Here is a 55,962-nt window from a genome sequence, read left to right as displayed (position 1 = left end):
CTTGAGCCGCGCACGCAGGCCACGTTTTCGGAATCGCAAGCGTTGCTGGAAGATATCGAACGGATCCGGAAAAACGGTTACGCAACCGATAACGGTGAGTTCATGGAAGACATGATCGCGGTTGCTGTGCCCATCTTGGATCACCATGGGCGCTTGGTTTCCACACTTTCCTTTCATGCCCCCGAACAAAGATTGTCGATGAAAGAAGCTGTCACACATGTCGAAAAACTCATGTCTGCTGCCAAACAGTTATCTGCTCTGCTGACGGTTTGAAGGCACAGATTGCGATCCGAAAACGTTTTTTTCCAAAACAAAGCAGCACAGACCAGGTAACCAAGCCGTTACATTCGCCAAGTATTCGTTTCATTTGCAACGAAATGAGTGTACGAAGCCCTCATTCAAATCCACAAGATTGCGCAGGCCTCAGCGTCTGCCGGTTCCCGAACCGCACGCAAGGCAGGACAACAGATGACCGATATCACCATCACACGCATTAACCGCTTCCCGATCAAAGGGCTCAGCGCAGAACGGCTTGAGTCTGTTCAACTTACCGCAGGAGACGGCATTCCCGGTGACCGTCTGTATGGGTTTGCACGCCATAACTCGGGTTTTGACCCACAAAACCCCAAGCCGTTGCCAAAAGATCGTTTCGTTGTCCTGCTGAAGGAAGCCGCATTGGCCGGTCTTGATACGCAGTTCAACTCGAACACTCAGCAGTTGGAAATCAATTCTGGTCAGAAAATTTCGTCTTTCGATATGCAGACTCAGGACGGTCGCATCGCGGCAGCGACGTTTCTTTTTGACGAACTGCAACTCAGCGACCCCGAGCCGCCGGTTTTCGTGTCCTCTGCCCCTCATCGCTTTACCGACGTTTCGGTTGTATCGCCTGTGATGATGAACGCGATTTCAGTCGTTAACATCGCATCGGTCAAAGAACTGGGCAAACGCCTGGGAACAGAGCTGAACCCAGCCCGTTTTCGCGCGAATATCGAAATCGACGGCCTGGACCCGTTTGAAGAACTAGAAGCAGTCGGTGCGTCTTTCAAATTCGGCGACGCGACCTTGCGACTGATTTCGCGCACAAAACGATGCGCTGCAACCGAAGTGAACCCCGAAACCGCAGAGCGTGATCTTAAACTTCCATATCTTTTGCGCAAGGAACTTGGGCATATGGACATGGGTGTTTACGTCGAAGTGGTTTCGGGCGGAACCATCCATCAGGGTGACACGGGCCAGTTGGTGCTCTGAAAGCGCGACAACATCAGTGTTCCGCTTGATCGTCGCATTCAACTGCCCACGAGGCAGCGAATGGCCGATATGTTTCGATGATGACGCTCTATAGGTTACGGTTCAGGGCAGCCTCGGACCTGAGCCGTTCTTTTGCAAAATCAATAAAGGATCGGACTTTCGCAGCAGCGCGGCGTCCTTCGATATGAACAAGATGTATCGGAAGAGGATCGGGCTCGAAATCTTCGAGCACCGTCTTTAGCTGCCCGCACTCAAGTTCGGGACCGACTTGGTAGGACAAAAGGCGGCTGAGCCCCCAACCGCGCTTAATGACCGAGATACTGCCAGCGACACTGCTTACGACCAGTCTTGGATGCAAGCGCACGGAGTGCTGCATTTCTGTCCCAAAGCGCCATTCAGTTACAGGGCTCACCGGAGAAGCTGACACAACCTGATGCTCACGTAGGTCTTCGGGCGTTTGCGGCACGCCACATCTGTCGAAATACGACGGAGCACCGCAGACAACGCGCCTGACATGCCCGACACGAACAGCCGACAAACCAGACGATGGCAATTGCCCAAGCCGAACAGCGATGTCGAACCCTTCTTCGACCATGTTGACGATGCGATCTACCATCAGAACTTCGACCGAAACATCAGGGTAAGTATCTAGAAAATCTGTCAGAATAGGTGTGACATAGATCCGTCCAAGTTCGTTTGAACAAGTAATGCGCAAAAGGCCCAAAGGATTTGAGGCCGCACCCGACGCCGCATCATCCGCTGCTTGCAACTGCGCCAAAACATTTCGAGCGTCTTCCAAGTAGGCCTTGCCAATATCCGTCAATCGCACCCGACGTGTCGTGCGCGTGAACAGGCGCACACCCAAACGTTCTTCCAAAGCGTTTACGCCACGGGTCGTCGATGGTGCGCTTAGGCCTACGACACGCGCACCACCCGCAAAGCTTTCTGCTTCGGCAACAGCTACAAAAACCTCAAGAGACCGTATTCGATCCATAGTCCACTAAACCCTCTTATTATTATCGTTTTACAAAATAATATATTTCCTTGGAAGGCTATTACGTCGTTTCGTAGTTTTAACTATTTCTCTGGGCAGATGATGAAAGCCGAAACAGCACTTTTCGAAGGACTTGAAATGACCAGTGAACCCCCTCGTCACCCACTACCTCCTTTCACCGCCGAAACCGCGCGCGAGAAAGTAAGACTGGCTGAAGACGGCTGGAACGGCCGCGATCCCGCAAAGGTCGCGCTCGCCTATACGCCGGATACCAAATGGCGCAACCGGGCGGAGTTTCCTCAGGGCCGCGAAGAGGTCGAGGCCTTCCTGACACGAAAGTGGAACAAGGAACTGGACTATCGCCTGATCAAAGAGCTTTGGGCGCATTCCGACAACCGGATCGCTGTCAGATATGCCTACGAATACCACGACGACAGCGGCAACTGGTTCCGTGCCTACGGTAATGAAAACTGGGAGTTCGACAAAGACGGATATATGGCCCACCGCCACGCTTCCATCAACGAACTGCCGATCAAAGAGCAAGAGAGAAAGTTCTTTTGGCCGCTGGGCCGCCGCCCTGACGACCACCCTGGCCTGAGCGATCTCGGACTTTAGTCGCCGGCAAACGGCAATAAACTGAAAAGGAAGTGAAATGACTTCTCCCATCAAACTTTACCGCAACCCAAAATCTGGCCACTGCCACCGTGTGGAACTTATGCTGGCCCTGCTGGGACTTTCCTATGAGACAATCGATCTCGACATGGCCAACGGAGCCCACAAAGCACCGGACTATCTGAAAATCAGCCCGTTTGGATTGGTGCCCGCGATTGATGACAACGGCCACACCATGGCCGATAGCAACGCGATCCTTGTCTACCTGGTGCAAACCTATGCCGCTGGGTCTGACTGGATGCCCACAGACGCAAAAGAAGCAGCCGAGGTTCAACGCTGGCTGACCATCGCGGCGGACAACATCTATTCAGGCCCTTGCGCTGCCCGACTGGTCAAGGTCTTTGGCGTACCGCTTGATCATGATGCCTCGGTCGCCAAATCGCACGACCTGTTCAAGATCATGGACACGCATCTGGACGGCCGCGACTGGTTGGCAACTGACACAATCACAATCGCGGATGTGGCAGCCTATAGCTATATCGCCCATGCACCAGAGGGCGGTGTCGATTTGGCTCCCTACCCAAATATTCGCGCCTGGCTGAACCGGGTGGAAAGCCAAGACAAATTCGTCCCGATGGCTGCGTCACCGATCCCGGAACTGGCCTAAGCACGATGGGCGTCGGCCAATCTCTCCACCCGACGCCCAACGCCCTCTTAACCCTGAAAGGTCCGTCATGTTGAAATCAACCGACACCAACCCCTTTCATACCGGCGAATTAAAGGCCCAAAAACGGGCCGGAGTCGGTGATGTTGCCAAATGGGCCGCGGGTTTCATTCGGGACTATATGCCTCAACAACATCGGGATTTCTTTGAGCAACTGCCCTTTTTCGTCATCGCTGGTGGCGACCAAAACGGGCGGACATGGGTCACCCTGATCGACGGTCCCGAAAACTTCATCCGATCCCCTGATCCGCGCCGAATTACCCTTGCAACCGAGTTGGACGAAACAGACCCCCTCGCATCCAGCTTTGCGCAAGGAGCAAATATCGGCGCGGTCGGGATCGAGCTTGCGACCCGCCGCCGCAACCGGTTCAGCGGATATGTTCAGCGGTCCAAGGCGGGCTATACGATCGACATCCATCAGTCGTTCGGCAATTGCCCGCAATACATTCACGAACGCGTCTGGGAACGTGTCGAGAAAACCGCCGCGCTCGTTGCCAAGCAGTCAACCGATCTGAACGATGAACAGATCGCACTGATTGGTCGGTCGGATACGATGTTCATCGGGTCAGGCTATATGGCGGGCGAGGATGCGCCTTCGCGCGGCTATGACGCCTCACATCGCGGTGGTATCCCCGGTTTTGTGCATGTGATCGACGGCACGCATCTGCAGATCCCCGACTATCCGGGCAACAACTTTTTCAACACCATCGGCAATCTGACAAATGACCCGCATATCGGATTGGTCTTTGTCGATTTCGATACTGGCGGCCTGCTGCATATCTCGGGCCGCGCGACAATTGGTTGGGACGGGCGCAACGCACATGACCCGGATGCGCTCCGGACCATCGATGTTGAAATCGACGCTGTGCTCGACCGCCCTGCGGCATTGTCTCTGCGCTGGGGAAAGCAAGACCATCTGCCGCGGCGGTTGAAACTGGTCAAACGTGTCAAGGAAACAGATCAGATTACATCATTCTATCTGGCTCCGGTTGATGACCGCCCCCTGGACAGCTTTGAGGCGGGCCAGAACCTGCCCATCGAAGTGCAGATTCCCGGCCAAAAAGGCACGTCAACGCGAAACTACTCACTGTCCGGCCCTTCGACCGTGCGCGATTTCTATCGGCTGAGCATCAAGCGAGAAGAGCTGGGGCTGGTGTCACGCTTCCTTCATGACGCCACCGCCGAGGGCGCCTATCTTGAGGCGCATAAACCCTCGGGCGACTTTGTTATCCCTTGCAGCAATTGCCCGCTGGTCTTGGTCAGCGCCGGGGTCGGCCTGACACCGATGCTGTCCATGCTCTATGCGTCCGCAGGCGATACGCGCCCGGTCTGGTATGTCCACGGCACCCGCAACAAACAAAGCCATGCGCTGCGCGATGAGGTGGATGCGCTTGAAGCACAACATGACAATGTGCTGCGCCAGGTTCATTATAGCCGCCCGGGCCCGGATGATGTTCTGGGCTCTGACTACGATGTCGAGGGGCGGGTTACGGCCGAAGGCTTGATCGGTTTGAACGCGGGGCCTGATGCCCACTACATGCTCTGCGGTCCTGCGGCGTTTCTGGCGGATATCCGCAACGGGCTTGAAGCGCTGGGGGTCGCGCCCGAGCATATTCATTTCGAAACATTTGGCCCCGGCAGTTGATGATCTCAGTCATGCGAACCCTGTTGTTGCTCCTGACACTTCTGGCCGCTCCTGCCTCGGCGCAGGATTTGCAAGGAAATGATACCGCCAGCAATTGGGTGAATACCCATTACAGCCCGTTTGGTATCTGGAAGTCGATCTGTGACGAAAGACCCGAAGACGGCCAATTAAATCAGCGCTGCTATATCCGTTGGGTCGACGTTTTTTCAGGGCGTCCGCATTTTGGCGGTCAATTTGTCTTTATCACACCGCAGGAACAGGGTTACGAGGTCGAGTTCGGGATCGAACCCGGCACGCTCTTTGCCCCCAACGGGTTCAGGATCGAACGAGACGAAACGGTCGTTTGGCGCACCCTCTGGCCGGGTTGTTTGACAGGTCTGGGATACCGGTTCGATGGGCGCGGGGCAGATACGATCATCGCCCAGATGCAAAAGGGCGGCGCGTTCCTCTTTGACTTTCGCGATGGGCGGGGCGTGTCACGGTCTTTGAACTGGCCGCTTCAGGGGTTCCCAGACGCCTGGGCCGATTTCCAAACCCAGGCGCGCGCTCGTGGATTGATCGACTGACTAACACAAATTGCGGAAAATCTGGGCTCGAAAAATCAGGCCCCCATCACCCGCAGCACCAGTTTGGCAACCGGACCATACGGCGGATAAAGCAGCTTGGTACCGGTCAGATGCCCGATCCCCCTTTGCTCAAACACCGATTTTGAATGGCTGAACGTATCAAAGCCTTCCTTGCCGTGATACGCACCCATCCCACTGGCCCCGACCCCGCCAAAAGCCAGGTCCTCCTGGATGTATTGCAACAACGCCTCGTTTACGCCCAGCGAACCTGAATGGGTTTCACGCATGACGCGCCGCCGGGTCAGTTCATCCCCACTGAAGCAATACAAAGACAGCGGACGATCCTGCCCATTGATCACCTCCAGCGCATCGTCCAGCTTGTCGTAGCCGACCACTGGAAGGATCGGGCCAAAGATCTCTTCCTGCATCAAAGCGCAATCTGGTGGCGCATTCAGAACCACGGTCAGTGGGAACTTATAGGTTCCATCCACCACACTTTCTGTGATCCCGTTGGGTTGCAGAATGGTCGCACCCTTTTCTTCAGCCTCTTGCAGCAGCTCACGTATCCGCCGAAAGAACCGTTCCGAAATGATGGCGGTATAGTCGTAATCGAGGATCGAATTGTAGAACGACTTGAAATTGCGCAACACTTCGCGGGCAAACACTTCTTCCTGGCCGCGCGGGACCAGCGCATAATCCGGCGCGATACAGGTCTGCCCGGCGTTGAAGGATTTGCCCCACGTGATCCGCTTGGCAGCCTCATGAACCGAATAGTCCGGCGCGACGATGGCGGGGCTTTTCCCGCCCAGCTCAAGCGTGACAGGGGTCAGGTTCGGGGCCGCCGCCGCAGCAATCAGCCTGCCCACGCGCGTTGACCCCGTAAACAGCAGATGATCGAAAGGCAGCGCTGCAAATTCAGGCGCGCCCGAACGGTCGCCCAATACTACCTTGACCACGTCAGGCTCAAAGGTTTCGCTGAGTATATTCGACAGATACTGCGCCAGGTTCGGGGTTTCCTCGGACGGCCAGATCATCGCCCGGTTGCCAGCCGCCAGCGCCGCCACCAAAGGGGCGATCGCAAGGTGCAGCGGGTAATTCCAGGGTGACATGATCCCCACCACGCCTTTGGGCTGCGGCAAAGCATAGCATTTGGCCGGAAGCGACCAGAACGAGGTGTGACGCTTTTGTTTACGCATCCACCTGCGCAGGTTCTTCTCGGCATAGTGAATGGCACCGTGGCAACCCAAGATCTCGGCAATCAGGGTTTCTGACCGCGCGCGACAGCCAAAATCCTTTTCAATCGCCGAGATCAAACCCTCTTTGTGCTGACCCAGTACTTGCGCCAACAGGTGCAGGCGCTGCAACCGCGTGGCAAGGCTGGGATAAGGCTCAGCCGCATAGGCTGCTTTCTGAGCATCAAAGATCGCGCGAATATCTGTCATTGGTGTTCTCCCTTGCCAAATCGGATATCGCAGCACGCCGACGCTTGGCCCAAACTTAAGTTTGGGTATCTTTCCAGCGGGGGCGCTTAGGGTGACCACAAGTGAAACCGGGAGGACCTGATGATCAAGATCACGCTTGTGGATGCCGACAAAGCCACACATGAACTGGAAGTGGCAGCGGGCAGCACTTTGATGGAAGCCGCACGCAACAACATGATCCGCGGGATTGACGCCGATTGCGGTGGGGCTGCGGCCTGCGGAACCTGCGCGATGTCGTTTTCGTCAGACTGGCAGCACATATTGCAAGGCCGCTCGGAAGAAGAAGACGATATGCTGGAATTCTCGGTCGCCGAACCGGAAAAATGCCGCCTGACCTGTCAGATTATTCTGACCGAAGAGATGAACGGCCTTCACGCAACGGTCGAAACCGAACAGGGCTGAGCGCTAGATCAGTCCGTGTTTGCGGGCTTTGGCCAGCGCCCCAATTCGGTTTTTTACACCCAGCTTCTGAAAGACGTTGTGTAGATGCCATTTCACAGTGGCCACTGACAGAACCAGATGCGCGGCCAGTTGCGCATTTGTCATGCCGCTTTCGATCAGCTGAAGCAGTTCAATCTCCCGATTGGTGAGCTCTTCTGCGACCCACAGATCGTCGTCTTTTTCTGAGGGATCGGCTTCGGCGCGTGTTTCGGGATCCATGCGCTGAAGGAGTTTGAACGGCCCCGACTGAGCGATCAGTTCACTGTCAGTACCGGCAGCCCGTCTAAGCTCGACAATTTTTTGCAGGACAGGGCGCGCAAAATCGGCAAATTCCAGAAACGGCGCGACAAGACCCAAACGATGGGCCTGATCTGCTGCACGGGACAATTCGCGCGCGGCTTCGGTGTGACGGTCAGATTCCGACAGCCCATGGGATTTCAGGATCGCAAAGCACAGCAATTCGTCTTGGGGCCATTTGGATTTCAGTCGCCGCTCCAGATCTTCGAGGATTTGCAGCGCGTCGGCAAAACGCCCCTCGGCCAGAGCCAGCTCGGCCCGGATCCGCTTTTGCCAAACCGCAATCACATCATGTGACCCCTTGAACCGTGTCTGCCAACTGCCGTCGAAAACACCCCATTGTGTGGCCAAACGATGCGCTTCGGCCGCGTTTCCACGCCGCGCCAGGAAAGAAATCTGCATACCCAAAGTAACAAAGGCCAGCCCCGGCAACCCGTTGCGCAAGCCCAGAGACTGCCCGCGCTCCAGCACTTCCATCACACGAGCGTCCTGACCTTCCAGCGCTGCCAGACCCGCGCGTACCTTATGTGAAATCAATAGCGGTTCCAGCGGGCCATAAGTGGCACTGAACCCGGTCCCCAGCGCAAGTTCGTCTTTGGCAGTCGACAGGTCACCCTGCAAATAGGCCAGATTTGCAGACAGCATATGCACCATCAGCCCAAGCAAGGTGTTTTCGCCTTCCTGAACCGCATCCGAAAGCGCGCGCCGCAAAGACTCATGCGCGGCGGTCAGATTGCCCGTCCGGCAGTGCACCATAACATCGATACAATCGGCCCAAAGCCAGACATAGCGCAGCCCGGCCCGCATCCCCAGAACGCGTCCATCCATCGCTTCTCGCAGGGCGATATCGGGGTTCTGCGCTGCCATCTGGCAATAGGCAGCGATGTTGCACAAGATCCCAAGCACCCCGGCCTCGCATCCGGGCCAGCGTTTGCGCGTATCCTTGATCTTGGCCAGTGCCGCATCCCGGTCATCCTGCGCCGCCAAGGCCAGCGCTTCAACCGTCTCGGCATAGGCGAGAATGTCGTGAAACTCTGCCTCTGACGAAATGCGATCCTTGACCTGCCGCACAATCGCCAGCGCCTGAGAGGTTGAATGGGTGAACGCCAAAGAGAAAGCGTAATCCAGCATCATCGCGGGGTAGGCGTTGTGATAGGATGCTGGCAATGCCTCGATCCACCGGATCAGCATCGTGTTATCCCCCTGCTGACGCGCGATCCGCGGCGCGCTTTCACTAATCAGCCGTGCGGCCTCGTCGAAATCGCGAATGTCGAGCAGGTAATGGATCGCCTCGTCCAGATAGCCAAATTCCAGACACCATTCGCTGGCACGGCGATAGATGTCAGCTTTCTGAAAGGTGGGATCCTGCTGCGCTGTTTCAGTGAGGAATTCAGCAAACAGATGGTGATAGCGAAACCAGGTGGCGTCTTCGTCCAGCGCAATGATGAAAAGACCGGTGTCGATCAACCATTGAACAATCTTTCGGTTGCCCTGCTGATCGCGCACATATTCGCACATCGGAACACTGAAACGGCGCAGAGGCGCAGTGCTGAGCAGAAAGTCCCGTACGTCATCGGGCAGGTTCTCCATGACGTTGTCATAAAGATACCGAGCGACCCGTTCCTTCGACCCCCGGAACCTGGCCGGGATCTGCCCAATCCTCTTTCGGGACGCCACGATCGACGCCGTGGCGATTTGCAGACCCGCCGCCCAGCCCTCGGTCGATTTCATGATGTTCGACACATCCGACGGCAGCAAAGACTGATCCAGAGACTTTTCGAAAAACCGTTCCGCCTCGATCTGCGAAAACTTCATCTGCGCCGCGTCGATCACCACCAAACGGCCTTCCATTTCCCGGCGCTGAATCTCAAGCCTCGGGGTCGCGCGGGCCGCGATATATGCCCGCAGATCGGTCGATGCCGAATCCAGAAACCGACCAAAACCACGTAGCAACACCGGCGAGTCGATACAGTGGAAATCGTCGAAAAACAGCGCAGTGGGAACGTTGACACGGGCGGCGGCACGGCTGAGAAGTTCGAACGCGCGATCCAGATCTTCGGGATCGGTCATGCTGGTCTGCTGAAACAGCTCTGCCGCATCGATGACACCGGCCTCGGTCAGCAAGCGAACGAAATAGGCCAGGAAAACGGCGGGCCGGTTGTCCAAGCCATCCAAACCCAACCATCCGACCCGCTGCCCCTGCGAGGCGGTTTCGTCGAAAAGCTGACGCATCAAAGTGGACTTGCCGTAGCCGGTCGCAGCCACAAACAACGCCGATTCCGATTGCTCGGCCGCAAATCGCGCGACAAACCTCTCGCGTGAGATGTTCGATTTGGTCAGTTTCGGCGACTGCAGCTTCGTCTCGATCAGGATGGTCACATCCTGATGGTCTGGCGTGTCATCCATATCTCTCTCCCTGCGCGCACAATAGAGCCAAGGCGCAAGGCGCGGCAATCACCTAACCGAAAGTTTGGGGTCAAGGTTGGATTTGGCACCTAACCTTCAACAACTGACAAGAACGGGGAGGATTACATGTCAGATCAATTGCACGCCAACCGGCTGATCAAACACGGAATTTTAGTGATGATCATCGGGCTTATCTGCGGATTCGGCCTGACGTTTTCGATTCTGGGCCAAATCAGCCTGTCACCAATCCCTCTTGTCATCGACTATCAGATGCCCGGCACCACAGCCGCGTGGGCGCGCATGCATACGGGCTGTTTGATGAACGGGATCATGCTGCTGGCTGTGGCCGCTCTGTATCCGCGCTTTGTCCTGACCACACGACAAGAGGCCGGAATTTCCAAAGGTCTGGTCTTTGTGGCCTGGGCAAATGTGCTGTTCTACATTTTTGGCGCCTTCTCACCCAACCGCGGCCTGGCGCTGTCGGAAACCCCGGCAGGGGGCGCGAACTGGGCGTCGTTCATCGCCTATATCCCGGCCGTGATCGCGGCGGTCTTGCTGCTGATCATCCTGGCCCGCCTGCTCATGGCCCTGCCCAGTAAACGCGACCTGTAACCAATCGAATGGAGGAGACGATGAAGATCACCGACGAACATCCGATGGACAATATCAAGGTCCGCACGTTGAAGTTCGACACCACAGAAATGGACTCGCCCGTTTGGAGCAAATCCTGCCCTGAATTCGCGATTTTCATCAATGCGCTTGGTGTCCACGTGCCCTATTTCGAGCGCTACCTGATCGCGGCGTTGGGTAAGGCAAAGCCCAAGATCACCGATGACAAGCTGCGCAGCGATGTGTCGGACATCATCGGCCAAGAGGCGCACCACGCCAAGAACTTTATCGCGTTCAACAAGTATCTTTCGGAATGCTACCCCAAGGTGGATGCGCTGGACAAACATGCCAAACAGGATTTCGCCAACATGGCGCGCAAGGACGACTTGCGCCGTCTGGTCGGTTTTACAGCAGGGTATGAGACATTCACCTTTCTGGCTGGCATGATCATCCTGGACAATTACGAAAAGTGGATGCACGACGCCAATCCGGTAGTGCGCGCCCTTTGGGTCTGGCACCAGGTCGAAGAGGTTGAGCACGGCGCCGTGGCCTTTGAAGCCTATCAGCATCTTTATGGGGAAGATGAATGGTACCGCCGTCGCATGGTGGCCGAGGCGCTGTGGCATATCGTCAAGGAAACCTGCAAGGCCTATTTCCACATGTGCAAGGTCGAGGGGTATTTCAAATCCATCCGCGGCACCTGGAAAAGCGTCAGTTTCCTGACCAAGACCATGGCGGAAATGGCCTGGCTGGCCCTACCAGTGTTGAAACGGAACTACACCCCCCGCAACCATCCGCTTGTGAACCAGCGCAAGAACCCCGTGGGGTTTGCATGGCGCAACTGGGAAGATGATGGCGGCGAGGTCTTGTCGATCGATCACCGCCAGATGGCACAAATTCTTATGTATGAGATGCCCGAATGAACCTGTTTGCAAAGAACAGGACTGACCGGCCAAAGGAACAAAAAATGCTTGGAAAAATGATGATGCAGCAGCTGACCATCGGCGCTGCAATTGAGCACGCGGAACGCTGTCACGCTGCCACCGAAGTGGTGGGGGTCGAGACTGACGGCTCGAAAACCAAAAGCAACTGGGGCACCGTGGCACGCCGCGCCCGACAGTTGGGCAGCGCTTTGACCAAGGCCGGACTGGCCCAAGGGGACAGGGTCGCAACCATCGCCTGGAACAACCTGCGCCATCTCGAGATCTATTTCGGCAGTTCTGGTGCAGGGTTCGTCTGCCACACGATCAACCCGCGTCTGTTCCCCGATCAGTTGGAATATATCGTCGCCCACGCGCAGGATCGCATCCTGTTCATCGACGAAACCTTTGTTCCCATCGTCGCTGGCATGGGCGAACGGTTGAGCGTCGTAGAACGCGTCATCATCCTGGCACCCAAATCTGACGCTTTGGCCGCACAATTGCCCAATGCCGAGTTCTTTGACGACTTCCTGGCCACTGGAGACACCGATTTTGACTGGCCCGAAATCGATGAGACCAGCACCTCGAGCCTGTGTTACACCTCGGGCACCACGGGCAACCCCAAAGGCGTTGCCTATACCCACCGCAGCACCATGCTGCATTCGATGGCTCTGATGGCCGCTGATGGCATGGGGCTGGGCGCGTCCGAGGCGGTTCTGACCGTGGTTCCCATGTTTCATGTCAACGCCTGGGGCATCCCCTATGCGGCGGCGATGGCGGGCTGCAAACTGATCTTGCCCGGGCCAAAACTGGACGGGTCCAGCCTGTTGTCATTGATCCTGGAAGAACGCGCTACCTTTGCCGCTGGCGTGCCGACCATTTGGGCCGGGTTGTTGCAGGCCCTGGCCGAAAACACGCCCGATGACCTGCCGTTGAAACGCACTGTCGTCGGCGGCTCGGCCTGCCCGCCGTCGATGATGGATGCCTTCCGGGATGTGTTCGGGGTTGAGGTGATCCATGCCTGGGGCATGACCGAAACCAGCCCGCTTGGGGTGATCAATCATCTGACAAATGCGCAGCTTGCGTTGACCAGCCGACAGCAGAACAAGATTCGCGTTTCCCAGGGGCGGCCCCCCTTTGGTGTTCAGCTCAGAGTGTTGAACGAGGATGGCAGCGAAGCCAGCACGGGTGGCGGCGCCACAGGCATCTTGCAAATCAAAGGTCACTGGATCGTCGAGCAGTATTTTGCAACCGATACCCCGGCCACGCAGGACGGATGGTTCGATACCGGAGATATCGCAAGTATCGACGCGGATGGGTTTGTCACCATTTTGGATAGGTCCAAGGACCTGATCAAATCGGGTGGCGAATGGATCTCGTCGGTCGAATTGGAAAACATCGCAATGGCGCATCCGAAAATTGCCGATGCCGCCGCCATTGCGGTGCCGCACCCCAAATGGGATGAACGACCGGTCATTCTGGTCAAATTGGTGGATGGGGCCGAGCTCAGCGAGGCTGCGGTTCTGGAAATGTATGGGCACAAGATCGCGAAATGGCAAATCCCGGATCGTGCAATCTTTGTCGACGAAATCCCGCGCAACGCAACCGGCAAGATCGTCAAGACCAAGCTTCGCGAGACTTACGCAAAAGACGTCACATTGGCCTAATGCAAATTGACAAAGGGCGGGTAAGAACCCGCCCTTTCACATTCTCTAGCGGCGCGCCAGATGGACCCCCGCTATCGTACAGCGGACCGAGCCGCCCGCCATTTCAATGGTCGGGATCGGCAGCGGGACAAGCGCCGCACTTTTTTCAATGATTGCCTTTTGGCTGTCGGTCAGCGCATCAAATGCCGTTTGCGAGAGGGCCAGAATGCGCCCGTTTTTCCCCTGAAGTTCAATCGCGTTGCCGGCAAAGGCTTCGATCTGATCATGGCTCAGATCAATCACCTCTCGACCGGGCTGGGCAAGACGATCAACAACTTCCTGGCGGCGCTTTTCATCAGTGATCATCTCGGCCCCGATCAAGGCATAGTCGGTTCCGATGCACATCAGCACATTGGTATGATACACCGGCACGCCCCGCCGATCGGTCGCGGCAAAGGCCATGGGTTCATAGTTGAAATGGGTGCAAAACCGTTCCAGCAAGATCGGGCTGGTCCGGTCGGATTCAACCGCATAGGCCACGCGATCTGCGTGGTCGATCACCATCGCGCCAGTGCCTTCGAGGAACAGGTTGTCCTGCTCCAGCCCTGAATAGTCGATGATGTCCTGAACACGGTATTCCTGTTTGAGCAACTCGATCACATCCGTGCGCCGCTCCAACCGCCGGTTTGGCGCTTTCATCGGATAAACAGCCACGTGACCACCCGCATGGGTCGAAAACCAATTGTTCGGGAACACGCAATCCGGCGTGCGAGGGTCTTCGCCTTCGAACACATGCACATGCACACCATGCTGACGCAAGATTTCGGCCGAGCGCGTCGCCTCATCATAGGCTTGCTGCGCGATATCCCCATCGGCTGGCGGGTTGGCCTGAAACACGTTGTCACCTGTCTGCGTATTCACCGAGAAATGGTGCGGACGGATCATGATCACCGAAGACGGTGCCTGAATGCTGGGTTTTTCCATTGAATAGCCTCTCGCCTGATCACGCCGAACGCAACAGCATACCGAACAGATCGCGAGGATCGTCGGGGTCGGCCAGCATATCCAGATCCTGGAAGTAATCCGTGCCTTTGATGCGATCACGAATGAAGCGCAGGGCCGAGAAGTCTTCAATCGCAAAGCCCACGCCATCAAACAGGGTGATCTGACGATCACCGGTCCTGCCGGGCTTGGCGCCGGTGATAACTTCCCACATTTCGGTCACTGCAAAGCTTTCGGGCATCTGCTGAATCTCGCCCTCAACCCGTGTCTGCGGCGGGTATTCGACAAAGACGTCCGAGCGTTCAAGGATGTCCTTGTGCAGCTCGGTCTTGCCCGGGCAGTCGCCTCCGATTGCATTGATATGCACGCCAGCGCCAACCATGTTGTCCGTCAGGATGGTCGCATTCTGCTTGTCAGCGGTGCAGGTCGTGATGATCTGAGCGCCCTCAATGGCCTCTTCGGGCGTGTTGCACGCGATGATGTTGAACCCGCGCCCAGTCAAATTGCGCACCAGTTTTTCAGTGGCTTTCGGATCCACATCATAAAGGCGCAAGGTGTCGATACCGCAAAGCACTTTCATCGCCGTGGCCTGAAACTCGGACTGGGCCCCATTTCCGATCATTGCCATGCAAGTCGCACCTTTGGGTGCCAAATGCTTGGCCACCATCGCCGAGGCCGCGGCAGTGCGCAGCGCGGTCAGGATGGTCATCTCGGTCAGCAGGACCGGGTAGCCAGTATAGACATCCGCCAACAGGCCAAACGCCGTGACCGTTTGCAGCCCTTCCTTGGTGTTCTTGGGATGCCCGTTGACATATTTGAACCCATAGGCCTCACCATCCGAGGTCGGCATCAGCTCGATCACGCCGACATCCGAATGGCTGGCGACGCGGGGGGTCTTGTCGAACTTTTCCCACCGGCGGAAATCGTCTTCGATATAGGCGGCAAGCCCTTCCAGCATCGCCTCGATGCCGACGCTATGCACAAGCCGCATCATGTTTTCGACGCTGACAAAGGGAACAAATGCAAGTTCAGAGGGGGATGGCTTTGTCATGAGGCACCTTCGATTCTTCGTTTTTGACAGTATCTCCTGTTAGAATTTCAGAATAAATGAGCTAATTGTTAGATGATAGGATCACCCGATATACAAAATGCGCACCCCAATTTGACAGAAAGCCAAGAATGACACGACCTGGTCAAAGCAAACATATCTATGACGATCTTGACCGACAGCTGATTGCGTTGCTGCGGCGCGATGGCCGCGCGCCGGTGTCAAAACTGGCTGATCTGCTTGGCGTGACCCGCGCCACGGTGCAAAGCCGGATGGACAAGCTGTTGGACACCGGTGCGCTGCTGGGCTTTACCGCGCGCGTGCGCGAGGACTACGAAGAGGACTATATCCGTGCGATCATGATGATCGAGGTTGTCGGGAAATCCACCAGCCAGGTCATTCGCGCGTTGCGCGGGATGCCCGAGCTGTTTGCACTGCATACGACAAATGGTAACTGGGATCTTGTGGCCGAGGTGCGCGTGGCCAAGCTGCACGATTTCGACCGCGTGCTGCGCGAGGTCAGGATGATCGACGGCGTTTCAAACAGCGAAACAAGCCTCCTTCTGTCCAGCGTGTGACGCAGCTGGCTATTGCTGCTGTTTTTCCCGAATCCGAATCGCTTTTGCAGCCGCACGGTGCTGTTGACCTGCGCCCGACCAGTTGAGTTGCTTATTCTTTACGCACAAGCCGCGCTGGCTTTGGGGCGGTGATCCGGCTGAACCACGCCCATTAAACATTATTAAATCAGAGACTTAAGGCAAAACAGCGGTGAAAGACCCGGAAGTTTGGCGCTAGTTTCTGTAGCGTCGGCCCGTGTATTTTTTTTTGAAATGTCAATTAGGTCTTTTCAACATGTCAGAACGAAAAGGATGAAATTTTCATGTATGATCCCAGCTCACCTCTTTTGCGTTCCGGCTCGGAAGACGGGGCGCCCCCGGCACCCGAGGCCAAGGCACGGTTCGCTGAAGACCGGCTTTTGGATGCGGTGATCTGGTGTGAAATCCGGCCAGGCGAAATTCTGACCGAAGCAGACGCGATGGAGCGGTTCGGGCTGACCCGAGCGGCGGCACGGGCCGGGCTGACGCGTCTGGGATATGACAATTGGGCTTTGCCACAACCCCGCACCGGTTGGCTGATCCTGCCGGTCACCGGCGCGCTGATCGGTCAGGTTCTTGAAGCGCGCCGGATCGCTGAACCTATGCTCTCAACCGCGCGTCTGGATGTGCAGGCGCGGGCCGAGTTGAAGAATATTGCCGATGTGATCGAAGCGCTTCACCCTCGGGATGAAGCCGCTGCCATCGCTTCGTTCCGGCACTATGTCGACCGGATCGATGGGTTGTTGCTGGGCGCCATCAATCCATTTACCGCCCGCCATCTTCGAAAGCTCTGGCATCATACCGCACGCATCACCCGGTTTCTCGAAGATGAATCCGACAGCACCATTTTTCGCCGCGATGACATCAATGCCTTGGTCAAAGCGGTCCTTTCCGAAGACGCCGACGCCGTGGCTGCGGCCCGGCTTTCCCTCATTGACGCGCAAGAGGCCTTCTTCCTTCGCCAACTCCTGAAAAGCGAGGCTCCTCTCACCCCCGGCAGCGGGGTCATTGCGCGCAGCAAACAAACAGCTGCCCCCAACAGGAGACCCTCATGACTTCAACCTTCAAAGGACTAATGACCGGTGTGGCACTGGCTGTTTTTGCCCTGCCAGCCTTTGCGCGTGACATTACAATCGATCTGGCGGGCGAGCCGTCGTCGCTGGATCCCCATCTGCAGTGGAACCCCGACAGCTATTACGACTATCGCAATGTGTTCGACAATGTGGTCACCCGCAACAACGCAGGTGAAATTGTCCCCCAACTCGCCACCGAATGGGAACAGGTCAGCGATACCGAGCTGGTTTTGACCATTCGCGACGATGTCACCTTTCACGATGGTGAGCCGTTGGAGCCGTCCGACGTGGTCTATTCGGTTCTTCGGATCACCAACCCCGATTTCGCCTCGCCACAGCTGGGGCAATTCAACCAGATCATCGGGGCCGAAGTCGTTGATGGCAACAAGGTCAAGCTGACCACCGATGGCCCCTACCCGGCCCTGATGGCGCAGCTTGTCAAACTGTCAGTTGTGCCCGAGCATGTTGTCGAAGCGGTGGCAATGAGGCGTTCAACGCGTCCCCGCTGGGCTCGGGCCCTTACACGTTCGAAGAGTGGGATCGCGGCGTGTCGGTCACACTGGCGCGTAATGATGCCTATTGGGGCGAGGCCGGACCCTTTGACAAGGCCATCTTCCGCGCGGTTCCCGATGCAGCCACACGGGTGGCTGACCTTCAGGCAGGCACCGCTGATCTTGTTGTCAGCATCGATGCCGATGCGGGCGCGCAGCTGGCCTCGAACCCCGATGTCAAGGTTCTGTCTGCCCCGACCGAGCGTGTGGGCTATGTCGGTCTGAACCTCGACAAACCGCCGTTCAACAATCTTGAGATGCGCAAAGCGGCCAGCCTTGCGATTGACCGTCTGGGCATCACCGAAGGATTGCTACAAGCCGGTGAGGTGCCGATGGCGCAAATGGCAAGCCCGGCGCATTTCGGCTATAACCCTGATCTGCCACTGTTCGAATACGATCCGGACATGGCGCGCGAGATCGTTGCGGCCAATGCCGATCTGGCCCAGACACCTGCCACGCTTGCAACAGCGCCTGTCTTTGATCAGCGCATCGTGCAGGCGGTTCAGCAGATGTTGAACGATGTGGGGTTCAATGTGTCGATCTCGATGACCGATATGCCGACCTATCTGGGCATCGTGCGCTCCGAGCCGGCAGAGAACAGCGAACTTAGCTTTGGCCGTTGGTCCTGTGCGTGTCAGGACGCGGATGGAATCGCCTATCCGACCCTGCATTCCGACAGCGCCTGGAGCCGGGTAAACGTGCCCGAACTGGATGAATTGCTGGAAAAGGCCCGCGTATCGTTGGACCCGGCCGTGCGTCAGGATGCCTATAACAAAGTGTCCCAGATAGTGCGCGACAACTATTACCTGCTGCCAATGTATCAGGCTGCCGTGCTTTATGGTGCAACCGCCGATCTGGAATTCGAGCCAACGGCCAACGAAAGCATGTTCCTCAACCGCATGAGCATCGCTGAATAATGATGCGCTTTGCTTTGCATCGCAGCGGGCAGGCTTTGATCGCGGCCTTTGGTGTGGTGACGCTGGTGTTCTTTATCCAGCGTCTCACCGGAGACCCCGTGACCTTGCTGCTGCCCGAAACCGCGACGCAGGCAGATATCGAGGCCATGCGCAGCGCGCTTGGCCTCGACCGCCCGATCTGGGTTCAATACTTCACCTTTCTGGGTGACATGGTGCGGCTGGATCTGGGCCGCTCGTTCGTTCAGAACGCGCCGGTCTGGGACATTCTCGCCAGCCGCATTCCGCAGACGTTGCAACTGGCCGGAGGGGCTTTGTTCGTTGCTCTGGTCATCGGCTTGCCGCTGGGGCTGCTGATGGCGCTGAAGCGGGGCAGCCGCGTGTCGCGTTACAGCATGGGGCTGGTTCTGGCCTGCCAATCGCTGCCGACATTCTGGTCTGGCATCATGCTGATCCTGGTGTTCGGCGTGCAGTTGCGTTGGCTGCCGTCCTCGGGCACCGGTACATTGGCGCATCTGATCATGCCGTCAATTGCCCTGGGCCTGCTGTCGCTGGCGACCTTTGCCCGGATTGCCCGCGCCTCGGTCGTTGATGAATTGGGCAAGGACTATGTGCGCTCGGCCCGCGCGCGCGGTGTAGGCACCGGACGGCTGGTCCGGCGACACCTGCTGCGCAATGCGCTGATCCCGGTCATCTCGATCACCGCGCTGGAAGTGTCACAACTGCTGGCGGGTGCAGTCATCGTGGAGACGGTTTTTGCCTGGCCCGGACTTGGGCAGTTGACCGTCCAATCCATCGCCGCCCGCGATTTCGTTGTCGTGCAAGCGGTTGTTCTGTTGGGCGCCTTTGTCACCATCGGGGCCAATCTTGCGGCAGACATACTCTATTCCGTGGTTGATCCCCGGGTAAAACTGAGAGGCACCACATGAACGCACGACCCTATCTGACCTGGTGGCCTGCCTGGCTTTTGGCTGCGCTTGTGCTGTGCGCCTTGTTTGCGCCCGCGCTCGCACCCCTTGACCCGGATCGGCAGGACCTTCTGGGGCGGCTGAAACCACCCGGACACGAAGGCCGTAATGCCGCAACCTTCTGGCTGGGCACGGATGAGCTTGGCCGCGACATCCTGAGCCGTGTCATCCATGGCGCGCGGGTTTCCATCGCGGTGGCGGTGCTGTCAGTGCTGCTGTCGGGCGTTGTCGGTGTGGCTGTAGGTATGACCGCAGGCTATCTGCGCGGCTGGGTCGAAGCGGTGCTGATGCGCCTCGTCGACATCTTCCTGTCGATCCCGGCCATCTTGCTCGCCATCATCATGGTCGCGGTTCTGGGTCCGGGATTTTTCAACGTGATCCTGGTGCTCGCCCTCACCCGCTGGCCGCGTTATGCGCGGGTGGCCTATGGTCAGACCCTGGCCATTGCCGAGCGCCCCTATGTTCGTTTGGCCCGCGCGATGGGCGCCACAACACCGCGCGTTCTGGCGCTGCACATCCTGCCCAACATCATCGGCCCGCTTCTGGTGGTCGCGACGCTTGAATTTGGACTGATGGTCCTGTTCGAGGCCGGACTGTCCTTTCTGGGCCTGGGTGTGCAACCGCCCACCGCAAGCTGGGGCGCGATGCTGTCAACCGGGCGCAACTATGTGGCAACCGCCTGGTGGATCGCAACCTTCCCCGGGCTGGCCCTGTTTTTGCTGGTCCTCAGCGCCAATCTGATCGGCGACCGGGTCAGCGACCAAATTGGAAAAGGACGTTAGAAATGGATTTCGGAGCCGAGTTTGACGGCCAAAAAGTAGTGGTCACCGGGGCCGCAGGGATCATGGGCCGCGCGTTGGCACAAAGCTTTGCCGATGCCGGGGCCGAGGTCTGTTCGGCTGACCTAAGCACCGAAGGTTTGAGCGGTTTTGCCGTCGCCGCTGACCTGACCACCGATGCCGGCACCGAAACGCTGTTGGACGCGGTGGCCGCGCGCTGGGGCGCGCCGGATGTGGTGATCAACAATGCTGCCATCTATCCCTCGTCCTTCCTGCTGGACATGCAGGTTTCCGACTGGGATCAGATCATGGCGTTGAACCTGCGCGCGCCTTTTGTGTTGATGCGCGGCTTTGCGCTGCAAATGATCCAGCAGGGCAAAGGCGGTGCTTTCATCAATATCTCATCTGGTGCGGCACGCAAAATGCGGCGCACGGCGGTGACCTATTGCATGTCGAAAACCGCGCTGGACCGGATGACCAAGGGCTTTGCGCTTGAGCTGGCCGAATACGGGATCCGCGTGAACTGTCTGGAGCCGGGCTTTGCCGCGGGCTCGGCAGTGTCCGAGCTGAGCCAGGAACATATCGACCGCGTCATGGCCGCGATCCCGCTGGGGGCAGAGACGCGAAGCGAAGATATCGGGCAGGCTGCGCTCTACCTGGCCTCATCGGCGGCCAAGAATATCACCGGCACCTCGCTGGCCGTTGATGGCGGCAATTCCGCCGGAACCATGGATGTTTACCAAGCCAAAAAGAGCGCGCTGTGAACTGGAACCCAACCCCATATCCCTGGCCCGATGACTATCGCGCCGCCGCATGTTTCACGGTGGATGTCGACGCCACCTCACCCTGGCAGTGGCAGCATCGCGATAAGATCCCAAGCGGCATCGCGGCGTTTGAGCACCGGCAATACGGCATGCGGCAAGGGCTGGCGCGTATGGTCGCCATGCTGGACCGTCTGAACATCCCCGGCAGCTTTTTCGTGCCCGGCATCGTCGCCAAGGACAACCCCGACCTGCTGCCCGGCCTGATCGAACGCGGTCATGAAATCGGGCTGCACGGGTTTTATCACGAGATCGTATCCGAGATCTCGGACGCGCAGTTCACCGACGCGCTTGAGGCCTCGATCGAGCTGTTTGTCGCGCAGACCGGTGCGCGCCCTGCCGGGTTCCGCTCACCCGCCTGGGAAATGACGCCCCATATGCTGTCGGAATTGCGGCGACACGGATTGTGGGATTCCAGCCTGATGGGTCACGATCTGCCCTACCAGATTGACGGGGTCACCGAATTGCCGGTGCGCTGGGACAATGATGATGCCATCTTTTTCAAGTTTCTGGGCGCAGGTGACCGCCCGCCACGCTCGGAAGCCGAGATCTGTGCCCGCTGGACCAATGAGGCCCGGGCCCAGATCCGCGACGGTGGTCTGTTCATGCTGACTGTTCATGACTGGATCTCGGGCCGCGCGGCGCGGGTCGAATTGCTGTCGGATCTGTTCGAGCCTTTATGCGCGGATGAGGCCGTCTGGATCACCACCTGTGGCGAGATCGCCCGACATCACCAAACGGTGGGCGGGCTGGAGGTTACTTCGCAAACGGTGACACCGATCAATGAAAGGACAGGCCATGAGTGACGCCCGGACCCAAGCGGCAGGTCACAAAACCGGCCCGCTCTGGGATGTCAGCAAACCGGCCGTACAAAGCGCGGGCGGCATCGTCGCGGCGCAACATTTCGAGGCCGCGCAGGCTGGGGCAGATGTGCTGGCTGCCGGAGGCAACGCAATGGATGCTGCCGTGGTCGCGGCCTGCGTATTGTCGGTGGTCGAACCCTGGCTTTCGGGGCTGGGTGGTGGCGGGTTCCTGCTGCACGCCAGCGCCGCGGGTCAGATCGAAGCGCTGGATTTCAACCTGCGCGCGCCGCGTGGCATTTCCGTATCCGACTATCCGCTGACCGGTGGAGAAGGGGGCGACTGGTTCAACTGGCCCTCGGTCGAAGGTGATCGCAATCTGATCGGGCCCCATTCCATCTGCGTGCCCGGCGCGGTTGCCGGGCTGGCCGAAGCTTTGTCGCGCCATGGCAGCCTCAGCTGGGCCGAGGCGCTGGCCCCGGCAATTGCCGTCGCCGAACGTGGAATGCGGGTGGACTGGTTTGCAAAACTGGCCTTTGCCATCGACACACCTGGCCTGTCCAGCAACGCGGCGGCGGCTGCGGTTTTTCTGGATCCCGCCCGACTGAAACATGATGCAGAGGATCCCACCGTGCAAGTGCTGCCCCTGCCCAAGAAGGCCGCGATGCTGCGCGCTTTGGCCAAACACGGTGCGCGGGACTTCTATGAAGGCGCGGTGGCAGCCCAACTGCTGACGGACCTTTCCGACATTGGCGCTAAACTTACGGCAGAGGATCTGAGCAGCTATGCGCCGCAATGGTCTGCGCCCGCAACGCTGGCCTATCGTGACCGGGTGGTGCACACAATGCCGGGCCTGTCCGGTGGGGCCTCACTTCTGTCGGCCCTGTCCAAACTTGAACCACAGACCCTGTCCACGCTCGGCGATGTTGATCTGGCGGTGGCCTATGCTGATGCTATCCGGTCGGCCTATGAAGACCGGTTGACACAGATGGGTCACGCGGCGGCAGGTGGGGATTGCACCAGCCATGTCTCGGTGGTGGATGCGGCGGGCAATATGGTGTCGCTGACCAACACGCTGCTGTCGCGGTTCGGGTCCAAAGTGGTGGCCCCCGGGCTGGAATTGCTGATGAATAACGGCATGATGTGGTTTGATCCACGCCCGGGTCAGCCCAACTCTATCGCGCCGGGGGCACGGCCTCTGGCCAATATGACACCGGTGATCACCACCCGCGACGGTGTCCCCGACAACGCCATCGGGGCTGCCGGAGGGCGGCAGATCTTCCCCGCAGTGCTCCAGATCCTGTCGCAGATGATTGACCGCGGGCTAACGGCCCAAGCCGCGCTGCATCATCCCCGGATTGATGCCAGCACGCCCACCATTCTGGTCAACCGTCGCGCCGCGGCCGATACCGCCACGGCCATTTCGGCGCGGCACCCGGTGCAGATCACCGAAGACTCGCTCTATCCCGTGCAATTCGCCATCCCCTCGCTGGTGCAGCGAGGCGCGGGTGGTGCGGCCAATGCGGGCGCGGTTCATCCGACCTCTCCCTGGACCGCAGCGGTGGCCGCGTCATGAGCTTGCTGCGCGTTCAGGATTTGGCCATCACGGCGGGCGATCTTTCACTGGTTGATGGCGTCACGCTGGACGTCAATCCGGGTGAGGTTGTGGCGCTGGTTGGCGAAAGCGGATCTGGCAAATCCCTGACCGCGCTTTCGATCATGGGGCTGCTGGCCGAGGGGTTGGAACGCCAAGAGGGCCAGATTGTTTTTGACGGCAAAGACCTTGCGGCGATGCCCGACGCTCAGTTGCAAGACCTGCGTGGCGCCGATCTGGCGATGATCTTTCAGGAACCTGTCTCATCGCTCAACCCGTTGCTGAGTGTTGGTGAACAGGTCGCCGAAAGCCTGATCGTGCATGGCCGGGCCAACCCCGACACCGCGCGAGAAAGTGCAATCGACATGCTGGCGCGGGTTGGCATCCCGGATCCCGCCCGCCGCGCACAGCAACTGCCGACCGAATTGTCCGGTGGAATGTGCCAGCGCGTCATGATCGCCGCTGCTCTGATCTCGCAGCCGCGCCTGCTGATCGCGGATGAGCCGACAACGGCTCTGGACGTCACCATTCAGGCGCAGATTCTTGCACTGATGGGGAAGCTGGCCGCCGAGGCCGGAACCGCCATCCTTCTGATCACCCATGATATGGGGGTGGTGGCCGAACTGGCGGATCGCGTCTGCGTCATGTATGGTGGACGGGTTGTCGAACAGGGCCCGGTCACGCAATTGTTTGCAACCCCGCTACACCCCTATACGCGTATGCTGTTGCAGACGATCCCGCGTCTGGATGATCCACCCAAACGCGAGCTCTTTGCCATTCGCGGCAATGTGCCCAGCCCGCGCGACTGGCCCGAAGGCTGCCGCTTTCGCAACCGGTGTGATCGCGCGTCCGATGCCTGCCGCACACGTCCCGAACTTGACGGCACCATCCGCCGCGTCGCCTGTTTCCACCCGGCCGAGGTCCCCGCATGAGCCTGTTGCAGATCGAAGATCTTCGGGTCCATTTCCCTGTCCGCACCGGTCGGTTCGGTGGCGGTCGCGGTACAGTGCGCGCGGTCGACGGGGTTTCGCTGACCATCGAAGCCAATGAAACACTGGCCGTTGTGGGCGAGTCGGGATGCGGCAAATCCACCACCGGCAACGCGGTTCTGGGGCTCGCCCCGGTGACCGAGGGGCGCATCCTGTTTGAAGGACAGGATCTTGCCAGTCTGGATGCCGCCGCGCGCCAGAATGTCTGGCGTGAGATGCAGGTGGTTTTTCAGGACCCGGTCAGCGCCCTGAATCCGCGACGCACGATTGCACAGTCCATTGCCGAACCTCTGGTCATCCATGGCTGGGCCAAGCCCGACATCGCGGCGCGCGTTGACGAACTTATGGCGCTGGTCGGTCTGAACCCGGATCAACGCGACCGGCGTCCAGGCGCTTTGTCGGGTGGGCAGCGGCAACGCGTCGTAATCGCACGGGCACTGGCGCTGAACCCCAAGCTGGTCATCTGCGACGAGCCGGTCAGCGCGCTGGACGTCTCAATCCAGAGCCAGATCCTTAACCTGTTGATGCGATTGCAGCGGGAATTGGGACTTAGCTATCTGTTTATCGCCCATGACCTGAGCGTGGTGCGCCACATCGCCGATCGGGTGGCCGTGATGTATCTGGGTGTGGTGGTCGAGGAAGGCCCCGCCAGCGCGGTTTTTGCAAACCCGGTCCACCCCTATACCCAAGCCCTTTTGTCCGCCATCCCGCTGCCGGATCCCACGTTGCGTGACCGCAAAAAGCGCATCGTTCTGGAAGGCGATCTCCCCTCGCCTCTGGATCCGCCAGCGGGATGCCCGTTCGTGACGCGTTGCCCGCTGGCCGAAGCGGCCTGCTCTGATACGCGCCCCGGTCTGGACCTGGCGGCGCCCGGCCACAAGGTCCGATGCCCTGTTCGGTTGCGCGCAGCGGATCAGCCCTGATCAGGTCGACAGCTGCGCGCGGCAGTTGGGCACAAATGTCACCCTTGGTGATGCCAATCGCTGTGATCCTGCGCTAAGCTGACACAATGCCCAATGCCAAGCCGCCACATCCGCAAGACTATTTCCCGCCCTTCGGGGGCCTGAAATCTTTCTACGAGGTTGCCCTGACCGGCAGCGCGGTGGCCGCTGCTGCGCGGCTGAACGTGTCGCCTTCGTCCATCAGCCATCAACTCAAATCGCTTGAGGCCGAGCTTGGCGTGCGGTTGATCGCAAACCGGCGTGGGCGGCTGTTTCTGACACCGGATGGCAGCCAGTTCTTTGACCGGATCAAAGGCCCGATGTCCGAGATCCTGCGCGCGACCGAGGCAATCCGTTCGATGCCCGGACGCAAACGCATCTCGTTGACACTGACACCGTCATTTGCGGCCGGATGGTTGCTGCCACGCTTGGCCGATCTGGAACGCAAGCACCCCGATCTTGAGGTCAATCTGGTCACCACGACCCGTGTGGTCGATCTGGAGCGCGAGAATGTCGATCTGGCCATTCGCCGGGGCACCGGGGACTGGCCCGACACCATCGCGCAGCCTTTGCTGGGCGAGACGATCATACCCGTCATGTCCCGCGCGTTGGCAAACCAGCTGAACGGCGCGCCCTTGTACGAGGTTCTGAAAACGCAGCGCATTCTGGTCAACACAACCGTCGATGGTGAGTGGGACAGGTGGTGCGCCGCCCGTGGGCTGGATCTGCCCACCGCCAATCAACGCTATGGGCTTGAGACATACGAGCTGACAATCCAAGGTGCGCAAGATGGGCTGGGGATCGCGCTGGGGCGACGCCCTTTGGTGGATCCGCTGCTGGATATGGGTGGTCTGGTTGCCCCGTTCGATGTCGCTGACGCCGACAATATGGCCTATTTCATTGTGCGTCCCAACACGCCGATGCGATCTGATCTAAAGCGGTTTCACGACTGGTTGATGAAACAAAGCAGTTGAATTTTTTTCAACTCCTGCTGAGATTTTTGCACTTCGATCTGTGGGCCCAACGCGGTTACCTTCAGGGCACGGATCACAGGAGCAAGTGACAATGCAAAGCGACGATCTTCCAAGACATGGCCCGCTGACGGGTGTTCGGGTTGTGGATCTGACAGCCGTGGTTTCGGGTCCGATGTGCACCATGATCCTGGCCGACCAGGGCGCTGATGTGATCAAGATCGAGCGCGCCGATGGCGATTTCACCCGCCATGTCGCCACCCGGCGCGGCGGGCATTCGGCCTCATACCTCAACAACAACCGCAACAAACGCTCGGTCGTTGCGGATTTGAAGAACCCCGACGACATCGCGATGATCAAGCAGCTGGTCAAGGATGCGGATGTGTTCATCCAGAACTTCCGCCCCGGTGTAATGGACCGGCTGGGCCTGAGCTATGAGGTGCTGAGCGCGATCAACCCGCGCCTGGTCTACATGTCGATTTCGGGCTTTGGCTTTGATGGGCCGCTGTCGGGCAAACCTGTTTATGACCCACTGATCCAGGCGCTGTCGGCGCTGACCACCGTGCAGGCAGGCAGCGATGAAGAACGCCCACGCCTGGTGCGCACCATTCTGCCCGACAAGCTGACCGCCGTGCAGGCCAGCCAGGCCGTCACCGCCGCCCTGTTCGCGCGCGAACGCACCGGCAAGGGCCAAAAGGTCACCTTGTCGATGCTAGACACGGTTGCGGCCTTCCTCTGGGCCTCGGATATGAACGGGCATACTTTTGTCGGTGACGAGATGGAGAAAGAAGAGAGCCAGTCTTTCCACGATCTGATCTATGAGGTGAAAGGCGGCTATCTCAGCATCTCGATCATGCAGAACAAGCATTGGGAGGCTCTGGCCCATGCGACCGGTCGGCCCGACATCCTTGAGGATGAGCGGTTCAAGACCACCGAACTGCGCGACATCAACCGCGATGCACGTTTGGATCTGACCCAAACCATCGTGCGCGAGGTGGATCGTGACACGCTGCTGGCTGCGCTGGAACAGGCGGGCGTGCCCTGTGCCCCGGTTTTGACCCGCCGCGAGATGCGACAGCACCCGCAACTGCAGGCCAATGGCACCATCGTCGAATATGACCACCCCTCAGCGGGCCGCCTGCGCCAGACCCGCCCGGCGGCTATGTTCCACGGCACACCCGCAACCGATCTGCGCCCTGCGCCGGAACTGGGTGAACATTCCGACGAAATCCGCGCCTTGGCTGGCCGCTCTGATCTGGCGGATGCTTCATGATCGATTTCTACTATTCCCCCACCCCCAACGGCTGGAAGGTTGCGATCATGCTGGCCGAAACGGGGCTGGAGCATCGGACCGTTCTGATGAACCTGCGCGCAGGCGACCAGCTGACCCCCGCCTTCCGCGCCATCAGCCCCAACGCCAAGATGCCCGCCATCGTGGATCATGACACCCCGGATGGCCCGCAAACCGTGTTCGAAAGTGGCGCAATCCTGCTGTATCTGGCCGAGCGCACCGGCCAATTCGGCCCCCAGTCCCCGACCGAGCGTATCGCGTTCAACGAATGGCTGTTCTGGCAGGCCGCCAATCAGGGCCCGATGGGCGGGCAGCTCAGCCATTTTGTCAATTACAGCCCGAAGGGCGAAACCTATTCCCACAATCGGTACAAGGGCGAGTTTGAGCGCGCGCTAGCTGTGATGGAAACCTGGCTGGACGGGCAAGACTATATGCTGGGGCGCTATTCGATTGTCGACATGATGTGTTTTCCCTGGGCGTTTATCGCCAAGCCCTTGGGCGTGTCGCTGGACAATTTCCCGAATGTCGCCGCCTGGCGCCAGCGGATCAAGACGCGCCCGGCGGTGATCGACGCCATCAACCTGCACAAAGACGCCCAGTTTTCCGGCAAAGCCACTGCCGAACAGAACGCCACCCTGTTCAACCAATCCGCCGCGCATCTGATGCAAGGCCAAGAAAAGACCAACTGAAAGAAGAAAAACCACCACCAACACGGAGAGAACAATGCCCAAGATCGAAGGAAGCTGCCTGTGCGGCCAGGTCACCTATAGCTCAAGCGCCGAAGAACCGGCGATGATGGTCGTCTGCCATTGTCCCGATTGCCAAAAGCAAAGCGGATGTGGCTATTCCACCAATGTGCTGGTTCCCACCGCTTCAATCTCATTTTCGGGTGAAAGCCGCAGACAGTATGTGGTGAATGGCGCATCGGGCCTGCCTGTGACACGGAATTTCTGCAGCAATTGCGGCTCGCCCCTGACCACGGAGATGCCAGCCTTTGATCATCTGGCCGCCGTCAAAGCTGGGACGTTGACGGACAGCAGCTGGGTGAAACCAACCACCGAAATCTGGTGCGATTCATCGCAACCCTGGAGTAAGCTGACAGACGACATGGCAAAGGCGCCCGCAAACCCGGGCTGAGTTTTGCCTGACCAAGCGGCCCCTGTGCCAAGGAGCAAACGCAATGAAAATAGCCGCGGTACAGGCCGCCCCGGTTTTCCTTGATCCGCAAGCCAGCACCGACAAGCTGATCAGTTTGTTGCGTGCGGCTGCGGCGCAGGGGGCCGAACTGGTAGTGTTTCCCGAAGTGTTCCTGTCGGGTTACCCCGTCTGGCTGCGCGCGCCCGAAGTGGCCCACAATGATGAGCTGTTGCGGATCGGCCATCTGGCCTATCTTAAATCGGCAATCACCACCGACGGGCCCGAAATTGCAGCCATTTGCGCCGAGGCAACGGCCTTGGGCGTAGCTGTTATGACCGGGATTGTCGAACGCGCGGGCTCGGGTGGGTCGGTCTATGCCACGCTGGTCACCATTCTGCCCGACAAGGGTGTGGTGAACGCCCATCGCAAGCTGAAACCTACCTTCCATGAGCGGCTGCTCTGGGCCGATGGCGATGGCCACGGGCTGGCGGTGCAGGAATGGAAAGGCGTCAGGATCGGCGGTCTGAACTGTTATGAGAACTGGCAGCCCCTGGCCCGTCAGGCGCTGTATCAGCAGGGCGAACAGCTGCATATCGCCACCTGGCCCGGTGATCTGGACGTCACCGATCATATCACCCAGTTCATCGCGATGGAGGGCCGGGTCTATGTCGTCTCGGTCTCGGGCTTGCTGCGCAGCGCGGATATCCCCGAAAGCTTCCCGTTGCGGAAATATGTTACCGAAGGGCGCGACCTGATCAACGATGGCGGCAGTATGATCGCCGCTCCGGGCGGGGCGCTGCTGGCCGGGCCAGCGGTCGGAGAAGAGGTCACCCTGTTTGCCGAGATCGATCTGGATGCGGTGACATCGGCCCGGCTCAAGCTGGACCCGGCAGGCCATTACAGCCGCCGGGATATTCTGAGCCTGTCGCATAACCGCCAGAGGCTGGACTAGAGCCAGGCCCTAGCCGTGGTCTTCGTCCAGATCAAAGATCGGATCCAGTACCAGAACTAGTCGGGTTTCGCCGGTTCCAGCGATAGGGGGCGAACGGTGTTTCAAATCCGAGACCGGGTTTTCAGGCCAAAGCGTGCCGCGCATGACCATCGGGGATCCGGTGGGCACGGTGGCGATATCGCGCGGTTCAGCCCCCCCTTGCGCAAACCCGTATTGCGTTCCGGTGCCGCGATAGGTGCAAATCAGCCGTGCCTTGATCGCATCAATATGAAACTTGCGACACGCGTTGGTGGTGATCACCCCCAGGCGCAGCCGCAGATAAGACGCCCGCATTATGGCGGCGAAGCGTTGCGACAGATCAGCAATGTCGCCGATCAGCCAATCGCGCTCGACACAGGGCGCCATCGTGGAACCGTCGCAAAGATACGACACCGCCTGCGGGATCGCGTCGGGGCGGAGCACGGAGCGGGTCGCGGGCAGTTGGCACGGGTCCAGCCCGTCGATCCAGGCCTGAAAACCTTTTGGCAACGGGCGATCCCAGATCGCCGCTGCGCACTGCGGCTCTTGGATAGCGGCCAAGCCGTCAGCCGCCTTGGCAAAATGCACGGCTTCTGAATGGTTCTTGATCTCGGCATATGCAACGCTCATGCTGCTTCCCCTTCGCGGCGCCAGCCGGGAAACGGATCAGGCAGATCCAAAGGCAGCGCGTCTGGGTTGGCCGCCACATCTGCGGGCACCAGACAGTCATCCAACCGCGCCTTCAGCACGGGCCAGTCGATGCCCGAACCGATGAACACGATCTCTTGCCGCCGGTCGCCCCAGGGCTCGGCCCAATGTGCCTGCATATAGGCCCGTGCGCCGTCGTGGTCAGGCCAACGTTCTTTCGGGACCGACGCCCACCAGGTGCCCAAAGGTTTGACCGAAGACAGCGCCCCGGCCATTGAGAACTCGGCCACCCAATTGGGGCGGGTGGCCAGCCAGAAATGCCCCTTGGCCCGGATCACGCCCGGCAGGTCACCGTTCAGCACCTCAAGGATCTTTTCGGGCTCAAAGGGCTGCCGCGCCCGGTAGACAAAGCTTGCCACGCCATATTCCTCGGTTTCGGGCACGTGATCGGCAAACCCATAAAGCTCTTTCGCCCACATCGGATGCTCATGCGCCTTTTCAAAATCGAACATACCCGTGTCCAGGATCGCCCCGGCAGCCACATCCGAGTGGTTGGTCTCGATGATCCGGGCATCGGCGTTCAGGCTGCGGATGATCTTGCGCGCCGCATCCGTGCGCTCGGGCCCGGCATCCTCGACCTTGTTCAGGATCACCACATCGGCAAATTCGATCTGTTCCACCAACAGATCGACCAGAGTGCGATTGTCCTCGTCGCCCATGGTTTCACCGCGATCCTTCAGGAAATCGTGGCTGGAATAGTCCTGTAGAAGGTTCACCGCATCAACGACCGTAACCATCGTGTCCAGCCGCGACACGTCCGAGAGGCTTTCGCCAAGCTCATCTCGAAAATCAAAGGTTGCGGCCACGGGCAAGGGTTCCGATATCCCGGTGGATTCAATCAGCAGGTAATCAAACCTCCCCTCATCGGCCAGCCGCCGCACCTCTTGCAGCAGATCGTCGCGCAGGGTGCAGCAGATACAGCCATTCGACATCTCGACCAGCGTCTCATCGGTGCGGCTCAGCTCGGTATCCGCGCGCACCAGATCGGCATCGATGTTGACCTCGGACATATCATTGACGATCACCGCCACCCGACGTCCTTCGCGGTTGTTGAGAACGCGGTTCAGCAATGTGGTCTTCCCCGCACCAAGGAACCCGGACAGGACAGTGACGGGCAGTCTGGTATCAGTCATTAAGAGGTAACTCCGTTAGAAATTGAGTGAGGGACGATGGGGGCCAGCGCGGGCAGAGACAGGATCGAGGGTTTGGCCGGGATGCGTGGAATATCTTACTCTAAATCTTATGTGATATCATAACGTTTCTAAAACGGCGAAGTGAAACTGTCCAGTCCCTTAGCGCTCTAATCCAATGGTGCCGCCTGTTATGCCCCGCGCCGCAGGTTCAGACCCAGCAGGCTGAAACAGGCGAAGATCACCGCTGCAACGCACACGATCGAGGGCCCCGCTGGCGTGTCGAACACATAAGCGGCCCGCAGGCCCGCAACCGCAGAGAACGCCCCGATGGCCGCGGCAATCAGAGCCATCGATTCCGGTGAACGCGCCAGGCTGCGCGCGGCAGCGGCGGGGATGATCAGCAGAGCTGCGATCAGCAACACGCCCACGACCTTGATCGCCACGGCAACCGTCACGGCCAGAGACAGGGTCAGGATCAATTGCTCTCGCTTGGGGTTAAAGCCACTGGCATAGGCCAGTTCTTCATTCAGGGTGGCTGTCAACAGGTGCGACCACCGCCAGGCCAGCAGCGCCATGACAAGCGCGGCTCCGCCCCAGATCACCACAAGATCAGACCGCGACACCGCAAGGATATCGCCAAAAAGATAGGCCATCAGATCAATGCGTACGCCCGACAGGAACGACACCGCAACCAACCCAAAGGCAAGCGCGGAATGCGCGAGAACACCCAACAGCGTGTCCATCGCATAGCCCCGCCCCGACAACAGTGTCACCGTCAAAGCCATGATCAGCGCAACCGCCAAAGCGCCTGCAAAGATCGACATTTGAAAGGTCAGCGACAGCGCCACACCCAAAATGGCCGCATGCGCCGTGGCGTCTCCGAAATAGGCCATGCGGCGCCACACGACGAAACAGCCCAGCGGAGCTGCGGCAAAGGCAACGCCAACCCCTGCAAGGGTGGCCCGTGTCATGAAATCATCAAGCATCATTCAGCCGCTTCATGGTGGTGGTCGTGATCATGGTCATGGTCGTGCCGATAGAGCGCCAGCGCGCCACCCGTACCCGTTCCGAACAGCGCGCGGTATTCCGGTGCCGAGGCCACCACGGCGGGCGAGCCCTGACAGCAGACATGGCCATTGAGGCAGATCACGCGATCTGACGCGCTCATGACCACGTGCAATTCGTGGCTGATCATCAGGATGGCACAACCTGTTTCGCGACGCACCTCTTCGATCTGGCGATAAAACGCGGCAGATCCGGGTTGATCCAGTCCTTGCGTGGCTTCGTCCAACAACAAAACCTCGGGCTGGTTGATCAGCGACCGGGCCAGCATCACGCGCTGGAATTGCCCGCCCGACAATTGTGACATCTGCCGCTGCAGCAAGTCAGGCACGCCTGCGGCCTCAAGCGCCGCAGCACATTCGTTCCGCGACACCCGGTCGGTCAGACGCATGAACCGCTCGACCGAGATGGGCAGCGTGGGATCAATATGCAGTTTCTGCGGCACATAACCGATCTTCAATCCAGGCTTCAGCGCCACCTGCCCCGCAGAAGGTTTGGTCGCCCCGATTATCGCGCGCAACAAGCTTGTCTTGCCCGACCCGTTCGGGCCTACGATCGTGACGATCTCACCCGGTTCGATGGTCATCTCGACATGACTCAGGACCGTATTGGCGCCATATCGGACGCTGAGGTTTTCGACCTTGATCAGGCTCATTCTTAAGCCTTTTCAGTGCAGTCGGGGCACAGGCCTTCGGCCTCGACAACCGTGCGTTCGATCTCGAACCCGGCGGCGCGCGCGGCGGCACCCAATGCGCCTTTGGCCGGGGCTGACTGTGCCTCGGCCACCGCATCGCATTTTCGACAAATCATGAACGCAGGCGAATGCGTGGCCCCGGGATGGGAACAGGCCACAAAGGCATTCAGACGTTCGACCTTGTGGACAAACCCGTTCTGCACCAGAAAGTCGAGCGCGCGATAGGCCACCGGCGGTTGCGAGCCGAAGCCTTCTTCGCGCAGCCGGTCAAGAATCGCATAGGCCCCAAGGGCGCGATGCTCTTGCAGCAACATCTCAAGCACCTTGCGCCGCACATCGGTCAGGCGCAGCCCATCTTGCTTGCATCGTGCTTCTGCCGACGCCAGCGCGGTCGCGACACAGGCCTTGTGATCATGCGCCTGAAAACCCACCGGCGCGGTGTCTTCGGCTGGAACAGAGGGGGAGTCACTTGTCATGTTATTTCATATCATGTATGTCGCTCATAATGTTATAAAATCACACAGAGGGTCCGATGTCCAGAAAGCTTCTTCCACTATCGATTACCGCAGCACTCATGGGTGGAACGGCCCTAGCCGAGGTCCCGAACGTTGCGGTCGACATCGCCCCTGTGCATTCGCTGGTGGCGCGTGTCATGGATGGAGTTGGCACCCCGGATCTGGTCATCCCACCCGGGGCATCGCCGCATGAATACAACCTGCGCCCATCCGAGGCCGCAGCTCTGCAACAGGCCGACCTGGTCTTCTGGATGGGTGACGATCTGACACCTTGGCTTGAGGATGCAATCGAGACGCTCGCAGAGGGTGCCAGCGTGACAAGCCTTCTCGATGCGGATGGTACGGTTTTGCTGGAGTTCCGCGAAAATGCTCTGTTCGAGGCCCATGACCACGGAGACCATGAGGATCACGACGATCATGGTCATGACGACCACGACGACCATGACGATCACGGTGATGAGCACGCGCATGATGAAGATCACGGACATGACGATCACGATCACGAAGAGCACGTAGAAGACAAAGACCATGACCACCATGATCATGAAGATGAAGCGGCGCATGGCGACGAGCATCACGACCATGATCATGAGGAACACGCTGAGCATGACGATCACGATGGGCATGACGATCATGCTGAACATGATCATCACGACCACGGCGAACATGATCCACATGCCTGGCTGTCACCGGCAAATGCCGAAACATGGCTGAACGTGATCGCGGCACAGCTATCGGCGGCCGATCCGGATAACGCCGGAACCTATTTTGCCAATGCGGCTGCGGCGCGCGAAGAAATGGCTGCGCTGTCTGCCGAGGTCGCGCAGACATTGGACCCGGTACGCGGTGGTAGCTTTATCGTGTTCCACGACGCCTATCAGTATTTTGAGGACGCGTTCGATTTTCCCGCTGCTGGTGCCATTTCGATCGGCGATGCCTCTGACCCCAGCCCTGCCCGCATTGCCGAGATTCAGGCGCGCATCCGGGATGAAGGTGTGGATTGCGTATTGGCCGAACCCCAATTCAACACCGGTATCGTAGCAACAGTCCTCGACGGAACCGAAGCTCGCACAAGCGTAATCGACCCGCAGGGCGCAGCTCTTACACCGGGACCAGACCTTTACCCGCAGCTGATCAGGGCCATGGCAGCGTCGCTTTCAGAGTGTCTGCCACAATAATGCGTCGGGTGAGACAGCAAAACCGGATGTCTCACCCACACCCTCTACAAGTCAGCGCAATTCTCGGCCGAGTACTTGTCTCTTGGCAAATATCTCAACCGCAACTTTTGAAGCAGCGGTGATATAGGGGGCATCCGACAAAACACTGTCCCAGTCGACCGCACCGTGAACAGCAAGGGCGTGTCGCAAGGGTTGGCCGGACGCCAGAGCGTCTTTGACAATGCGCGACGCCTTCCCCCGGCCCATCGTTTCCGCCAATGCAAATACTGCAGCCTCGGCATGAACAGCAGGCTCAGAACCCACTCTGTCACGCATCGACGTCGCGTCGACCTCAAGCCCCTGCAGCAGCGCGATGCCATGGGCCAACGCTGCTCCGGCGGTTTCAAACAGAAGTGGCATGAGCAACCATTCGACGGGCCAATTCGCACCATCGCGTTCTTCCAAATGAACGGCGCTGGCAGCCAAACCGGCCTGATATCCCGTTGCAACCGGCACAAGTGATTGAAGCATCTCAGCAAGCACCGGATTGGACTTGTGCGGCATCGTCGAAGACGCGCCATTTTGCGCAAGCCGCAACTCGGAAATCTCACCACGCGTGGCAATGCTGACATCGCGCCCGATCTTTCCAATGGCGCTCACAACCTGCATCAACCAGGCCGACAGTTTCTGAACACCGCTTCGATCGGTGTGCCATGGCGGACCATCACTCACGTTCAATTGTGCGGCCATCGCACGGGCCACATCGTCACCTGAACCGCCAAACGCTGATCGACTGCCAGAAGCGCCGCCCAGCTGTATGCGCAGCGCCCCGGCTCTGAGCTCGCTCAGATCCGCCTCGGCGCTGACCAAAGGCTGCGCCCATTGCGCGGCGCGTAGGCCGAAGGTGATTGGTGTCGCCAGTTGCCCGCGTGTCCGCGCCAACATAAGGGTCTTGTCGTGAGTCTGAGAGAGATCCTGCAACAAGTCGACCAAATCGGTCAACAAATCGGCCAGATCATCCAACGCTGCCTGCGCACAAAGACAGAAAGCGGTATCAACAATATCCTGACTTGTGGCCCCAAAGTGCAAAAAGTCGCCCGTCTCGTCAGAAAGCTGGTTGCGCAACGCAGACAGAAGTGCTGGAACCGGAACCCCTGCTTGTGCGACCCCAATCGTCAGATCCTCGGCAACGGAACCCGGCAGTTTCAACGCAGATATTTCGGCAGCCGCAGCGTTCGGAACAAACCCAAGCGAGGCCTGTGCCTGTGCCAAAGCCACCTCGACTCGCAGCATCGCTTCGGCAACAGCACCATCACCGAAATGCGCACGTGTCGGCCCGTGCCCAAAAATCGGGGCAGTCAAAGCATTCAGAGCACCTGTCATCGGATCAGGCCGCTACGGGCCGAAGGCCCAGAATGTCTCGGGCCTGGCGCCAAGTTGCCACAGGACGCTCGTGTTTCTCGCAAATCTCGATTGTGCGCTCTACCAAAGCGGCATTTGACGGAGCCAATGTCTCCCGATCAAGCCGAACGTTGTCCTCCAGCCCGGTCCTCGCATGCCCTCCTGCCGAGATCGCCCAGTCGTTCAGCGTGATTTGATGACGCCCGATTCCTGCCGCACACCACGGTGCGTCCGAGCCGAACAATCGGTGCACTGTTTGCACATAGAAATCGAAAGCAAGGCGGTCGACCGGCATTGCGTTCTTTACCCCCATAACAAATTGTACATACGGGGTGCCAAGCAGCTCTTGGGCGTCAGCCATTTCCTTGGCTCTGAAGATATGGCTCAGGTCAAAGGCTTCAATCTCGGGCTTGACCTCATAGGTCCGCATCTCTGAGGCGAGCCATGCAACCAGATCAGGCGGGTTCTCGTAAACGCGGGTCGGAAAGTTGTTCGACCCAACCGTGAGCGATGCCATGTCTGGCCGTAATGGCAACATCCCACCGCGTGCCTGCCCAGCACCGGACCTGCCACCCGTCGACATTTGAACGATCATGCCAGGGCAGTGTTTCTTCAGACCATCTTGTAACGCTGCAAACTTGTCCGGGTCTGATGTGGGGGTCTCATCGTCATTGCGAACATGGAGATGTGCGATCGAGGCCCCCGCTTCAAACGCCTCCTGAGTACTTTCGATCTGCTCCGAGACCGAAATGGGAACAGCGGGGTTGTCGGACTTGCGCGGCACCGAACCGGTGATGGCAACACAAATGATACAAGGTTTTGGCTGGCTTGCGGTCATCATGTAGTTTCCTGTTTGTGCCGAACCGTATCGCATCGGGTTCGAACGGAAACCAAACGTAGCCGGTTTTTTCTAAACATCAAAAAAGACCGTCTCATTGTCGCCCTGAAGTCGAATATCGAAACGATAGGTTGGCAAATCCCCAAGTACATCCCGATCAGCGATAAGAGTGGCGCGGCGGCTCTCCCACTCAATCAGATTGAGCACGGGGTCGATGGTATTTGCTTCGGCCTCGTCAGCAAAATACATCCTTGTGTTCAGACCGACATTGATACCCCGCGCGACAATCCAAAGGTTGAGATGGGGCGCCTGCGGAGCGCCAGCGCTGCCAGCGGTCTTGCCTGGCTTCACGGTCTCGAAGGTCCATTCACCGGTTTCGAAATCGGTAATGACGCGACCCCAGCCGCGAAACCCGTCCTCAACCGGTCCACCACCACCGGGATGCGCATATACCCCGTCGGCATTGGCCTGCCAGACCTCAAGCATCGCATCCTTGATGGGGGCCCCCGTCCCGTCGATGATAACGCCGGTGACCCGAATACGCTCGCCTTTGGCATTCGGTCCACAGATGTCATGACCCAGTTCTTGCCGGTAAATATCAAACCCCGCCGCGCCGGGCGAAAGGCCGATATGGACATAGGGACCCGCCGTCTGCGATGCGGTTTCGCTGAGATACTTAAGCGCCTGTACCATGTCAGTTCCCCTCGGGACGGTTTTCGAACAAGGTCGAACGGCGACCGCGCAGAATAATGTCGAACTTATAAGCAACGCTATCCAGCGGAATTGTGGCGTTCAGGTCCAGCCTGGCCACAAGCTGCTCAATCGCGTTTTGATCCGGGATCGTCTGCACGATGGGGCAGAGCGGTATCAAAGGATCGCCTTCGAAATAGCATTGCGTAATCAGCCGCTGTGCAAAACCCGATCCAAAGATCGAGACATGTATATGCGCGGGCCGCCAGTTGTTTGCATGATTGCGCCACGGATAAGCGCCCGGCTTTACAGTGCGGAAAAAGAAATACCCGTTGTCATCGGTCAATGTCCGTCCACAACCGCCGAAGTTGGGATCAATGGGCGCAAGGTAAGTGTCTTTCTTGTGCCTATAGCGCCCGCCCGCATTTGCTTGCCAAATCTCGACCAGCGTGTTCGGAACAGGCCGCGCGTTTTCGTCCAATACGTGACCGTGAAGAATAATACGTTCACCAATAGGGCTTTGGCCCGGCGCGGCATAGTTGGTCAGAAGATCGTTATCGCCAGCGTCAATATCATCGGCGCCAAATACCGGCCCGGTCTGTTCTGATATCGTGCTCTGCAGAGACACCAGTGCCAAACGCGGGCTGCGCGTCACCGAAGACTTGTATCCGGGTGACAGCGACACAGGATGAATATCTCGGTTTCGCGGATAGAACTCGCCTGGCTTCGTCATGATGGCTCCTCCATCTCGGCATAGGTTTGCTTGGCGATTTTGATGGCGTGATTGGCTTTGGGTACACCCGCATAGATGGCGACATGCAAGAAAGCCTGCATAACGTCGTCTTTGGACGCCCCGGTGTTGGCAGTGGCGCGGATATGCATGGGAATTTCCTCGAAATTCCCCATCGCTGCCAACAGGGCGAGTGTCAGCATCGAGCGGTCGCGTTGGCTGATCGTGGTATCAGACCAGACGGTCCCCCAAGCACCTTCGGTGATCAAGCTCTGGAACGGCGCGTCGAATTCAGTTTTCTCCATTTCGGCGCGCTCAACATGTGCTTTGCCCAAAACAGATCTTCGCGTTCGCATTCCTAGCTGGTAACGATCTGCCATTGATGTGCTCCTTTTATGAGCCCTGCCTCAAGACAGCAGAGGTGTCAGGTGTCTGGCCACTCACACAAAAACAGTTTTCCAACGCGCTTAAAAGACAGAATATCGGGCCACACCAGCTTGTTCGACCAGCGCTGCCCATTTTGAGAGATCACGGCAGAAAGGATTTCAGCTGTCTGTTTGGCTTAACTCACCCCAAAGGTGGTCAGGCACCACAACCCCCCGATCACGAGCCTCGCGACGTGCCTGCAAGCGGCGTATGCCCGGCAGTCTTGCACCGTCCTGTGCTTCGATCTGACCGGCCAGAGCCGCAAGCTGTGCTGCGAAAGGCGCGCCGTTGACGCACCCTGGGTCAATCGCGATGATGAACTGACCCACGCCCGGAGGCGCGCCCTCAGCCTCGAAAAACGAACTGGCCTGCGCGCTGGTATTTGCTCCTGTCAGGGTCGCGGCGAGTATTTCGACGATCAGCGCCAGGGCCGATCCCTTTGCATCACCCATGGGCAGCATCATGCCCGAAAGTGCGGCGTCCGGGTCGGTTGTGGGGTTGCCGTCAGCATCCAGCGCCCAGCCTTCGGGGATCGGCTCGCCCTTTTTCTTGGCCGCCATCACCTTGCCGCGCGCGATCTTTGACAGTGACAGATCAATGACCAGTGGCGCGCCCTCACCTTGCGGGGCGGCAAAGGCTATGGGATTTGTTCCAAACAAGGCCGCGTTGCCACCCCAGGGCGCCATGGCCTTGGGTGTATTCGCCACCATCAGCGCAACCAGCCCGTTCTCAGCAAGCCGTTCCACATGCGCGCCCAATTGGCCGCAATGATGCGAACGGGTAATCGCCGCAGCCGCAATGCCGGTGGTCTTGCTTAGCTTGGTCAACTCGTCGACGGCCAGATCGATGGCGGGATAGGCAAAGCCAAACCCGGCATCCACCCGCAAGACAGCAGGGCCCGCGGCCGAAACCGTTGGACAGGCCGCACCTGCAACCTTGCCCGACCTCGCCTGTGCTGCATAGGAGGCAACGCGCGAGAATCCGTGCCCGGCCTGGCCGTCAACCTCTGCTGCGACCAGTGCTTTGGCGACCGAGCGCGCGTTTCGCTCGGACACGAAATTGGCGACCAGCGCCTTGGTTACCAGATCCTCGGCCTCTTCGATCTTCAATCTGTGTTCCAGAACAAATCTCCTGTCCTTGCGCGCTTGCCCCGCCCCAAACGTGAAAAATCCCAGCCCGAGTGTCCACCGGGCTGGGCCTGTCCTGTGCGGTGCAACCGATCCTATGCCGAGCGATAGAGCTTGGTCATGGAAAACTCGCGATGTCCCAACGCTTCGGCAGCGGTGTGGCGGCCATTGGCGGTGCGGCGGATCATCTCAATCAGCGCGTCGCCGGCCTCTTCAATGGTCATTTCACGAGTCAGAATACCGGTCACATCCAGATCGATATGTTCGCCCATGGTGCGCAGGGTACGCGGGTTGCCCGAGATCTTGATCACCGGAACGATTGGATTGCCGACAACATTGCCCTGCCCCGTCGGGAAGGTGTGGATCACCGCACCGCCAGCAGCCATCAGAGTCACACATTCTGCCGCTGCGGATGAACTGTCCATGAAGTACAGACCCGGCCCTTTTTCAGGTGCTTCTGCGGGACCAATAGCGTCGATATAGGTCGAAGTCCGCCCGATCTTTTCCAAATTGCCCAGGGCTTTTTCCTCGATGGTCGTCAACCCGCCCAAAATGTTGCCTTTGGTGGGCTGGCTGTCTGACAGATCGTCGGTCTGGTGTGCAAAAATGACATCGTCAGTATAGGCCTGCCAGATCTGCTTGAACTTGGCTGCCGCTTCGGGAGTGGCGGCGCGTTTCTCGCAGATATGCTCGGCCCCGGTGATCTCGGATGTTTCACCAAAGAACCCGGTCAGGCCATGGGGCAGCAGCTTGTCATACATGTTGCCCACAGTCGGGCAGGATGACAGGCCGGTCGTCGTGTCGCTTTCACCGCATTTGGTTGAAACCCACAGCTCGTTGATCGGGCAGGGTTCTTTTTGCAGCTCGGTTGCCCAATGGACGTATTCCTTGGCCTTCCAGCTGGCCTGGCGAATGGTCTCAAAGTCGCCCTTTTGCTCGATCGAGAAACCTTCGACCGGTTTGCCGGTCTTGGCGATGCCGTCGACGATCACCTTGGTCCATTCCGGCTCGATCCCGATGACCACCACGGCAGCCACATTGGGGTTGGCCCCGGTGCCGATGATCGTACGGAAATGCAGGTCTAGGTCTTCGCCAAATTGCAAACGGCCATAGGCATGCGGGATCGCCAATGTGCCCTTGACGTTGTTGGCCACCGCTTCGCAAGCCGCGTTGGAAATATCGTCAACCGGCAGGATCAGCACATGGTTGCGAACACCAACGCGCCCGTTTTCGCGGCGCCATGCGTTCACTGTTACGTTCGAGAAATCCAAAGCCATGATCTTACCACCGTTTCGTTTTGCAATTGTGGGTGTGGACATGATCGCCCACGCCAGCAGATCCGACCATACGCCCGATATCTTCACCGTATTTGATCACGGTATCGCCTTCGCTCAGCGGCTTCAGCGCAACCTTGTGGCCGATGGGGATGTCGCTGTTGGCGGTCAGTTTGAAATCGGAATTGTCATGCGTCACCACGCAGAGCATTTCCGTTCCTGCGGTCAAGCCTTCCACCACAACCACGCCGACATTGTCCTCGTGATCATGGACCAGCAATTGCGGTATCGCCATGTCCGTTTTTCCTTTTGCAAAATTCCAAATCTGGTCGTACTTATATGTTTACTCTTATATAAGAGTCAATATAGCTCATTGAACAGACACATGCGCATCTGATAGGAAGACAGACCGAGGAAAACCGATGACAACACCGCTCTATCAGTCTGTTTACAATGAGATAATCGCGCGGGTCGCTGATGGCCGGTATCCGCCCGGCACGATGCTGCCAAGCGAGTTTGATATCGCGGCCGAGCTGGGTGTCAGCCAGGGCACCGCACGCAAGGCGCTGAGTGAGCTGGAGGCAAAGGGAATCGTCAAACGCCGTCAGGGGCGTGGCACATTCGTGGCGCTGCGCACCCCCGAAAACTCGCTGTTTCACTTTTTTCGCATGCGTGACGGGGCAGGCAATCAGGTCGCGCCGACGCTGGGCTCGGAAACTGTATCGCGCCGCGCCGCCACCCCGGCCGAGCGCCACAGCCTGTTTGGCGCCCCGCAAGAGGTGTTTCAGATCGACCGGGTGCGGAATTTCAACGACAAGCCCCTGTGTCTGGAAACCTGTGTGGTGTCCACTGATCTGTTCCCGGGGCTTTTGGAACGCGCGCCCCTGCCCAACACGCTTTATGTGCTGTTTCAACAGGCCTATTCCTGCATTGTCATTTCCGCCAAAGACGATCTGAGCGCGGGCCTTGCGGACAAGGCCACCGCCAAAGCTTTGGGTTTGCGCACCGGCACCCCAGTTCTGATTGGCAAACGCGAAGGCAAGGATTTGCTGGGCCGTGTTGTCGAATTGCGCACCAGTCGGTTTGTCACCGACGACGTGACTTATTCCGTCAGTCTGGATTCCCTTTGAGCCCCGATGGCGGTCACAAATGGTGGCTTTACTTGCCGTCTCGCGTAACGGCACACTGGCAGCATAGGGATGTCACCGGGTGCAAGGAAAAAGGCGAGGGTCATGAACACGAAACGCAATCTTGTTGTCGGCGCTCTGGTTGCCGACGCGGCCTCATTGGGGTTGCATTGGCTTTATGATCAGCCACGGATCGCGCAATTGGCGCAGGGTGAACCCGAATTCCGCGCCACCACCGCGCAGGACTTCGAAGGGGTCCCGTCGTATTTCGCCCACCCTCTGAAACAACAAGGCGACCTGACCCAATATGGGGAACAAGCCATGGTGCTGTTGCGCGCTTTGGCGGCCTCGGGCGGCCGCTATGACCAGGCGGCGTATAATGCCGAGTTTCGGGCCCATTTCGGCTATGGCGGAACCTATAGCGGCTATATCGACCACGCCACGCGCGAAACCCTGAACGCCCTTGCAGCCGGTGAGGCGGACACGCCCAAAGGGGCCGAAGATGTGCAAATGTCGGCCATCGCCAAACTGCCGGCTCTGGTGGCCGCCGGGTTGGAAGATCACGCGCATCAAGCCATCCGCACCACCAACCGCTCTGATCTTGCGGAGGCGTATGGCGCGGTTGCCACGGCAATGCTGGTCTCGGCGCGTGAGGGGCATTCCATCAACGAGGTGGTAGCCGCAGGCCTTTCCGCTGCCGACCCGGCGATCCTGCCGCGACTGGAACTGGCCTGCGCGGCCACAGATCGTAGCACGCAGGATGTGACGGCAGAATTCGGCATGGCCTGTGATCTGGAAAACGGGTTGCCGAGTATCTTGCATAACCTGTCGACAACAAACTCTTACCAGGACGCCATCCGTGCCAACATTCTGGCCGGAGGCGATAGCTGTGGCCGCGCCATGCTGCTTGGGGCCGTGGCGGGTGCCGTCTATGGCGTGCCACAGGCTTGGGAGGCGCGGTTGAACAGTTTGTCAGACGTGACGGATCTGATGGACCAGCTGGCGCTTTGACGCGGAACACAAAAAAGCCAACAGCGCCAGTTGGTAGGGTCAAAGACCCGAAAGCTTGTGCTTTTCCAGCAAGCCCACAAGGATATCGCGCGCTTGCTGGCGGTGTTTGTGGTGGCGCTGCCGCGCCAGCTCGGCATCTCCGTCGCGAATGGCCTGAAACACTGCCCGGTGATCCTCGTTCGATTTCGTCGGCAGAGGCCGGATGAACAAGGTGGTGGTTCTGGCCCGGCGCACCTGATCGCTCATCATCGCGACAATGGCTTTGACCCGGCTGTTGCCCCCCAGCCGCACCAGCTCACGATGGAACCGTTCATCTGCAGCGGCCCAGGCTTCAAGGTCTTGTTTGGCGATGGCCTCGTCCATATCGACGATGGCCTGACCCAGATCGCGCAGGTCTTTCTGACCATATCCCATCTGCGCCGCGCGTTCGGCCGCCAGGCTTTCAAGCTCGGTCAGAACATCGTAAATCTCGCGCATGTCGTCGGCCGAGACGGGCAGAATGCGCACGCCCTTGCGCGGTCGCAATTCCAACAGGCCCTGACTTTCCAACGTCAATGCCGCTTCGCGTATCGGAGTGCGCGACATGCCCAACCGTTCCGCCAATTCGCTTTCCAGATGATCCGACCCTGCCGAAAGCTCGCCTGAAAAGATCATGTTTCGCAAAGCATGCACGGCGCGCTGCGCATTGGACGGGGAAGAATTCTGAGTGGCCTTCAAGGTGTCTCCACTTTGCATTTTCGACCAGTTGCCGCCGACGTGTAAATCGCCTGTTCAATCGCGATCACGGTCAAATAATCCAGCGCTTGGTTTTCAATTGGTGTCTGGTGCAATAGTCCAGAAACAACGTGGTTTTGCAAGGCATGGACACAATCCCCGCCAAATCCCTCCCAGGAATTTGATCCCAGAATTTCCACGGCATCCAAAGATCCAAACGCACGCAGCCAGACCGACCCGTCACCGCGCAGCGAAATCGACCCTTCGGTGCCTTCGAACAGGGCCTCGCCCATCGTGCGCCGTAGGTTGTCCGAAGCGTGGTCGAGATGACGGTTACCGTCAAACAGCGCGCGCACCTGCCGGGGATGATCGAACAGAATCACGGCAGAGTCTTCGCCCGCGATCACCGGGTTCAGGCGCTGCAGGTCGGCATAAACCGCAGTCGGGTCGCCCATCAGAAAACGGAAGGTGTCGACCCAATGCACAGCGGTTTCATGCACCAGAAACCGCTCCATCTGCTGGAAATAGGGCTGGCGGTCCAGATAGGCATTGGGCCCCTGCCCGTCGCCTGGACGCATCCGAAACGTAGCCTGTTGCAACGTGCCGACCCGCCCGGCATCCAGCGCTGCCTTGATCGCACGATACCAGGGTTGGAAGCGAAAGTTTTCATGGATGACCAGAGTCGCCCCGGCCTCGGCGGCGTCCTGCGCCATCGCGCGGGCCTCATCCAGATCAACGCCAAAGGGCTTTTGGCAGATGATTGCGCGCACCCCGGCCTCAAGAGCCTGAGCCAGCGCCACGCGATGACCTTCGGGCGGCAAAATGATGTCCAGCAGATCGGGCTGCACGGTGGCCAGCATGTCGGGCAATCTGTCAAACGCGGGCACGCCCCATGCCTGCGCCTTGCTCAGATCCTGGTCGCAGCAGGCCACAAGCTCGACCTCGGGGATGCGGCGCCAGCTGCCATAGTGGAACTGACTGAAATAGCCCGCCCCCACACCGGCCACGCGCAGCCGAGCGCTCGGGCTCATGTGACAAAGAGCGCGTCGAGCACCGCAGCAGCAGCCTGATCCGTGCCGGCCTCACCGCCAAGATCCGCTGTCAGGGTTTCGCCACGCGCCACTACATCCTCGACCGCATCGCGCAGCCGGGTGCCATCTTTTACCATTGCACTGTTGTCGTGTTTATGTCCCAGCCACTCCAGCATCATGGCCGCAGACAGGATCATCGCAAACGGGTTTGCAACGCCCTGCCCTGCGATATCAGGGGCCGATCCGTGGCAGGGTTGAAACACCGCGTGTTCCAGCCCGATATCCGCCGAAGGGGCCAGACCAAGCCCCCCCATCAGGCCCGCACCCAGATCCGACAGGATGTCGCCAAACATGTTTTCGGTGACCATCACATCAAAGCTCCACGGCTTTTGCACCATCCAGAGTGCGGTCGCGTCCACATAGGCGTGATCGGCGATCAGGTCGGGGTGATTTTTCGCCTCGGCGTCAAAGAGTTCACGAAAGAACGCAAAAGCACGGAATACGTTGGCCTTGTCAACGCAGGTCACACGACCCGGACCCCGGCCTGCGGCTTTGCGGGTCTTGGCCAGATCAAAGGCAAAGCGGAACAGGTTCTCGGACACTTCGCGTGTGATGCGCAGGGTTTCGCGGGCCTCGTCCTGACTGACCTCTCCCGAACCCTGAGTAAAGAACAGCCCCTCGGTGCTTTCGCGGATCAGGACAAAATCAATCTCGGTTCCGGCAGGCAGGTTCAACGGCGTTTTCTGTCCTGCTTTCACCGTGACCGGGCGCACGCCCGCAAACAGGTTCAAGGCTTTGCGCAGGTCGATTTGGGGCGAAATTTCGGTCCCGTCCGGATAGCGAACGTCCGGCAATCCCATCGCCGACAGCAAAATCGCATCTGCCCGGCGCGCGGTTGCCATGGATGATTCGGGGAAGGATTCGCCGGTCTTGGCGTAATGCGCAGCCCCTGCGGCAGCCTCGGTGAAGCTTAACTCATAGTCGGGCGACGCGTCGGCCATACGCCGAAGGATATCGACGCAGGGCTCTGTAATTTCAGGGCCAATCCCGTCTCCTTCAAAAACCGCGATCTCGAATGTCTGAATCATTTCCGCCTGCCTTTTCTATGTCAGCTCCGCTTATACCCTCGGAAGTTTTAATCCGAAAGTTGACAACGCATCTTTTAATGCATACGCAAATAAATGCAATAACGAGAGCACATCAGCTGGGAGGAACAGCAAAATGAAAACGAGACTTGGTAAACTGGCGGTCGCTGCCGCTCTGGCCGTGGGGGTTGGCACGGCTGTTTCGGCACAGGACTACCCGTACCGCGATATCACAACCGCCGTTGTCTGGGGTGCCGGGGGTGGTACCGACACGATTAACCGCATGATCATGGCCGAGATGGAGAAACACCTGCCCGTGTCGATCAACGTGATCAACCAGACAGGTGGTGTCGCCGGATCCAACGGCATGGTCTATGTGCAGAACCAGCCCGATGACGGCTACACGCTGGTGGGCTTGTCCGAATCGAACGTAACCGCTGCTGTGCAAGGCGGCTGGGATCAGAAGTTCGATTTCTGGTATCCCTTCATCGTTGGTGGTTCGCCTGACTTGATCTCGGTACCGGCCAACAGCCCCTATAACTCGCTGCAAGAATTGGTCGACGCGGCCAAGGCTGACCCAGGCAGCATCCCCGCAGCCGCATCCGGGGCCGGGTCGATCCACCATCTGAACCTGCTGGCGATCCAGAACGGATCGGGGGCCGAGTTCAAGTTCATTCCCTACAAAGGATCCGCCCCCGGACAGGAAGCGGCAATAGCAGGTGAAGTTGCCCTGGTCGTGACCTCGCTGGCAGAACAGGCGCCCCTGATCGAAGGCGGTCAATTGAAGCCGCTGGCGATGCTGACACCAGAAAGCGTGGACTTCGCGGGTCAGACCATCCCGTCGGCCTTTGACATGTATGACGGGCTCGACAAATACCTGCCGCTGAAACAGGCGATTGGCTTTGCGGTTCATAGCTCTGCCGATGACAGCGTAAAAGCTGCCCTTGGTTCTGCGTTCGAGCAGGCCATTGCTTCGGACACAGTTGCAGAATGGGCGGCAGCCAACAACTACGATGTGGGCGGGCAGTATGGCCCCGAGGCGCAAGAGCTGTTTTCCAAGCTGGAAAGCACCTTTGCCTATACATTGCAGGATCTGGGTGCCGCCACGGTTGATCCGGCCTCGTTGGGCATCAGCAAACCGTGACGCGTTCTGTTGAACCGAAGGATCAGAGGGGGCGTGCAAGCGCCCCTTCTGACCATGCCGAGGTCATGGCCGCCGAAGACACTCTGATCCTGCGCGCGCGGGATTTCTGGACCGCACTCGTGCTGATTGCGGTTTCGCTGTTCTTCCTGTGGAAAACCTCTGACATCCCTTTGTTCGGATCGAACCGCGCAGGGGTCAGCGGGGCGGATTGGTACAATTCAGCGGCCATCGTACCGCTGGGCATTTTCAGCGGACTTTTGGTGCTGTCTTTTGTACTGCTTGCCATCTCGATCCGCAGCGGTGGGGCTGCGCATGCGCTGACGCGGGCTGGCATTGGCTGGAACCCGTCCGAGGCCCTGCGCTTTGGCACAATCGCCCTCATGCTGCTGGCCTATATCGCGGGGCTGGTGCCGCGCGTGGATTTCATCCTGTGTTCGGGTCTTTTGATTACGGCGCTGATCTTTGGCTATCAGGGCGGGCATCCGCAACGCATGATCCTGTCGACCGTTTTCGTGACCGCAGCAGGCGCGTTCGCGCTTTTGGCTTATGGTCCGCAAGCCGAATGGAACAGCCATGTCGATGATTGGGTCACGCTGGCGCTTTGGGCACTGCTGACACTGATCGTTCTGTCGCAAGCCAAGCAAACACCTGTGTTACGCGTCGTGCCAGCGATCGCTGTTCTTGCCCCCTTCATCCTTGTCTGTGCCATGGCCTTTGGCTTTCGTCAGAACGTGCCCGCACGCGGCGGGCTGATCTTCAAACAGATCGAATACCATTACTACGTGACGCTCCGTCCGCTTTGGAGAACTTGACTATGGAGTTCGTCCTGAACCAACTTTCGGGCTTTGGCGGCGCTTTTGTTGCGCTTGTCGTCGACCCGTTGACCTATGCCTATCTGATTACATCGGTGTTTCTTGGCATTGCCTTTGGCGCCCTGCCCGGTCTGACAGCCACTTTGGCCGTGACCATCCTGACGGGCTTTTTCGGCAACAAGATCCCGCTGGACTATTCCCTGATCGCCCTTCTGGGCGCTTATGTCGGGGCGATTTATGGGGGCTCTTACCCCTCAATCCTTCTCAACATCCCCGGTACGGCGGCCAGCGCGGCCACCGCTATGGATGGCTATCCGCTGGCCAAGGCTGGGCGCGGGGGTGAGGCACTTGGCCTGACCACAACCGCCAGCTTCATTGGCACGGTTATCGGCACGCTTGCCCTGCTTATCTTCGTGTGGGTGCTGCTGCTGATCTCGAAAAACATCGCTTCACCGGAAAAGGCCCTGCTGGCGCTGTTCGGCATCCTTCTGTCCGGCACATTGATGAGCGAGGATATGGTGATCAAAGGCTGGATCGCCGGTCTGTTCGGATTGGCCATGGCCATGGTCGGACTCGATCCGATCCTGTCCGAGCCACGCTATACCTTCGGGTGGTCCTATATGCTGAGCGGATTTCAGGTTGTTCCGGTGCTGATGGGTGCCTTTGCGGTGCCGCAAATCATCGAAGGCCTGCGCCACACCGCCACCGGCACCATAGTCGCGCTCAAGGGGCGGGTCGTGCCGAAACTGGGCGTGGTGCGGAAATACCTGCCGACCATTGGCCGCTCGGGCGTGATCGGAACCGGAGTCGGCGCCCTGCCCGGCGTGGGTGAGGACGTGGCGGGTTGGGTCTCTTATGGCGTCGGCAAGACCGTCTCGAAAGAAGGCGACACGTTCGGCAAGGGCAGCATGGAGGGGTTGCTGTCGTCTGAGACTGCCAACAATGCCTGCATCGGCGGCGCGCTGATCCCGCTGTTGGTGCTTGGCATCCCCGGGTCACCCCCGGCGGCGGCGTTGATGGGCGCGTTCAAGATCAACAATGTGATCCCCGGCCCCACCATCGACCCCGAAATCATCCTGCGGGTGGTCGCCATCATGGTTCTGGCCAGTTTTACCATGTTCATCATGGGGCTCTTTACCGCCAAGATCTTCATCCGCATTCTACGCATCCCGCAAACCGTGTTCCTGCCGGTTGTGATGGTGCTGACCACCATCGGATCCTTCTCGGTCGGTGGTGGGATCAACGACCTTTACCTGATGCTGGCGGTTGGATTTGTGGCCTATTTCATGAACCTGATGAAATATCCCATCGCACCGCTGGTCATTGGCGTTATCCTGGGTGGGCTTTTTGATGAAACCCTGCGCCGGTCGCTGTTGCTGTCGGACGGAGATCTGGCGGTCTTTGTCTCGCGCCCCGGCGCCGCCATTTTGCTGATGCTGAACTTAGCGCTGGTGCTCAGCCAGTTGCCGCTTGGAAAACGCCTTTTGGCACGTATGAAAAGGACCCCCGCCTGATGTATGCCGTCACCGTCACATTCCGCGTGGCCCCAGATCACCTTGAGACGTTTTTGCCCTTGATGGTCGAAAACGCCCAAACTTCGCTCCAGCAGGAACCGGGATGCCACCAGTTTGACATCTGTCGCGGCGAGGATCCAAATCAGGTGTTTCTGTATGAAATCTACGAAGACCGGGCCGCCTTTGATGCCCATCTTGCATCGGCGCATTTCAAAAGTTTCGACAGCAAGGTCGCCGATATGATTGAAGAGAAGACAGTGGCCCTGTTTGATGAGGTGATCCGGTGAGGAACTGGCAGATACATGCGGTGAAATATGCCGACCGCAACGCGCGCGTGCGCGGCGACAGTTTTATCTTTGATGACAACCACGACGCCCCTCATGCGATGGATTACTTCATGTGGGTTATTCAAAATGGCGATCAGGTCATTCTGGTCGACACCGGCTATGATTCAAACGAGGCCTCGGCCCGCGCGCGCCCTATCGCGATGGATCCGAGGGCCGCTCTGGCCCCACTTGGCCTTCAGGCCGAGGCGGTGGATCAGGTCATTGTCACCCATCTGCATTACGACCACGCGGGCGGGCTGCACCTGTTTCCCAATGCCAAGCTGCACCTGCAAACGGCCGAGATGGCCTTCGCAACTGGCCCCTGCATGTGTCACGAGGCGCTGCGTCACCCGTTTTCGGCCCATCATGTCTGTGAAGTGATCCAAAGGCTTTATTCCGGGCAGGTCATCTTTCACGATGGCGACGCCGAAGTGGCGGATGGCGTGACCCTGCACAAGATCGGAGGGCACAGTCGCGGCCTGCAATGTGTGCGGGTACGCACGCAGTCGGGGTGGATGGTGCTGGCCTCGGACGCGGCGCATTTCTATGAAAACGCCTGGCGCAAGCAGCCCTTTCCCATCGTTGTGGATCTGCAAGACATGCTGGACGGGTTTGACACGCTTGAACGCCTCGCCTCACGCCGCGAGTTGATCATCCCCGGGCATGACCCCCTTGTGCGCCAATTCTTTGCGCAGGAAATCGCGCCCCATATCTACCGGTTGGATGTCGGCCCTCAGAAAGAGATCGTTTTATGAAAATCGGGGTCATCGCCGACGACTTTACCGGCGCGTCTGACATCGCCCTGACGCTATCCGAGTCCGGGATGCGCGTGGCGCAATTTATCGACACCCCCAGCGACGCGGCCGATCCGGCGCTTGAGGCGGGGGTGATCTCTTTGAAATCCCGCACCGCACCGGTGGACGAGGCCGTGCGCGCCTCGCTTGCGGCCTGCGACTGGCTGCTGCAACAGGGGGCCCGGCAGATTGTCTTCAAGGTTTGCTCGACTTTCGACAGCACGCCAAAGGGCAATATCGGCCCGGTTCTGGATGCCTTGGCCGACAGGCTCGGGGCCAAAGCCACCATCGTTTGCCCGGCCTTCCCGGAAAATGGCCGCTCGGTCTATCAGGGGCATCTGTTTGTGCAGGATGTGCTGCTGAACGAATGCGGGATGGAGGATCATCCTCTGACCCCGATGACCGACCCCGACCTGCGTCGGGTTTTGGCGGCTCAATCCACGCGCCCCATCGGACATGTGCCCGCAGCCACCGTCATCGCAGGCGCCGATGCGATCCGCGCCACCCTGCCCGGCAACGGACTCGTGATCGTCGACGCCATCCGCGATGCAGACCTTGTGCAGATCGGAGCCGCAGCCAAAGGCGCGCCGTTGCTTTGCGGTGGGTCGGGCATCGCGCTTGGTTTGCCCGCCAATTTCGGCGCGCAGCCGAAAACGGCAGAATGGGCGCCGATCACCGGCCCCGGTGTTGTTCTGTCCGGCTCATGCAGCCGGGCGACCCGGGAACAGGTGAAGCTTTATCAGGCGCACGCCGAAGCGATGGAAATCTCTGCCGAAGACGCAATTTCCGGCACGGCCAACGTCCATGCCATTGCCGATTGGGTCTGCGCCCAAATGACCCCGCCCCTGGTCTATTCCTCAGCCGACCCGCAGGTCGTAAGGGACGCCCAAGCACGGTTTGGTCAGGACCGGGCGGCCCATGCGCTGGAAACGCTTTTTGCCGAACTGGCAGCCGAACTGGCCCGTCGCGGCGTCAGACGTTTCTTGGTCGCTGGCGGAGAAACCTCGGGCGCGGTGGTTCAGGGGCTGGGCGTTTCCGCCTTTACCATCGGGCCTCGTCTTGCAGCGGGCGTCCCGGCCCTGCGCGTCGAAGGGTCAGATCCCATCGCTTTGGCACTGAAATCCGGCAATTTCGGCGGGCCCACGTTTTTCAAAGACGCTCTGGACATTCTAGAAGGCCAGATATGAGCGAGATCGCCAAGCTGAGGGAAGAGATCTGCGTGATCTCGAAATCGCTCTATGATCGCGGGCTGACCGGGGGGTCATCCGGTAATATCTCGGCCCGCGCCTCGGACGGGACGATAGTGATGACGCCCACGGGCAGCTCTCTGGGTTTTCTTGACCCCGCCCGGATCAGCCATCTGAGCCAGGATCTGAAGCTGATCTCGGGCGACGCGCCCACCAAGGAAATCCCCCTGCACACGGCCTTTTATGACACGCGGGCGGGCATCGGGGCCGTGGTGCATCTGCACTCCACCTATTCGGTGGCGCTGTCTATGCTGCCTCAGGTCGATCCCGATGATGCGCTGCCGCCGCTCACCCCTTATGCGATCATGCGGTTGGGCAAGGTAAAGCTCTTACCCTTCTTCCTGCCTGGTGATCCCGAAATGGGTGAAGCCGTGCGCGCGCTAAAGGGCAAATATACCGCTGTCCTGCTGGCCAATCACGGCCCGGTTGTCGCAGGCCCCGACCTATGGGCCGCCACCAACGCGATGGAAGAGCTGGAAGAGACCGCGAAACTGGCGGTTCTGACACAGGCGATGTCGCCCAAACACCTGACCCAGGCGCAAATTTCGGCGCTAATTACCCGGTTTGGCGCACCGAAGTGATCGTGCTAGGCTGCCCGTCAGAAAACATTCAAAGACCTTTACTATTCTAAAGCTGGTCGCAGCCGCGGCCCATTTTGATAACCAAATTCTGTTGGAGGGCATTATGCGCGTTTCCACAAAGGCTGACGGCTTTTCAGTTCAAGCGATCAGCGGCACACGGGTTGTGATGCTGCATATGAACGCAAAGGAAGACGTGTTGGACGGCTTCTTGGGGTTTGGCGTGGGCCTGCGCACCGAAACCGGCGGGATCCGCTGGTTGAAAGGGTTTAAATGTTTTGAATCCGTTGTGCCCGATCCGGCCCGCGCACAACGGTTTGACACGGCTGATCACCCGGTTCAGGATTTTCGCTGGGGCCACTATTGGGCCGAACCCGACCGCGCCTACTCTTACGTGATCCGGCCCCTGTACCGTCCTGTAAACGGTGATCTGTCAACGCTGCGACCCGGAACCGATCTTGAAATCACCGTGCGCACCGAGTCCGAGGAAATCGGTGAACATTCGATCTTTTTCAATCGCGGCGCAATTGTCAGCCAGGCCTATGCCGAAAGATTTGCCAATGACGAAACGCTGGACCAAGACGCGCTGAAGGCCGAACTGGACGATCCGCACTCCGAGCGCACCCAATGGCTGTCGCGCGGGCTGCTGGAAGGGGCGCTGAATTTCATCGCTCAGGCCCGAGACAGCCGGTTCAGCCTGCATTGCGGGTTTTATGAACTGACCTATCCGCCGATCCTGCAAGCGCTTGCCGACGCCGCCGCAAGGGGAGCACGGGTCGAGGTAACTTTCGAGGCCGATTTCTTCAAACGCAGTGAGAACAGGCGGACCGAAACCAAATACGGCGTCATGAACCGGGCAGCGATTGCACCTTTTGCCGGGCAGGCGAACCTGCATTTCAAGGAACGCATCCACTTTGTTGCGATCACCCATAACAAATTCATGGTGTTGAAAGAAAACGGCCACCCGGTGCAGGTCTGGACCGGCTCGACCAATATCACAGCATCCGGATTTTGCGGGCAAAGCAACACCGGCCATGTCGTGCGCGATGAAGGCGTGGCCCAAGCCTATTCGGACTATTTTGACCTGCTCGCGCGTGATGCACAGCGCGAAGAAATGCGTGCCTTCACCGAGGCCCGCACACCGCCGCCGCAAGAAGAGTTGCCCGAAAATTCAATCACCCCGCTTTTTTCGCCGCGCAAAGGCTCAAGCGAGCTGGATTGGTATGGCCGCAAGATCGAACAGGCCCGCCAGACCGTCATTCTGACGTCGGCCTTTGGCGTCACCACGCGGCTGGCGAAATATTTCGACAATGACCGCGACTATCTGCGGTATATCCTGATGGAACAGCGCAGCCGGGGTGCGGGCGCGCAAGAGATGATCGAACGCGACCGCGACACGCGCATCGTCTTTGGCCAGGGGCTTGGGTTTACCGGCAGTCTTGGGCACTGGCGCAAGGTTCCCGGCTTCAAACTGGAACAATGGATGTGGCGCGAGCATCATTTCCGCAGCTCGGGCCATGTGTTCTTTGTGCATACCAAATACATGGGTATCGACGTTCTGACCGATGAACCCATGGTCTTTACCGGATCGGCCAATTTCTCACCCGGATCCTTGTCGTCGAATGATGAGAACATGCTTTTGATACGGGGCAATACCCGTGTCTCAGATGTATACCTGACCGAGTTTTTCCGGCTGCTGAACCATTTTTATTTCCGGCAGGTTGCCAACCGCAAAGCGCGAGATGGCCATAGTGATCCCAGGATCCGGTTTCTGGACGAAACAGGTGATTGGGTGCGCGGTCATTTCCAGTCAGATTTCTATCGCTCGAAACGGCGCGAACTTTTTGGGGTTGCGCCTTAGGTCAGCAACTTTTCAAGTCGTGGGCTGGCTCGACATTTTCCGATAGTCGCGGGGGCTCGCGCCGAAATGAGTGCGGAACGTTGTCGAAAAGTTCTGCATGTTCGAAAAGCCCTGGCGGAAAGCGATCTCACTGATCGATTGCTGCGCAAATCGCGGGTCTTTGAAATCGGCAGCCACGGCCTCAAGCCGCATCCGACGGATGAAAGCGCTGATCGATTCATCATGTTTCGAGAAGATCTCGTTCAAGCGCCGCACCGACATACCGATCTCGGCCGCAACGCGGTGGCGGTCAAGCTTGGGGTCATGCAGATTTGCGCGCACAAAGGATTTGGCGCGCAACAGTACATGCTGTTCGGGCGAGGACAGTTCCAACCGATCCGCGCCCTCAGCCGCCAGACCCGTCGCGATCAGATCAATCAGCGTGTCTTGTAACAGCGCCTGCACAGTCGGGTTGGGCGTATTCACATGTTCAGAAAAAGCCAGAATATTCTCACGCACCAGCTTGCCAATACCGCTTTGCCCGTCGATCCGGCGCGCGGTCAGCAGTTCGGCATTGGGCAAGCGCTCGATCAGTTTCGCGCTGGGAAGCTGGACAACCGTCTGACTGAAATCGTCAGTCAAGCGCAGCGAATATGGATCGGTACTGCTGTAGAGCGCCATATCACCGGTGCGCAAAAGTGCGGTTTTTCCAAATTGCGTCACGGTCGACGATTCGGCTGTTTGCAGGCTCAAAAGAAAATAGGCATCCGTCGCAGACCGGATATCGCGTTTGCGGCGTTCGACCCGATGCGCCAACCCCGTCACACGTGAAATCGACAGAACCGAGTGCCGAGCAACTTCGATCAAGCCTCGGAAGTTGTGACGATTTTCGATCTCACACCCGAGCTGCACATAGCTGTTGCAAACGGAGTCTTGCCAGTACGCGAGGC

At 58.9% G+C, this 55,962-nt stretch carries 58 protein-coding genes and 1 pseudogene (1 of these 59 only partly in view); 37 read left to right on the top strand and 22 right to left on the bottom strand.

Annotated elements, in window-relative coordinates:
* Nucleotides 1-273, top strand: partial view of an IclR family transcriptional regulator gene (locus GOV38_RS21280; protein ID WP_171210255.1) — the 3' end only. Its footprint begins 501 nt before the window's first position; the window shows 273 of its 774 coding nt (coding positions 502-774); its start codon lies off the left edge, out of view; the stop codon is at nt 271-273.
* Between the two features lie 195 nt (nt 274-468).
* Nucleotides 469-1,248 carry an MOSC domain-containing protein gene (locus GOV38_RS21275; RefSeq protein WP_171210254.1) on the top strand — a complete coding sequence of 260 codons (780 nt, stop codon included), beginning with the start codon at nt 469-471 and terminating at the stop codon, nt 1,246-1,248.
* An 88-nt stretch (nt 1,249-1,336) separates the two neighbouring features.
* Here GOV38_RS21275 and GOV38_RS21270 read toward each other — a convergent pair whose 3' ends face one another.
* Nucleotides 1,337-2,242 (bottom strand): LysR family transcriptional regulator, encoded by a 906-nt coding sequence (locus GOV38_RS21270; RefSeq protein WP_171210253.1) that lies wholly within the window; start codon nt 2,240-2,242, stop codon nt 1,337-1,339.
* A gap of 138 nt (nt 2,243-2,380) precedes the next feature.
* Here GOV38_RS21270 and GOV38_RS21265 point away from each other — a divergent pair, with 138 nt between their 5' ends.
* The 4 genes from GOV38_RS21265 to GOV38_RS21250 all read left to right on the top strand — a co-directional run bounded on the left by GOV38_RS21265 (nt 2,381) and on the right by GOV38_RS21250 (nt 5,789).
* Nucleotides 2,381-2,857: a nuclear transport factor 2 family protein gene (locus GOV38_RS21265; protein ID WP_171210252.1), complete on the top strand. Its 477-nt coding sequence runs from the start codon at nt 2,381-2,383 to the stop codon at nt 2,855-2,857.
* A 37-nt stretch (nt 2,858-2,894) separates the two neighbouring features.
* Nucleotides 2,895-3,521: a glutathione S-transferase family protein gene (locus GOV38_RS21260; protein WP_171210251.1), complete on the top strand. Its 627-nt coding sequence runs from the start codon at nt 2,895-2,897 to the stop codon at nt 3,519-3,521.
* Nucleotides 3,522-3,588: 67 nt separating this feature from the next.
* Nucleotides 3,589-5,223, top strand: coding sequence for a pyridoxamine 5'-phosphate oxidase family protein (locus tag GOV38_RS21255; protein ID WP_171210250.1), 1,635 nt, complete (start codon nt 3,589-3,591; stop codon nt 5,221-5,223).
* Nucleotides 5,224-5,234: 11 nt separating this feature from the next.
* On the top strand, nt 5,235-5,789 hold the full coding sequence (locus GOV38_RS21250; RefSeq protein WP_171210249.1) for a hypothetical protein: 555 nt from the start codon (nt 5,235-5,237) through the stop codon (nt 5,787-5,789).
* Between the two features lie 35 nt (nt 5,790-5,824).
* On the opposite strand, the gene GOV38_RS21245 is transcribed toward GOV38_RS21250, so the two are convergent.
* On the bottom strand, nt 5,825-7,231 hold the full coding sequence (locus tag GOV38_RS21245; protein ID WP_171103843.1) for a coniferyl aldehyde dehydrogenase: 1,407 nt from the start codon (nt 7,229-7,231) through the stop codon (nt 5,825-5,827).
* A gap of 120 nt (nt 7,232-7,351) precedes the next feature.
* Between GOV38_RS21245 and GOV38_RS21240 the strand changes: the two genes are divergently transcribed.
* Nucleotides 7,352-7,672 (top strand): 2Fe-2S iron-sulfur cluster-binding protein, encoded by a 321-nt coding sequence (locus tag GOV38_RS21240; protein ID WP_171210248.1) that lies wholly within the window; start codon nt 7,352-7,354, stop codon nt 7,670-7,672.
* Nucleotides 7,673-7,675: 3 nt separating this feature from the next.
* On the opposite strand, the gene GOV38_RS21235 is transcribed toward GOV38_RS21240, so the two are convergent.
* A complete protein-coding gene (locus GOV38_RS21235; RefSeq protein ID WP_171210247.1) occupies nt 7,676-10,414 on the bottom strand; it encodes a LuxR C-terminal-related transcriptional regulator in 2,739 nt (912 codons plus the stop codon).
* A 126-nt stretch (nt 10,415-10,540) separates the two neighbouring features.
* Between GOV38_RS21235 and GOV38_RS21230 the strand changes: the two genes are divergently transcribed.
* The 3 genes from GOV38_RS21230 to GOV38_RS21220 are packed head-to-tail and all read left to right on the top strand — an operon-like array spanning nt 10,541 to nt 13,610.
* On the top strand, nt 10,541-11,026 hold the full coding sequence (locus GOV38_RS21230) for a hypothetical protein (RefSeq protein WP_171210246.1): 486 nt from the start codon (nt 10,541-10,543) through the stop codon (nt 11,024-11,026).
* 20 nt (nt 11,027-11,046) lie between these two features.
* Nucleotides 11,047-11,946, top strand: a complete 900-nt coding sequence (locus GOV38_RS21225) for a metal-dependent hydrolase (RefSeq protein WP_171210245.1) — start codon at nt 11,047-11,049, stop codon at nt 11,944-11,946.
* A 44-nt stretch (nt 11,947-11,990) separates the two neighbouring features.
* On the top strand, nt 11,991-13,610 hold the full coding sequence (locus GOV38_RS21220; RefSeq protein WP_171210244.1) for a long-chain fatty acid--CoA ligase: 1,620 nt from the start codon (nt 11,991-11,993) through the stop codon (nt 13,608-13,610).
* A 45-nt stretch (nt 13,611-13,655) separates the two neighbouring features.
* On the opposite strand, the gene ctlX is transcribed toward GOV38_RS21220, so the two are convergent.
* Nucleotides 13,656-14,573, bottom strand: a complete 918-nt coding sequence (ctlX, locus tag GOV38_RS21215; RefSeq protein ID WP_171210243.1) for a citrulline utilization hydrolase CtlX — start codon at nt 14,571-14,573, stop codon at nt 13,656-13,658.
* Nucleotides 14,574-14,592: 19 nt separating this feature from the next.
* Complete coding sequence (locus GOV38_RS21210; RefSeq protein ID WP_171210242.1) at nt 14,593-15,642, bottom strand: ornithine cyclodeaminase; 1,050 nt, start codon at nt 15,640-15,642, stop codon at nt 14,593-14,595.
* A 128-nt stretch (nt 15,643-15,770) separates the two neighbouring features.
* Here GOV38_RS21210 and GOV38_RS21205 point away from each other — a divergent pair, with 128 nt between their 5' ends.
* From GOV38_RS21205 to GOV38_RS21135, 16 genes and pseudogenes are all read left to right on the top strand, one after another.
* Nucleotides 15,771-16,217, top strand: coding sequence for an Lrp/AsnC family transcriptional regulator (locus tag GOV38_RS21205; protein WP_171103831.1), 447 nt, complete (start codon nt 15,771-15,773; stop codon nt 16,215-16,217).
* Between the two features lie 302 nt (nt 16,218-16,519).
* Nucleotides 16,520-17,290: a GntR family transcriptional regulator gene (locus tag GOV38_RS21200; RefSeq protein WP_171210241.1), complete on the top strand. Its 771-nt coding sequence runs from the start codon at nt 16,520-16,522 to the stop codon at nt 17,288-17,290.
* Nucleotides 17,287-17,760: pseudogene (locus GOV38_RS22425) on the top strand (ABC transporter substrate-binding protein); the annotation flags it as partial. The gene GOV38_RS21200 and the pseudogene GOV38_RS22425, both read left to right, overlap by 4 nt.
* A 53-nt stretch (nt 17,761-17,813) precedes the next feature.
* On the top strand, nt 17,814-18,776 hold the full coding sequence (locus tag GOV38_RS21195) for an ABC transporter substrate-binding protein (RefSeq protein WP_171210260.1): 963 nt from the start codon (nt 17,814-17,816) through the stop codon (nt 18,774-18,776).
* A complete protein-coding gene (locus tag GOV38_RS21190) occupies nt 18,776-19,702 on the top strand; it encodes an ABC transporter permease (protein ID WP_171210240.1) in 927 nt (308 codons plus the stop codon). Before GOV38_RS21195 ends, GOV38_RS21190 begins: the two co-directional genes overlap by 1 nt.
* Complete coding sequence (locus GOV38_RS21185; protein ID WP_171103824.1) at nt 19,699-20,523, top strand: ABC transporter permease; 825 nt, start codon at nt 19,699-19,701, stop codon at nt 20,521-20,523. Before GOV38_RS21190 ends, GOV38_RS21185 begins: the two co-directional genes overlap by 4 nt.
* A gap of 2 nt (nt 20,524-20,525) precedes the next feature.
* Nucleotides 20,526-21,284 carry an SDR family NAD(P)-dependent oxidoreductase gene (locus GOV38_RS21180; RefSeq protein WP_171210239.1) on the top strand — a complete coding sequence of 253 codons (759 nt, stop codon included), beginning with the start codon at nt 20,526-20,528 and terminating at the stop codon, nt 21,282-21,284.
* A complete protein-coding gene (locus tag GOV38_RS21175; RefSeq protein WP_171210238.1) occupies nt 21,281-22,147 on the top strand; it encodes a polysaccharide deacetylase family protein in 867 nt (288 codons plus the stop codon). Before GOV38_RS21180 ends, GOV38_RS21175 begins: the two co-directional genes overlap by 4 nt.
* A complete protein-coding gene (locus GOV38_RS21170) occupies nt 22,140-23,717 on the top strand; it encodes a gamma-glutamyltransferase (protein ID WP_171210237.1) in 1,578 nt (525 codons plus the stop codon). Before GOV38_RS21175 ends, GOV38_RS21170 begins: the two co-directional genes overlap by 8 nt.
* On the top strand, nt 23,714-24,667 hold the full coding sequence (locus GOV38_RS21165) for an ABC transporter ATP-binding protein (RefSeq protein WP_171210236.1): 954 nt from the start codon (nt 23,714-23,716) through the stop codon (nt 24,665-24,667). Before GOV38_RS21170 ends, GOV38_RS21165 begins: the two co-directional genes overlap by 4 nt.
* Nucleotides 24,664-25,647, top strand: a complete 984-nt coding sequence (locus GOV38_RS21160) for an ABC transporter ATP-binding protein (RefSeq protein ID WP_171210235.1) — start codon at nt 24,664-24,666, stop codon at nt 25,645-25,647. The genes GOV38_RS21165 and GOV38_RS21160 overlap by 4 nt, the downstream gene beginning before the upstream one ends.
* An 86-nt stretch (nt 25,648-25,733) precedes the next feature.
* Entirely contained in the window at nt 25,734-26,639 is a 906-nt protein-coding gene (locus GOV38_RS21155) for a LysR substrate-binding domain-containing protein (protein ID WP_171210234.1), read from the top strand.
* A gap of 91 nt (nt 26,640-26,730) precedes the next feature.
* Nucleotides 26,731-27,909: a CaiB/BaiF CoA-transferase family protein gene (locus GOV38_RS21150; RefSeq protein WP_171210233.1), complete on the top strand. Its 1,179-nt coding sequence runs from the start codon at nt 26,731-26,733 to the stop codon at nt 27,907-27,909.
* Complete coding sequence (locus GOV38_RS21145) at nt 27,906-28,616, top strand: glutathione S-transferase family protein (protein WP_171210232.1); 711 nt, start codon at nt 27,906-27,908, stop codon at nt 28,614-28,616. The genes GOV38_RS21150 and GOV38_RS21145 overlap by 4 nt, the downstream gene beginning before the upstream one ends.
* Before the next feature lie 34 nt (nt 28,617-28,650).
* Nucleotides 28,651-29,064 carry a GFA family protein gene (locus GOV38_RS21140; RefSeq protein ID WP_171210231.1) on the top strand — a complete coding sequence of 138 codons (414 nt, stop codon included), beginning with the start codon at nt 28,651-28,653 and terminating at the stop codon, nt 29,062-29,064.
* A 43-nt stretch (nt 29,065-29,107) separates the two neighbouring features.
* Complete coding sequence (locus tag GOV38_RS21135; RefSeq protein WP_171210230.1) at nt 29,108-30,016, top strand: carbon-nitrogen hydrolase family protein; 909 nt, start codon at nt 29,108-29,110, stop codon at nt 30,014-30,016.
* Between the two features lie 9 nt (nt 30,017-30,025).
* Here the strand turns inward: GOV38_RS21135 and GOV38_RS21130 are convergent, their stop codons facing one another.
* From GOV38_RS21130 to GOV38_RS21110, 5 genes are all read right to left on the bottom strand, one after another.
* Entirely contained in the window at nt 30,026-30,664 is a 639-nt protein-coding gene (locus GOV38_RS21130; protein ID WP_171210229.1) for a DUF1826 domain-containing protein, read from the bottom strand.
* Nucleotides 30,661-31,875 (bottom strand): GTP-binding protein, encoded by a 1,215-nt coding sequence (locus GOV38_RS21125; protein ID WP_171210228.1) that lies wholly within the window; start codon nt 31,873-31,875, stop codon nt 30,661-30,663. The genes GOV38_RS21130 and GOV38_RS21125 overlap by 4 nt, the downstream gene beginning before the upstream one ends.
* 188 nt (nt 31,876-32,063) lie before the next feature.
* Entirely contained in the window at nt 32,064-32,861 is a 798-nt protein-coding gene (locus GOV38_RS21120; protein ID WP_171103793.1) for an iron chelate uptake ABC transporter family permease subunit, read from the bottom strand.
* Nucleotides 32,861-33,592: a metal ABC transporter ATP-binding protein gene (locus tag GOV38_RS21115; protein ID WP_171210227.1), complete on the bottom strand. Its 732-nt coding sequence runs from the start codon at nt 33,590-33,592 to the stop codon at nt 32,861-32,863. Before GOV38_RS21115 ends, GOV38_RS21120 begins: the two co-directional genes overlap by 1 nt.
* 2 nt (nt 33,593-33,594) lie before the next feature.
* Complete coding sequence (locus tag GOV38_RS21110) at nt 33,595-34,107, bottom strand: transcriptional repressor (RefSeq protein WP_171210226.1); 513 nt, start codon at nt 34,105-34,107, stop codon at nt 33,595-33,597.
* A gap of 56 nt (nt 34,108-34,163) precedes the next feature.
* Between GOV38_RS21110 and GOV38_RS21105 the strand changes: the two genes are divergently transcribed.
* Nucleotides 34,164-35,324 carry a zinc ABC transporter substrate-binding protein gene (locus GOV38_RS21105; RefSeq protein WP_171210225.1) on the top strand — a complete coding sequence of 387 codons (1,161 nt, stop codon included), beginning with the start codon at nt 34,164-34,166 and terminating at the stop codon, nt 35,322-35,324.
* 51 nt (nt 35,325-35,375) lie between these two features.
* Here GOV38_RS21105 and GOV38_RS21100 read toward each other — a convergent pair whose 3' ends face one another.
* From GOV38_RS21100 to GOV38_RS21065, 8 genes are all read right to left on the bottom strand, one after another.
* Nucleotides 35,376-36,686: a lyase family protein gene (locus GOV38_RS21100; protein ID WP_171210224.1), complete on the bottom strand. Its 1,311-nt coding sequence runs from the start codon at nt 36,684-36,686 to the stop codon at nt 35,376-35,378.
* A 4-nt stretch (nt 36,687-36,690) separates the two neighbouring features.
* Nucleotides 36,691-37,545, bottom strand: coding sequence for a 3-keto-5-aminohexanoate cleavage protein (locus GOV38_RS21095; protein WP_254430672.1), 855 nt, complete (start codon nt 37,543-37,545; stop codon nt 36,691-36,693).
* A gap of 69 nt (nt 37,546-37,614) precedes the next feature.
* Nucleotides 37,615-38,235 (bottom strand): protocatechuate 3,4-dioxygenase subunit alpha, encoded by a 621-nt coding sequence (gene pcaG, locus GOV38_RS21090; RefSeq protein ID WP_171210223.1) that lies wholly within the window; start codon nt 38,233-38,235, stop codon nt 37,615-37,617.
* 1 nt (nt 38,236) lies between these two features.
* Nucleotides 38,237-38,965 carry a protocatechuate 3,4-dioxygenase subunit beta gene (gene pcaH / locus GOV38_RS21085; RefSeq protein ID WP_171213036.1) on the bottom strand — a complete coding sequence of 243 codons (729 nt, stop codon included), beginning with the start codon at nt 38,963-38,965 and terminating at the stop codon, nt 38,237-38,239.
* Nucleotides 38,962-39,342 carry a 4-carboxymuconolactone decarboxylase gene (gene pcaC, locus GOV38_RS21080; protein ID WP_171103775.1) on the bottom strand — a complete coding sequence of 127 codons (381 nt, stop codon included), beginning with the start codon at nt 39,340-39,342 and terminating at the stop codon, nt 38,962-38,964. The genes pcaH and pcaC overlap by 4 nt, the downstream gene beginning before the upstream one ends.
* 165 nt (nt 39,343-39,507) lie before the next feature.
* Nucleotides 39,508-40,497, bottom strand: a complete 990-nt coding sequence (locus GOV38_RS21075) for an Ldh family oxidoreductase (protein ID WP_171210221.1) — start codon at nt 40,495-40,497, stop codon at nt 39,508-39,510.
* Between the two features lie 113 nt (nt 40,498-40,610).
* The gene (locus tag GOV38_RS21070; RefSeq protein ID WP_305848768.1) at nt 40,611-41,834 is read right to left on the bottom strand and encodes a UxaA family hydrolase; all 1,224 of its coding nucleotides are present in this window, start codon (nt 41,832-41,834) and stop codon (nt 40,611-40,613) included.
* Nucleotides 41,797-42,084, bottom strand: coding sequence for a UxaA family hydrolase (locus GOV38_RS21065; RefSeq protein ID WP_171103771.1), 288 nt, complete (start codon nt 42,082-42,084; stop codon nt 41,797-41,799). Before GOV38_RS21065 ends, GOV38_RS21070 begins: the two co-directional genes overlap by 38 nt.
* A gap of 127 nt (nt 42,085-42,211) precedes the next feature.
* On the opposite strand from GOV38_RS21065, the gene GOV38_RS21060 reads away from it, so the two are divergent.
* Both GOV38_RS21060 and GOV38_RS21055 read left to right on the top strand, forming a co-directional pair.
* Nucleotides 42,212-42,919, top strand: coding sequence for a GntR family transcriptional regulator (locus tag GOV38_RS21060; protein WP_171210220.1), 708 nt, complete (start codon nt 42,212-42,214; stop codon nt 42,917-42,919).
* A 102-nt stretch (nt 42,920-43,021) separates the two neighbouring features.
* Nucleotides 43,022-43,927, top strand: a complete 906-nt coding sequence (locus tag GOV38_RS21055; RefSeq protein WP_171210219.1) for an ADP-ribosylglycohydrolase family protein — start codon at nt 43,022-43,024, stop codon at nt 43,925-43,927.
* A 39-nt stretch (nt 43,928-43,966) separates the two neighbouring features.
* Here GOV38_RS21055 and GOV38_RS21050 read toward each other — a convergent pair whose 3' ends face one another.
* The 3 genes from GOV38_RS21050 to GOV38_RS21040 are packed head-to-tail and all read right to left on the bottom strand — an operon-like array spanning nt 43,967 to nt 46,760.
* A complete protein-coding gene (locus tag GOV38_RS21050) occupies nt 43,967-44,644 on the bottom strand; it encodes a GntR family transcriptional regulator (protein ID WP_254430671.1) in 678 nt (225 codons plus the stop codon).
* The gene (locus GOV38_RS21045; protein ID WP_171210217.1) at nt 44,641-45,672 is read right to left on the bottom strand and encodes a Gfo/Idh/MocA family protein; all 1,032 of its coding nucleotides are present in this window, start codon (nt 45,670-45,672) and stop codon (nt 44,641-44,643) included. Before GOV38_RS21045 ends, GOV38_RS21050 begins: the two co-directional genes overlap by 4 nt.
* Nucleotides 45,669-46,760 carry an isocitrate/isopropylmalate dehydrogenase family protein gene (locus tag GOV38_RS21040; protein WP_171210216.1) on the bottom strand — a complete coding sequence of 364 codons (1,092 nt, stop codon included), beginning with the start codon at nt 46,758-46,760 and terminating at the stop codon, nt 45,669-45,671. The genes GOV38_RS21045 and GOV38_RS21040 overlap by 4 nt, the downstream gene beginning before the upstream one ends.
* Nucleotides 46,761-46,893: 133 nt before the next feature.
* Between GOV38_RS21040 and GOV38_RS21035 the strand changes: the two genes are divergently transcribed.
* From GOV38_RS21035 to GOV38_RS21000, 8 genes are all read left to right on the top strand, one after another.
* A complete protein-coding gene (locus tag GOV38_RS21035; protein WP_171210215.1) occupies nt 46,894-47,901 on the top strand; it encodes a tripartite tricarboxylate transporter substrate binding protein in 1,008 nt (335 codons plus the stop codon).
* Nucleotides 47,898-48,713 (top strand): hypothetical protein, encoded by an 816-nt coding sequence (locus GOV38_RS21030; RefSeq protein ID WP_217352114.1) that lies wholly within the window; start codon nt 47,898-47,900, stop codon nt 48,711-48,713. The genes GOV38_RS21035 and GOV38_RS21030 overlap by 4 nt, the downstream gene beginning before the upstream one ends.
* Before the next feature lie 2 nt (nt 48,714-48,715).
* A complete protein-coding gene (locus tag GOV38_RS21025) occupies nt 48,716-50,227 on the top strand; it encodes a tripartite tricarboxylate transporter permease (protein ID WP_171210214.1) in 1,512 nt (503 codons plus the stop codon).
* A complete protein-coding gene (locus tag GOV38_RS21020; RefSeq protein ID WP_171210213.1) occupies nt 50,227-50,514 on the top strand; it encodes a putative quinol monooxygenase in 288 nt (95 codons plus the stop codon). Before GOV38_RS21025 ends, GOV38_RS21020 begins: the two co-directional genes overlap by 1 nt.
* On the top strand, nt 50,511-51,308 hold the full coding sequence (locus GOV38_RS21015) for an N-acyl homoserine lactonase family protein (RefSeq protein ID WP_171210212.1): 798 nt from the start codon (nt 50,511-50,513) through the stop codon (nt 51,306-51,308). The genes GOV38_RS21020 and GOV38_RS21015 overlap by 4 nt, the downstream gene beginning before the upstream one ends.
* A complete protein-coding gene (gene otnK / locus GOV38_RS21010) occupies nt 51,305-52,534 on the top strand; it encodes a 3-oxo-tetronate kinase (protein ID WP_171210211.1) in 1,230 nt (409 codons plus the stop codon). The genes GOV38_RS21015 and otnK overlap by 4 nt, the downstream gene beginning before the upstream one ends.
* Nucleotides 52,531-53,175 carry a 3-oxo-tetronate 4-phosphate decarboxylase gene (gene otnC / locus GOV38_RS21005; protein ID WP_171210210.1) on the top strand — a complete coding sequence of 215 codons (645 nt, stop codon included), beginning with the start codon at nt 52,531-52,533 and terminating at the stop codon, nt 53,173-53,175. The genes otnK and otnC overlap by 4 nt, the downstream gene beginning before the upstream one ends.
* Nucleotides 53,176-53,278: 103 nt before the next feature.
* The gene (locus tag GOV38_RS21000; RefSeq protein WP_171210209.1) at nt 53,279-55,033 is read left to right on the top strand and encodes a phospholipase D-like domain-containing protein; all 1,755 of its coding nucleotides are present in this window, start codon (nt 53,279-53,281) and stop codon (nt 55,031-55,033) included.
* Nucleotides 55,034-55,045: 12 nt separating this feature from the next.
* Here the strand turns inward: GOV38_RS21000 and GOV38_RS20995 are convergent.
* The coding region (locus GOV38_RS20995; RefSeq protein WP_171103744.1) for a helix-turn-helix domain-containing protein at nt 55,046-55,962 on the bottom strand (917 nt) is incomplete at its 5' end.

Origin of the sequence: Ruegeria sp. HKCCA5839, assembly GCF_013035585.1 — a bacterium.
GTDB lineage: Bacteria > Pseudomonadota > Alphaproteobacteria > Rhodobacterales > Rhodobacteraceae > Ruegeria.
Note: the sequence above shows the minus strand (reverse complement) of the source record. Positions and strands in the feature narration are given on the sequence as shown.

Excerpts from the sequence above, each read along its gene's own strand:
- GOV38_RS21275 (WP_171210254.1), top strand. The coding sequence starts at position 469 with ATGACCGATATCACCATCACACGCATTAACCGCTTCCCGATCAAAGGG.
- GOV38_RS21270 (WP_171210253.1), bottom strand. The coding sequence starts at position 2,242 with ATGGATCGAATACGGTCTCTTGAGGTTTTTGTAGCTGTTGCCGAAGCA.
- GOV38_RS21265 (WP_171210252.1), top strand. The coding sequence starts at position 2,381 with ATGACCAGTGAACCCCCTCGTCACCCACTACCTCCTTTCACCGCCGAA.
- GOV38_RS21260 (WP_171210251.1), top strand. The coding sequence starts at position 2,895 with ATGACTTCTCCCATCAAACTTTACCGCAACCCAAAATCTGGCCACTGC.
- GOV38_RS21255 (WP_171210250.1), top strand. The coding sequence starts at position 3,589 with ATGTTGAAATCAACCGACACCAACCCCTTTCATACCGGCGAATTAAAG.
- GOV38_RS21250 (WP_171210249.1), top strand. The coding sequence starts at position 5,235 with ATGCGAACCCTGTTGTTGCTCCTGACACTTCTGGCCGCTCCTGCCTCG.
- GOV38_RS21245 (WP_171103843.1), bottom strand. The coding sequence starts at position 7,231 with ATGACAGATATTCGCGCGATCTTTGATGCTCAGAAAGCAGCCTATGCG.
- GOV38_RS21240 (WP_171210248.1), top strand. The coding sequence starts at position 7,352 with ATGATCAAGATCACGCTTGTGGATGCCGACAAAGCCACACATGAACTG.
- GOV38_RS21235 (WP_171210247.1), bottom strand. The coding sequence starts at position 10,414 with ATGGATGACACGCCAGACCATCAGGATGTGACCATCCTGATCGAGACG.
- GOV38_RS21230 (WP_171210246.1), top strand. The coding sequence starts at position 10,541 with ATGTCAGATCAATTGCACGCCAACCGGCTGATCAAACACGGAATTTTA.
- GOV38_RS21225 (WP_171210245.1), top strand. The coding sequence starts at position 11,047 with ATGAAGATCACCGACGAACATCCGATGGACAATATCAAGGTCCGCACG.
- GOV38_RS21220 (WP_171210244.1), top strand. The coding sequence starts at position 11,991 with ATGCTTGGAAAAATGATGATGCAGCAGCTGACCATCGGCGCTGCAATT.
- ctlX (WP_171210243.1), bottom strand. The coding sequence starts at position 14,573 with ATGGAAAAACCCAGCATTCAGGCACCGTCTTCGGTGATCATGATCCGT.
- GOV38_RS21210 (WP_171210242.1), bottom strand. The coding sequence starts at position 15,642 with ATGACAAAGCCATCCCCCTCTGAACTTGCATTTGTTCCCTTTGTCAGC.
- GOV38_RS21205 (WP_171103831.1), top strand. The coding sequence starts at position 15,771 with ATGACACGACCTGGTCAAAGCAAACATATCTATGACGATCTTGACCGA.
- GOV38_RS21200 (WP_171210241.1), top strand. The coding sequence starts at position 16,520 with ATGTATGATCCCAGCTCACCTCTTTTGCGTTCCGGCTCGGAAGACGGG.
- GOV38_RS21190 (WP_171210240.1), top strand. The coding sequence starts at position 18,776 with ATGATGCGCTTTGCTTTGCATCGCAGCGGGCAGGCTTTGATCGCGGCC.
- GOV38_RS21185 (WP_171103824.1), top strand. The coding sequence starts at position 19,699 with ATGAACGCACGACCCTATCTGACCTGGTGGCCTGCCTGGCTTTTGGCT.
- GOV38_RS21180 (WP_171210239.1), top strand. The coding sequence starts at position 20,526 with ATGGATTTCGGAGCCGAGTTTGACGGCCAAAAAGTAGTGGTCACCGGG.
- GOV38_RS21170 (WP_171210237.1), top strand. The coding sequence starts at position 22,140 with ATGAGTGACGCCCGGACCCAAGCGGCAGGTCACAAAACCGGCCCGCTC.
- GOV38_RS21165 (WP_171210236.1), top strand. The coding sequence starts at position 23,714 with ATGAGCTTGCTGCGCGTTCAGGATTTGGCCATCACGGCGGGCGATCTT.
- GOV38_RS21160 (WP_171210235.1), top strand. The coding sequence starts at position 24,664 with ATGAGCCTGTTGCAGATCGAAGATCTTCGGGTCCATTTCCCTGTCCGC.
- GOV38_RS21155 (WP_171210234.1), top strand. The coding sequence starts at position 25,734 with ATGCCCAATGCCAAGCCGCCACATCCGCAAGACTATTTCCCGCCCTTC.
- GOV38_RS21150 (WP_171210233.1), top strand. The coding sequence starts at position 26,731 with ATGCAAAGCGACGATCTTCCAAGACATGGCCCGCTGACGGGTGTTCGG.
- GOV38_RS21145 (WP_171210232.1), top strand. The coding sequence starts at position 27,906 with ATGATCGATTTCTACTATTCCCCCACCCCCAACGGCTGGAAGGTTGCG.
- GOV38_RS21140 (WP_171210231.1), top strand. The coding sequence starts at position 28,651 with ATGCCCAAGATCGAAGGAAGCTGCCTGTGCGGCCAGGTCACCTATAGC.
- GOV38_RS21135 (WP_171210230.1), top strand. The coding sequence starts at position 29,108 with ATGAAAATAGCCGCGGTACAGGCCGCCCCGGTTTTCCTTGATCCGCAA.
- GOV38_RS21130 (WP_171210229.1), bottom strand. The coding sequence starts at position 30,664 with ATGAGCGTTGCATATGCCGAGATCAAGAACCATTCAGAAGCCGTGCAT.
- GOV38_RS21125 (WP_171210228.1), bottom strand. The coding sequence starts at position 31,875 with ATGACTGATACCAGACTGCCCGTCACTGTCCTGTCCGGGTTCCTTGGT.
- GOV38_RS21120 (WP_171103793.1), bottom strand. The coding sequence starts at position 32,861 with ATGCTTGATGATTTCATGACACGGGCCACCCTTGCAGGGGTTGGCGTT.
- GOV38_RS21115 (WP_171210227.1), bottom strand. The coding sequence starts at position 33,592 with ATGAGCCTGATCAAGGTCGAAAACCTCAGCGTCCGATATGGCGCCAAT.
- GOV38_RS21110 (WP_171210226.1), bottom strand. The coding sequence starts at position 34,107 with ATGACAAGTGACTCCCCCTCTGTTCCAGCCGAAGACACCGCGCCGGTG.
- GOV38_RS21105 (WP_171210225.1), top strand. The coding sequence starts at position 34,164 with ATGTCCAGAAAGCTTCTTCCACTATCGATTACCGCAGCACTCATGGGT.
- GOV38_RS21100 (WP_171210224.1), bottom strand. The coding sequence starts at position 36,686 with ATGACAGGTGCTCTGAATGCTTTGACTGCCCCGATTTTTGGGCACGGG.
- GOV38_RS21095 (WP_254430672.1), bottom strand. The coding sequence starts at position 37,545 with ATGATGACCGCAAGCCAGCCAAAACCTTGTATCATTTGTGTTGCCATC.
- pcaG (WP_171210223.1), bottom strand. The coding sequence starts at position 38,235 with ATGGTACAGGCGCTTAAGTATCTCAGCGAAACCGCATCGCAGACGGCG.
- pcaH (WP_171213036.1), bottom strand. The coding sequence starts at position 38,965 with ATGACGAAGCCAGGCGAGTTCTATCCGCGAAACCGAGATATTCATCCT.
- pcaC (WP_171103775.1), bottom strand. The coding sequence starts at position 39,342 with ATGGCAGATCGTTACCAGCTAGGAATGCGAACGCGAAGATCTGTTTTG.
- GOV38_RS21070 (WP_305848768.1), bottom strand. The coding sequence starts at position 41,834 with ATGTCCACACCCACAATTGCAAAACGAAACGGTGGTAAGATCATGGCT.
- GOV38_RS21065 (WP_171103771.1), bottom strand. The coding sequence starts at position 42,084 with ATGGCGATACCGCAATTGCTGGTCCATGATCACGAGGACAATGTCGGC.
- GOV38_RS21060 (WP_171210220.1), top strand. The coding sequence starts at position 42,212 with ATGACAACACCGCTCTATCAGTCTGTTTACAATGAGATAATCGCGCGG.
- GOV38_RS21055 (WP_171210219.1), top strand. The coding sequence starts at position 43,022 with ATGAACACGAAACGCAATCTTGTTGTCGGCGCTCTGGTTGCCGACGCG.
- GOV38_RS21045 (WP_171210217.1), bottom strand. The coding sequence starts at position 45,672 with ATGAGCCCGAGCGCTCGGCTGCGCGTGGCCGGTGTGGGGGCGGGCTAT.
- GOV38_RS21040 (WP_171210216.1), bottom strand. The coding sequence starts at position 46,760 with ATGATTCAGACATTCGAGATCGCGGTTTTTGAAGGAGACGGGATTGGC.
- GOV38_RS21035 (WP_171210215.1), top strand. The coding sequence starts at position 46,894 with ATGAAAACGAGACTTGGTAAACTGGCGGTCGCTGCCGCTCTGGCCGTG.
- GOV38_RS21025 (WP_171210214.1), top strand. The coding sequence starts at position 48,716 with ATGGAGTTCGTCCTGAACCAACTTTCGGGCTTTGGCGGCGCTTTTGTT.
- GOV38_RS21020 (WP_171210213.1), top strand. The coding sequence starts at position 50,227 with ATGTATGCCGTCACCGTCACATTCCGCGTGGCCCCAGATCACCTTGAG.
- otnK (WP_171210211.1), top strand. The coding sequence starts at position 51,305 with ATGAAAATCGGGGTCATCGCCGACGACTTTACCGGCGCGTCTGACATC.
- otnC (WP_171210210.1), top strand. The coding sequence starts at position 52,531 with ATGAGCGAGATCGCCAAGCTGAGGGAAGAGATCTGCGTGATCTCGAAA.
- GOV38_RS21000 (WP_171210209.1), top strand. The coding sequence starts at position 53,279 with ATGCGCGTTTCCACAAAGGCTGACGGCTTTTCAGTTCAAGCGATCAGC.